At 69.3% G+C, this 55,564-nt stretch carries 57 protein-coding genes (2 of these 57 cut by a window edge); 31 read left to right on the forward strand and 26 right to left on the reverse strand.

All coding sequences use genetic code 11. From position 1 onward, the window contains the following. Positions 1-605: the 5' portion of a ZIP family metal transporter gene (locus DFR69_RS19760; protein WP_110039082.1), read on the reverse strand. It extends 82 nt beyond the left edge of the window; 605 of the gene's 687 nt are visible here — the first part of the coding sequence; its start codon is at positions 603-605; the stop codon falls past the left edge of the window. A 68-nt stretch (positions 606-673) separates the two neighbouring features. Between DFR69_RS19760 and DFR69_RS19765 the strand changes: the two genes are divergently transcribed. Beyond that, the gene (locus tag DFR69_RS19765; protein WP_167456336.1) at positions 674-1,456 is read left to right on the forward strand and encodes an alpha/beta fold hydrolase; all 783 of its coding nucleotides are present in this window, start codon (positions 674-676) and stop codon (positions 1,454-1,456) included. Here DFR69_RS19765 and DFR69_RS19770 read toward each other — a convergent pair. Then, positions 1,436-2,404: an SMP-30/gluconolactonase/LRE family protein gene (locus DFR69_RS19770; RefSeq protein WP_110039084.1), complete on the reverse strand. Its 969-nt coding sequence runs from the start codon at positions 2,402-2,404 to the stop codon at positions 1,436-1,438. The two genes, DFR69_RS19765 and DFR69_RS19770, sit on opposite strands and share 21 nt — an antisense overlap. Positions 2,405-2,517: 113 nt before the next feature. Between DFR69_RS19770 and DFR69_RS19775 the strand changes: the two genes are divergently transcribed. Next, positions 2,518-2,967, forward strand: a complete 450-nt coding sequence (locus DFR69_RS19775) for a MarR family winged helix-turn-helix transcriptional regulator (RefSeq protein WP_233001050.1) — start codon at positions 2,518-2,520, stop codon at positions 2,965-2,967. Positions 2,968-3,019: 52 nt separating this feature from the next. On the opposite strand, the gene DFR69_RS19780 is transcribed toward DFR69_RS19775, so the two are convergent. Next, the gene (locus DFR69_RS19780) at positions 3,020-3,472 is read right to left on the reverse strand and encodes an SRPBCC family protein (RefSeq protein WP_110039085.1); all 453 of its coding nucleotides are present in this window, start codon (positions 3,470-3,472) and stop codon (positions 3,020-3,022) included. Between the two features lie 87 nt (positions 3,473-3,559). Further along, positions 3,560-4,264, reverse strand: coding sequence for an ADP-ribosylglycohydrolase family protein (locus tag DFR69_RS19785; RefSeq protein ID WP_110039086.1), 705 nt, complete (start codon positions 4,262-4,264; stop codon positions 3,560-3,562). 162 nt (positions 4,265-4,426) lie between these two features. Between DFR69_RS19785 and DFR69_RS35580 the strand changes: the two genes are divergently transcribed. From DFR69_RS35580 to DFR69_RS19795, 3 genes are all read left to right on the forward strand, one after another. Beyond that, complete coding sequence (locus DFR69_RS35580; protein WP_261774368.1) at positions 4,427-4,549, forward strand: hypothetical protein; 123 nt, start codon at positions 4,427-4,429, stop codon at positions 4,547-4,549. 104 nt (positions 4,550-4,653) lie between these two features. Next, on the forward strand, positions 4,654-5,286 hold the full coding sequence (locus DFR69_RS19790) for a TetR/AcrR family transcriptional regulator (protein WP_244198361.1): 633 nt from the start codon (positions 4,654-4,656) through the stop codon (positions 5,284-5,286). Further along, the gene (locus tag DFR69_RS19795; protein ID WP_110039088.1) at positions 5,286-6,155 is read left to right on the forward strand and encodes an alpha/beta hydrolase family protein; all 870 of its coding nucleotides are present in this window, start codon (positions 5,286-5,288) and stop codon (positions 6,153-6,155) included. Before DFR69_RS19790 ends, DFR69_RS19795 begins: the two co-directional genes overlap by 1 nt. Before the next feature lie 4 nt (positions 6,156-6,159). Here the strand turns inward: DFR69_RS19795 and DFR69_RS19800 are convergent, their stop codons facing one another. Together DFR69_RS19800 and DFR69_RS19805 are read right to left on the reverse strand one after the other, a co-directional pair. Next, on the reverse strand, positions 6,160-8,220 hold the full coding sequence (locus tag DFR69_RS19800) for a prolyl oligopeptidase family serine peptidase (protein WP_110039089.1): 2,061 nt from the start codon (positions 8,218-8,220) through the stop codon (positions 6,160-6,162). A 33-nt stretch (positions 8,221-8,253) separates the two neighbouring features. Continuing rightward, entirely contained in the window at positions 8,254-8,784 is a 531-nt protein-coding gene (locus tag DFR69_RS19805) for an AMIN-like domain-containing (lipo)protein (protein ID WP_186817327.1), read from the reverse strand. Positions 8,785-8,921: 137 nt separating this feature from the next. Here DFR69_RS19805 and DFR69_RS19810 point away from each other — a divergent pair, with 137 nt between their 5' ends. Further along, positions 8,922-9,926 carry a dipeptidase gene (locus tag DFR69_RS19810; protein ID WP_110039328.1) on the forward strand — a complete coding sequence of 335 codons (1,005 nt, stop codon included), beginning with the start codon at positions 8,922-8,924 and terminating at the stop codon, positions 9,924-9,926. On the opposite strand, the gene DFR69_RS19815 is transcribed toward DFR69_RS19810, so the two are convergent. Continuing rightward, positions 9,896-10,552, reverse strand: a complete 657-nt coding sequence (locus DFR69_RS19815) for a response regulator (protein WP_110039090.1) — start codon at positions 10,550-10,552, stop codon at positions 9,896-9,898. The two genes, DFR69_RS19810 and DFR69_RS19815, sit on opposite strands and share 31 nt — an antisense overlap. Beyond that, entirely contained in the window at positions 10,549-11,643 is a 1,095-nt protein-coding gene (locus DFR69_RS19820) for a sensor histidine kinase (RefSeq protein WP_110039091.1), read from the reverse strand. Before DFR69_RS19820 ends, DFR69_RS19815 begins: the two co-directional genes overlap by 4 nt. 216 nt (positions 11,644-11,859) lie before the next feature. Between DFR69_RS19820 and DFR69_RS19825 the strand changes: the two genes are divergently transcribed. Continuing rightward, entirely contained in the window at positions 11,860-12,264 is a 405-nt protein-coding gene (locus tag DFR69_RS19825; protein WP_208644021.1) for a DUF6223 family protein, read from the forward strand. Positions 12,265-12,411: 147 nt separating this feature from the next. Here DFR69_RS19825 and DFR69_RS19830 read toward each other — a convergent pair whose 3' ends face one another. The 3 genes from DFR69_RS19830 to DFR69_RS19840 all read right to left on the reverse strand — a co-directional run bounded on the left by DFR69_RS19830 (position 12,412) and on the right by DFR69_RS19840 (position 16,060). Then, positions 12,412-13,440 carry an NADP-dependent oxidoreductase gene (locus tag DFR69_RS19830; RefSeq protein WP_110039330.1) on the reverse strand — a complete coding sequence of 343 codons (1,029 nt, stop codon included), beginning with the start codon at positions 13,438-13,440 and terminating at the stop codon, positions 12,412-12,414. Between the two features lie 137 nt (positions 13,441-13,577). Next, entirely contained in the window at positions 13,578-14,276 is a 699-nt protein-coding gene (locus tag DFR69_RS19835; protein WP_110039092.1) for a YczE/YyaS/YitT family protein, read from the reverse strand. 32 nt (positions 14,277-14,308) lie between these two features. Then, positions 14,309-16,060 (reverse strand): adenine deaminase C-terminal domain-containing protein, encoded by a 1,752-nt coding sequence (locus tag DFR69_RS19840; RefSeq protein ID WP_222596512.1) that lies wholly within the window; start codon positions 16,058-16,060, stop codon positions 14,309-14,311. Positions 16,061-16,193: 133 nt separating this feature from the next. Between DFR69_RS19840 and DFR69_RS19845 the strand changes: the two genes are divergently transcribed. Then, on the forward strand, positions 16,194-17,138 hold the full coding sequence (locus tag DFR69_RS19845; RefSeq protein WP_110039094.1) for a LysR family transcriptional regulator: 945 nt from the start codon (positions 16,194-16,196) through the stop codon (positions 17,136-17,138). Between the two features lie 70 nt (positions 17,139-17,208). On the opposite strand, the gene DFR69_RS19850 is transcribed toward DFR69_RS19845, so the two are convergent. Further along, positions 17,209-18,261, reverse strand: a complete 1,053-nt coding sequence (locus tag DFR69_RS19850; protein ID WP_244198362.1) for an AraC family transcriptional regulator — start codon at positions 18,259-18,261, stop codon at positions 17,209-17,211. A gap of 106 nt (positions 18,262-18,367) precedes the next feature. Between DFR69_RS19850 and lpdA the strand changes: the two genes are divergently transcribed. From lpdA to DFR69_RS19870, 4 genes are all read left to right on the forward strand, one after another. Further along, complete coding sequence (gene lpdA, locus DFR69_RS19855; RefSeq protein ID WP_110039096.1) at positions 18,368-19,771, forward strand: dihydrolipoyl dehydrogenase; 1,404 nt, start codon at positions 18,368-18,370, stop codon at positions 19,769-19,771. Between the two features lie 486 nt (positions 19,772-20,257). Next, a complete protein-coding gene (locus DFR69_RS19860) occupies positions 20,258-22,141 on the forward strand; it encodes a DUF6461 domain-containing protein (RefSeq protein ID WP_146229370.1) in 1,884 nt (627 codons plus the stop codon). 216 nt (positions 22,142-22,357) lie between these two features. Then, positions 22,358-22,819, forward strand: coding sequence for a L,D-transpeptidase (locus tag DFR69_RS19865; protein WP_233001034.1), 462 nt, complete (start codon positions 22,358-22,360; stop codon positions 22,817-22,819). A gap of 10 nt (positions 22,820-22,829) precedes the next feature. Further along, entirely contained in the window at positions 22,830-23,531 is a 702-nt protein-coding gene (locus DFR69_RS19870; RefSeq protein WP_110039098.1) for a polysaccharide deacetylase family protein, read from the forward strand. A gap of 8 nt (positions 23,532-23,539) precedes the next feature. Here DFR69_RS19870 and DFR69_RS19875 read toward each other — a convergent pair whose 3' ends face one another. After that, complete coding sequence (locus DFR69_RS19875) at positions 23,540-23,947, reverse strand: winged helix-turn-helix transcriptional regulator (protein ID WP_110039099.1); 408 nt, start codon at positions 23,945-23,947, stop codon at positions 23,540-23,542. A 101-nt stretch (positions 23,948-24,048) separates the two neighbouring features. Here DFR69_RS19875 and DFR69_RS19880 point away from each other — a divergent pair, with 101 nt between their 5' ends. Both DFR69_RS19880 and DFR69_RS19885 read left to right on the forward strand, forming a co-directional pair. Then, a complete protein-coding gene (locus tag DFR69_RS19880) occupies positions 24,049-24,897 on the forward strand; it encodes an SDR family oxidoreductase (RefSeq protein WP_110039100.1) in 849 nt (282 codons plus the stop codon). 103 nt (positions 24,898-25,000) lie between these two features. Then, a complete protein-coding gene (locus tag DFR69_RS19885) occupies positions 25,001-25,324 on the forward strand; it encodes a DoxX family protein (protein ID WP_244198379.1) in 324 nt (107 codons plus the stop codon). Here the strand turns inward: DFR69_RS19885 and DFR69_RS19890 are convergent, their stop codons facing one another. Together DFR69_RS19890 and DFR69_RS19895 are read right to left on the reverse strand one after the other, a co-directional pair. Further along, positions 25,325-25,702, reverse strand: coding sequence for a VOC family protein (locus DFR69_RS19890; protein WP_110039101.1), 378 nt, complete (start codon positions 25,700-25,702; stop codon positions 25,325-25,327). 84 nt (positions 25,703-25,786) lie between these two features. After that, complete coding sequence (locus tag DFR69_RS19895; RefSeq protein WP_110039102.1) at positions 25,787-26,335, reverse strand: carboxymuconolactone decarboxylase family protein; 549 nt, start codon at positions 26,333-26,335, stop codon at positions 25,787-25,789. 166 nt (positions 26,336-26,501) lie between these two features. Between DFR69_RS19895 and DFR69_RS19900 the strand changes: the two genes are divergently transcribed. After that, a complete protein-coding gene (locus DFR69_RS19900; RefSeq protein WP_110039333.1) occupies positions 26,502-27,386 on the forward strand; it encodes an NERD domain-containing protein in 885 nt (294 codons plus the stop codon). On the opposite strand, the gene DFR69_RS19905 is transcribed toward DFR69_RS19900, so the two are convergent. The 6 genes from DFR69_RS19905 to urtA all read right to left on the reverse strand — a co-directional run bounded on the left by DFR69_RS19905 (position 27,387) and on the right by urtA (position 32,931). Further along, entirely contained in the window at positions 27,387-28,091 is a 705-nt protein-coding gene (locus DFR69_RS19905; protein ID WP_110039103.1) for a GntR family transcriptional regulator, read from the reverse strand. A 14-nt stretch (positions 28,092-28,105) separates the two neighbouring features. Further along, positions 28,106-28,798, reverse strand: a complete 693-nt coding sequence (gene urtE / locus DFR69_RS19910) for an urea ABC transporter ATP-binding subunit UrtE (RefSeq protein ID WP_110039104.1) — start codon at positions 28,796-28,798, stop codon at positions 28,106-28,108. Then, positions 28,791-29,600, reverse strand: coding sequence for an urea ABC transporter ATP-binding protein UrtD (urtD, locus tag DFR69_RS19915; protein WP_110039105.1), 810 nt, complete (start codon positions 29,598-29,600; stop codon positions 28,791-28,793). The genes urtE and urtD overlap by 8 nt, the downstream gene beginning before the upstream one ends. Continuing rightward, positions 29,597-30,727, reverse strand: a complete 1,131-nt coding sequence (gene urtC, locus DFR69_RS19920; RefSeq protein ID WP_186817322.1) for an urea ABC transporter permease subunit UrtC — start codon at positions 30,725-30,727, stop codon at positions 29,597-29,599. Before urtC ends, urtD begins: the two co-directional genes overlap by 4 nt. Then, positions 30,724-31,608, reverse strand: coding sequence for an urea ABC transporter permease subunit UrtB (urtB, locus tag DFR69_RS19925; protein ID WP_110039106.1), 885 nt, complete (start codon positions 31,606-31,608; stop codon positions 30,724-30,726). Before urtB ends, urtC begins: the two co-directional genes overlap by 4 nt. Positions 31,609-31,680: 72 nt before the next feature. Next, on the reverse strand, positions 31,681-32,931 hold the full coding sequence (gene urtA / locus DFR69_RS19930; protein ID WP_110039107.1) for an urea ABC transporter substrate-binding protein: 1,251 nt from the start codon (positions 32,929-32,931) through the stop codon (positions 31,681-31,683). Between the two features lie 329 nt (positions 32,932-33,260). Between urtA and DFR69_RS19935 the strand changes: the two genes are divergently transcribed. After that, positions 33,261-35,090, forward strand: coding sequence for an acyl-CoA dehydrogenase (locus DFR69_RS19935; protein WP_110039108.1), 1,830 nt, complete (start codon positions 33,261-33,263; stop codon positions 35,088-35,090). A 4-nt stretch (positions 35,091-35,094) separates the two neighbouring features. Here the strand turns inward: DFR69_RS19935 and ramB are convergent, their stop codons facing one another. After that, entirely contained in the window at positions 35,095-36,501 is a 1,407-nt protein-coding gene (ramB, locus tag DFR69_RS19940) for an acetate metabolism transcriptional regulator RamB (protein ID WP_110039109.1), read from the reverse strand. Between the two features lie 94 nt (positions 36,502-36,595). On the opposite strand from ramB, the gene DFR69_RS19945 reads away from it, so the two are divergent. Genes DFR69_RS19945 through DFR69_RS19965 form a run of 5 tightly spaced genes read left to right on the forward strand, consistent with a single transcriptional unit; the run spans position 36,596 to position 40,676 of the window. Further along, the gene (locus DFR69_RS19945; RefSeq protein WP_110039110.1) at positions 36,596-38,104 is read left to right on the forward strand and encodes an ATP-dependent DNA ligase; all 1,509 of its coding nucleotides are present in this window, start codon (positions 36,596-36,598) and stop codon (positions 38,102-38,104) included. A gap of 30 nt (positions 38,105-38,134) precedes the next feature. Continuing rightward, positions 38,135-39,307: an inorganic phosphate transporter gene (locus tag DFR69_RS19950; protein ID WP_110039111.1), complete on the forward strand. Its 1,173-nt coding sequence runs from the start codon at positions 38,135-38,137 to the stop codon at positions 39,305-39,307. 12 nt (positions 39,308-39,319) lie between these two features. Further along, the gene (locus DFR69_RS19955) at positions 39,320-39,601 is read left to right on the forward strand and encodes a hypothetical protein (protein WP_110039112.1); all 282 of its coding nucleotides are present in this window, start codon (positions 39,320-39,322) and stop codon (positions 39,599-39,601) included. 11 nt (positions 39,602-39,612) lie between these two features. Further along, positions 39,613-39,954: a DUF3349 domain-containing protein gene (locus tag DFR69_RS19960; protein WP_167456337.1), complete on the forward strand. Its 342-nt coding sequence runs from the start codon at positions 39,613-39,615 to the stop codon at positions 39,952-39,954. Positions 39,955-40,004: 50 nt separating this feature from the next. After that, positions 40,005-40,676 carry a TetR/AcrR family transcriptional regulator gene (locus tag DFR69_RS19965; protein WP_233001020.1) on the forward strand — a complete coding sequence of 224 codons (672 nt, stop codon included), beginning with the start codon at positions 40,005-40,007 and terminating at the stop codon, positions 40,674-40,676. A gap of 58 nt (positions 40,677-40,734) precedes the next feature. Here DFR69_RS19965 and DFR69_RS19970 read toward each other — a convergent pair whose 3' ends face one another. The 3 genes from DFR69_RS19970 to DFR69_RS19980 form a co-directional block, all read right to left on the reverse strand. Further along, positions 40,735-41,754: an alpha/beta hydrolase gene (locus DFR69_RS19970; RefSeq protein ID WP_110039114.1), complete on the reverse strand. Its 1,020-nt coding sequence runs from the start codon at positions 41,752-41,754 to the stop codon at positions 40,735-40,737. A 171-nt stretch (positions 41,755-41,925) separates the two neighbouring features. After that, entirely contained in the window at positions 41,926-42,942 is a 1,017-nt protein-coding gene (locus DFR69_RS19975) for an XdhC family protein (RefSeq protein WP_167456338.1), read from the reverse strand. 14 nt (positions 42,943-42,956) lie between these two features. Continuing rightward, on the reverse strand, positions 42,957-43,556 hold the full coding sequence (locus tag DFR69_RS19980; RefSeq protein WP_110039115.1) for a nucleotidyltransferase family protein: 600 nt from the start codon (positions 43,554-43,556) through the stop codon (positions 42,957-42,959). 125 nt (positions 43,557-43,681) lie between these two features. On the opposite strand from DFR69_RS19980, the gene uraD reads away from it, so the two are divergent. The 5 genes from uraD to DFR69_RS20005 all read left to right on the forward strand — a co-directional run bounded on the left by uraD (position 43,682) and on the right by DFR69_RS20005 (position 48,117). Next, positions 43,682-44,173 (forward strand): 2-oxo-4-hydroxy-4-carboxy-5-ureidoimidazoline decarboxylase, encoded by a 492-nt coding sequence (gene uraD / locus DFR69_RS19985; RefSeq protein WP_110039116.1) that lies wholly within the window; start codon positions 43,682-43,684, stop codon positions 44,171-44,173. Continuing rightward, complete coding sequence (gene uraH, locus DFR69_RS19990; protein WP_110039117.1) at positions 44,170-44,487, forward strand: hydroxyisourate hydrolase; 318 nt, start codon at positions 44,170-44,172, stop codon at positions 44,485-44,487. Before uraD ends, uraH begins: the two co-directional genes overlap by 4 nt. A gap of 8 nt (positions 44,488-44,495) precedes the next feature. After that, a complete protein-coding gene (gene pucL, locus DFR69_RS19995) occupies positions 44,496-45,401 on the forward strand; it encodes a factor-independent urate hydroxylase (protein WP_110039118.1) in 906 nt (301 codons plus the stop codon). Beyond that, positions 45,398-46,759, forward strand: coding sequence for an 8-oxoguanine deaminase (locus tag DFR69_RS20000; protein WP_167456348.1), 1,362 nt, complete (start codon positions 45,398-45,400; stop codon positions 46,757-46,759). Before pucL ends, DFR69_RS20000 begins: the two co-directional genes overlap by 4 nt. A gap of 512 nt (positions 46,760-47,271) precedes the next feature. Next, positions 47,272-48,117: an FAD binding domain-containing protein gene (locus DFR69_RS20005; RefSeq protein ID WP_110039337.1), complete on the forward strand. Its 846-nt coding sequence runs from the start codon at positions 47,272-47,274 to the stop codon at positions 48,115-48,117. Between the two features lie 2 nt (positions 48,118-48,119). Here the strand turns inward: DFR69_RS20005 and DFR69_RS20010 are convergent, their stop codons facing one another. Then, positions 48,120-48,518 carry a winged helix-turn-helix transcriptional regulator gene (locus tag DFR69_RS20010; protein WP_110039120.1) on the reverse strand — a complete coding sequence of 133 codons (399 nt, stop codon included), beginning with the start codon at positions 48,516-48,518 and terminating at the stop codon, positions 48,120-48,122. A 101-nt stretch (positions 48,519-48,619) separates the two neighbouring features. Between DFR69_RS20010 and DFR69_RS20015 the strand changes: the two genes are divergently transcribed. The 5 genes from DFR69_RS20015 to puuE form a co-directional block, all read left to right on the forward strand. Beyond that, complete coding sequence (locus tag DFR69_RS20015) at positions 48,620-49,567, forward strand: NADP-dependent oxidoreductase (RefSeq protein ID WP_110039121.1); 948 nt, start codon at positions 48,620-48,622, stop codon at positions 49,565-49,567. Beyond that, positions 49,564-52,968: a molybdopterin cofactor-binding domain-containing protein gene (locus tag DFR69_RS20025; RefSeq protein WP_244198363.1), complete on the forward strand. Its 3,405-nt coding sequence runs from the start codon at positions 49,564-49,566 to the stop codon at positions 52,966-52,968. The genes DFR69_RS20015 and DFR69_RS20025 overlap by 4 nt, the downstream gene beginning before the upstream one ends. After that, on the forward strand, positions 52,965-54,179 hold the full coding sequence (locus DFR69_RS20030; protein WP_110039122.1) for a DUF6986 family protein: 1,215 nt from the start codon (positions 52,965-52,967) through the stop codon (positions 54,177-54,179). Before DFR69_RS20025 ends, DFR69_RS20030 begins: the two co-directional genes overlap by 4 nt. A 67-nt stretch (positions 54,180-54,246) precedes the next feature. Next, a complete protein-coding gene (gene alc, locus DFR69_RS20035) occupies positions 54,247-55,221 on the forward strand; it encodes an allantoicase (protein ID WP_110039123.1) in 975 nt (324 codons plus the stop codon). Continuing rightward, on the forward strand, positions 55,218-55,564 hold the 5' end (the start) of the coding sequence (gene puuE, locus DFR69_RS20040; RefSeq protein ID WP_110039124.1) for an allantoinase PuuE. 559 nt of this gene lie beyond the right edge of the window; the window shows 347 of its 906 coding nt (coding positions 1-347); its start codon is at positions 55,218-55,220; the stop codon falls past the right edge of the window. The genes alc and puuE overlap by 4 nt, the downstream gene beginning before the upstream one ends.

Genomic DNA, 55,564 nt, shown 5'->3' on the forward strand with positions numbered 1-55,564 from the left:
ATGAGCGAATCGGCAAGCACGGCGATGGTCGCGCCACCGGCGAAGGCTTGGACGGCGCCGATGGCGGTGGGTGAGATGTCCTCGGCGAGAACATGTCCCAGCACCGTCACCAGCACGAGCACCGCGCCGGTGATCAGCCACAGCGCGAAGATGCGCACGGTGCCGAAGGCGTGCCGGTCGCGCATCAGGGTCGCGCCGCTGAGCGCCTCCGGGACATTGCCCGCCGCGATCGCGACCACCAGCACCACGCCGCCGCCACCGGCGAGCGAGACGCCGAGCGCGGTGTTCTCCGGGATCCCGTCGAGGACCGTGCCCAGCAGCAGCGCCCAGCCGATCGCGGCGGCGCCCAGCTTCTCCTCGATGAAGTAGTTGGCGACGACGTACACCGCGGCGCCGAGGAACAGCGCGCCACCGGCGACGAGCGCGCCCTGCCCACGGAACGCGGGCTCGAACAGTTCCTCCGAGACCGCCGCGATCATGGTGCCGGCGCCGAATGCCATCAGCGCCCCGAGCACGGGTCTCGGCAGCGACCACCGCAGGCCGATCGCGACGCCGATCAGCAGGGGAACCACGGTACCGAGGCCGTACAGCAGGGCGGTGACCATGAGCGACAGCCTAGATCCGGGCCGCGGCGCATGCCCTCGGACGCGCGTTAGGGTGAATCGTGGTGTTTGTGGACGAAGGTGAACGGAGCGCTCCGGCGATCGTGTGCGTCCACGGCATCCCCGGCTCGGTCGACTGGTTCGCCGGCGTCGCCGAACGGCTCGCGCGCTCGTTCCGGGTGATCCGCGTCGACGTGCGCGATCACGGCGCCGAGACGGGCCGGTTCGACGCGGCGTCACGCACGGCCCCGATCGCGGCGCTGCTGGACGAGCTCGAGCTGACGGATGTGACCGTCGTCGGTCATTCCTTCGGCGCCGAGATCGCGCTCGAACTCGCGACCACCACCTCGCGGGTGGGGCGGGTGGTCCTGGTCGGCCAGGCGCCGGACTATCGCGCCGCGAACATCCCCGGCGTCGCCCGCTGGGTGGTCCGCCCGTCGACGGTGCGGTGGGCGCAACGCTTGACCCCCGGCGTGCTGATCCGGCTGGCCAACCGCAGTGTCTTCGCGCCCCGTTTCCGCTACGACTCCGCGCCCGGCCTGGCCGAGGCGGTGGTCCGGGACTTCCGCGGCGCTGTCCCGGCCGCCATGGCCTATGCCGTCAGCGGCCGCGCCGACGACCTCGCCGCGCACCCGCTCGACGAGCGCGTGGCAGCCCTCGACCTGCCCGTGCTGGCGATTCACGGCAGACACGATCACCTCTACGACAGCACCGCCACGCTGGCCCGCTTCGCCGCGGCGGGGGCGCGCACCCATCTGGTCGAGCACGCGGGTCATTCCCCGCAGGTCGAGCAGCCGGACGAATTCGTCACGGTACTGGAGGATTTCGTGCGCTCAGAGTCCGTCGAGCGCTGACACCACGAAGGGCCCCGGCTTCGCGTCCCCACCCATCGGTCCGCCCTTGTCGAACTGCGACGACACGATCAGCGCGCGGTCGCCGCGGTGCGCCATCGTGGTGGGGATGCTCAGCGCGGGATCGTGGAATTCCCGCTCCCGCGTCGCGGCGGCGCCGTTGTCGGTGACGCGCCAGCGGCTGATGGTGTTGTCGGTGTTGTGGACCACCCACAGGGTGTCGCCGCGCAGTTCCATGCCGTCGCCGTGGCGCACGTCGCCGCCGCTCAGCGCCACCTTGCGGATCGGCTCGGCGCCGGACAGGTCGATGCGATACAGCTCGCCCGCCGACATCGCCACGACCAGCAGGTGGGTCCCGGCCTCGTCGGCCACGATTCCGTTGAGCTCGAACGTCTTCGGATCGCGCGGTCCGAGGATCGGCGCGAGATCGAACGCGACGGTCAATTCGCCTCGGCCCGTGGCGATCCCGTCGGCACTCGCGCGGTAGACGACGTTGCGCACGCTGTCGGTGAGGTAGGCGCTGCCGTCGGCGCCGAAGGCGAGATCGTTCACGAAGCGCGGAGCCGTTCCCGGCGCATCGAATCGGGCGAGCAGGGCACGAGAGGTGGTGTCGTACACCGTGACTCCCGCGGTCGAGTCGATCACCCACAGCCTGCCCGCGCGGTCGACGCGCAGTCCGTTGGTGGTCTTGCGGCCGTCGGCGCCCGCGGGCAGGAACACCTCGGCGCGGGTCGCGGCACCGGCGGCCCGGTACACGGTGCCGTCGGCATAGGAGCCGACATAGCTGTCGCCGGTGCGGGCGTCCACCGCGATGCCCTCGGGGTAGACGGCGGCGCCGGGGAGTTCATAGGCGGTGCTCAGGGTGGGTGCGGCGGCCGGGGCATCGGTACCGCAGGCGGTGACGGCCAGGCAAGCGATGGCTACCGCGAGGGTCGTACCGGTCCTGATCATGATGAAGCCTCTCGTTCATGTAATGCCAGACATCATGCAACGAGCAGAAATGTAGATTAGAACTCTAATGATCGTCAAGAGCGTTACCTCGAGTCGACGGATACCATGCCCCCATGACGTCCATGCCCTCGACCGAGAGGCTGGGCACGTTTCTCAAGCGTGCCGAGCAAGCGATGATCGCGGCGAAGACGGCCGCGCTCAAACCGGCCGGGCTGACGGTTCCGCAGTTCAGCGCGTTGATGTACCTCGCGGAGAACCCCGGCATCTCGGCCGCCGCCCTCGCGCGCCTGGCGGGGGTGACGCCGCCGACCATGAACACCGTCCTGACCAACCTGCAGGAGCGCGGCCTGGTCGAACGCTCACCGCACGAATGGCACAAGAACGTGCTCGAGACGCGGCTGACCGAGAGCGGCAAGGAGCTGACCGCCGCGGCCGACGCGCGCGCGATCGCCGTGGAGCGCGCCGTCGGCGACCGCTTCACCGCCGACGAGTTCGCCACCTTGACCGCGCTGCTGGCCCGGACCGCGCAGGCCTTCGAGGAGGTCAGGCAGGACCTGCCCTAGAACGCGGAGAGCCCGCCGGACGGATCCGGCGGGCTCTCGGGATATCGCTGGGTCAGCGCTCCGCGGCGGCCTTGACCTTGCGCAGAGTCTCCTCCATACCGGCGACGAGGTCGGCCTCGAACTTCTCCTCGCCACCCATGGCCACCTTGATGGTCCCGCGCAGCCAGCCGGGCAGGCCCTTGGCGTCGACGGTGCGGGTCTCCACCACGCGGGTGCCGGTGGCGGTCGGCTCGAGGTCGTAGCGCCACACCGTGCGGTTCTCGTTCATCCGGAACGCGAAGGACCGGTTGGGCTCGAAGGCCACGATGCGCGAGGTGGTCGGGTAGACCTTCCAGCCCACCTTGTTGACGTTGACGGTGAACACGCCGTCACGGACGCCGCCGAGCGGGATCATCTTGAGCGTCGTCGGGCTGAGCTCGGAGACCCGACGGAGATCGGCCAGGATCGACCACACCTTCTCCGGCGCGGCGGCGATATCGATGCTGGCTTCGAGATTGTTGGGCAACGGTGCCTCCGGGATGCGTGTGACGGTCGGTCTCAGTAAGCATAGGTAGGGCGGCCCCCGCATTCCTCCCCCCAGGGTCGTATTTCATCACGAGCGGCCCCAGTCCGGCAGCTCCTCCCGTGCCTCGAGCCACCCCGCGGGCACACCGCCCTCGCCGCCGATTCCGGTCCGCGCCGCGACGATCCCGCCGACGATGGCGGCGGTGGTGTCCGCGTCGCCACCGGCCTCGACGCACGCCGTGATCGCCAGTTCCCCTGGCGCACAGTCCCGTCCGCGAGCATTCGCCGCATGACTCGCCGCGACGGCGACCGCCATCGCCCCGACGATCGCCTCCGGGTGCGCGTGCGTCACCTCGGCCGACGACGCCGCCTCGGCCGCGGCGCGGTCGAGATCGCCGGCGAGGAACGCGCCGAGTGGCGCCACGCGCATCGCGGCGCCGTTGCCCCACGAGCCGCGACCGTCGAACAGGGCGGCGGCGGCCTCCGCCCATGGCCTGCCGTCGCGGATCTGGTGCAGCAGAGCGACTGTGCCACCGCTGTAGCCGCGGTAGGGCTCGCACCGGTCGGCGAAGACCGCGGCCAGGGCCGTCGGATCGATCCGGCCACGTGTGCGCAACTCGCTCAGGACCGAGCAGGCCATCTCGGTGTCGTCGGTCCACTCCCACGGCCCCGCGGGTGGGCGGCCCGCCAGAAGTTCCGCCACGGAGCGGCCCGGAACGAAGAACTGTGCCCCCAGTGCGTCTCCCACCGACAGTCCGTCGAGGCTGTCGTTCGCGATATCGATCGTCGTCATGTGGTCGCCATCCTGCCAACTCCTGTCGGACGCGCACAAGCGGCAAGAAAGTTCTAGGGAATTCCTTTAAAACGGCCTCACTTCACTTTAGGGCTGAGTATCGTCCGAGATGGCAAATGGCCAGTGACGGCGACGTCACAAAGCATCAACTGGAGTTGCACCATGCTTTACTACATCACCGAAAACAACAGTGGCAGCAGTGGCGACGGCGGCATCCTGAGCCTGCTGCTCGGCCTGCTCAGCAGCTCGATGAGCACCGGCTCGGCCCAGACCTCCGGCAACTGAGCAGACACCAGCCAACTTTCGGCTAACGCGCGGTAAGCCGGGAGGGCAGCCGAAGGGCCCGATCCATGACGAGGGGATCGGGCCCTTCGGTATTGTCAGCGACAATGTCACAGGATGCGAATACGGGACGAATGTATGCCGGGCAGCCCGTAGAGGACCGGCAACGCCAGCGGCGTGCGCGTTTTCTGGAGTCAGGCCTGACGGTCTTCGCGCGCGACGGGTACGCCAACAGTTCGGTCGGTGCCATCTGCAAGGACGCCGGGCTCTCGTCTCGGCAGTTCTACGAGGAGTTCACCGGCCGCGAATCGCTGCTGTTGGAACTGTACGAGCAGATCGATCGGCAATCGCGCGAAGCGGTCGCCACTGCTCTCGAAGCGAAATCCGACGCCACCGTGCTCGAGTCGATCGACGCGGCGGTGCGCGCCTACGTCGAGACCATCGGCACCGATCCGCGCAAGGCGCGGGTGGCCCTGGTCGAGGTGGTCGGCGCGGGACCCAAGGTGGAGAAGTACCGGCTCGAACTGCGCCGGGTGTGGGGCTCGCTACTTGCCAGCGCCGCCGAGGACGCGGCCATGCACGGCGAGATTCCCGCGGGCGACTACGAATTGCGGGTGCTGGCGATCATCGGCGCGGTGAACTACGTGGTCGACGGCTGGAGCGGTTCGGACCCGCGGCCGCCGCTCGACGATGTGATCCAGGTGCTGAGCCGGGTGATCCTCGGTGCGGTAGGGGCCTGATGCCCCGGGTCGAGCTCGTCCCGATCCAGGTTCCCGACGGCACGACCCTGCCGGTGCGGCTGATTCCGGCCCGCGGCCCGCATCGCCATACCGTCACCCCCGACGCGCCACGGCCGGTGGTCGTGATCGTGCCGGGCCTCGCCGTGCCCGGTGAGTTCTACGAGTACTTCGGCGACCGCCTGGCCCAGCGCGGCTTCGACGTGGCCATCGGCGAACTGCGCGGCAACGGCGACAGTACCCATCGCCCCGACGCCGAGAGCGCCTACGGCTACCACGAATTGGCCTCGGTCGACCTTCCCTCCATGCTCCAGGCGGTGCGCGCCCGGTTCCCCGGCAGCACGCCCTACCTGCTCGGGCACAGCATGGGCGGCCAGCTCGCGGTCATGTACGCGGCCAGGGCGCGCGGCCGGATCGCCGGGCTGATCCTGATCGCCTCGGGCACACCGTATTTTCGTGGCTATCGGGGTGTGCTCGCGCCGGGCATGCTGGTCGGCACGGCGGCGGTGGCGGTCGCCTCCAACCTGGCCGGGTTCTGGCCGGGCGACATGCTCGGCCGCCGCGCGTTCGGCAGGCAGTCCAAGGTGCTCATGTCGGACTGGGCGCGCCTGGCCAGGACCGGGCGGTTCGTGCCCGTCGGCGCGGACATCGACTACGAGGAACGGATCTCGCGACTGAAGTTCCCCGTCCTGTCGATCACCATCGCGGGTGACGAACTCGCGCCGCAGTCCTCGGCCGATCACCTGCTCGGCAAACTGCCCGCCGCGCAGGTGACCAGATGGTTCCAGCCGGAGGCCCTCGGGCACAACGGCTGGATCACCAACCCCGACACCACCGTCGACGCGGTCGAGAAGTGGCTGCGCGACCGCTGAGGGCCTACGCCGAGCGGCGGCCCTCCATCAGCATCTGCGTGAAGAACTCGTAGACCAGTGCCGACAGGTGCGCGGCCTGCTTGTTGTCGGCCGCGCCGCCGTGCCCGCCCTCGATGTTCTCGTAGTACCAGACGGTGCGGTTCTCCGATTCCAGCAGCGCCGCCATCTTCCGCGCGTGCCCGGGATGCACCCGGTCGTCGCGGGTGGAGGTGGCGAGCAGGATCGGCGGGTACTGCCGCGCGGGATCGGTGTTCTGGTACGGCGAGTACTCGCTGATGTAGGCCCACTCCTCCGGCTTGTCCGGATCGCCGTACTCGGCGACCCAGGACGCGCCCGCGAGCAGCAGGTGGTAGCGCCGCATGTCCAGCAGCGGCACCTGGCAGACGATCGCGCCGAACAGTTCCGGGTAGCGGGTGAGCATCACGCCCATCAGCAGCCCGCCGTTGCTGCCGCCCTTGGCGCCGAGCCGGTCCGGGGTGGTGATCCCGCGGTCGACCAGGTCCCGCGCGACCGCCGCGAAATCCTCGAACGCCCGGTGCCGGTGCTCTTTGAGTGCGGCCGTGTGCCATTCGGGCCCGTATTCGCCGCCGCCGCGGATGTTGGCCATCACGAAGGTGCCGCCCTTCTCCAGCCACGCCATACCCGCCGCGCCCAGATACGCCGGGGTCCGGGAGATCTCGAACCCGCCGTAGCCGTCGACGATCGTCGGACCCGGCGTGCCGCGCCGGTCGCGATGCCGGATCACGAAGTAGGGCACGGCTGTTCCGTCGTCGGAGGTGGCGAAGTACTGCTCGGCCTCGATGCCCTCGGCGTCGAAATAGCCGGGCGCCTGCTTGAGGATCGTGGCCTGCTCACCGATGGCACTGCTGAGCAGGGTCGTCGGGGTGGTGAAACCGGTGGTGGTGAGCATGAATTCGTCACCACCCTCGAGCGGGTCGAGGTTGTTCACCGAGGTGCTCGACATGGCCGGGGAGTCGGCGAGCTCGCTGCTGGTCCAGCCGTCCGGGCCGGGCGTGAGCACGCGCAGCCCGGTCTGGACATCGCGCAGGGTGGTGAGGATCAGGTGGTTCTCGGTCCAGCCCCACGACTCGAGTGAGGTGTGCGGGTCGGGCGCGAACAGCACCTCGAATTCCCGCCCGCCGGCGAGGAAGTCGTTGATGTCGGTGACGAGCAGGCTGCCGGGCGCGAAGGTGGTCTCGCCGGGTGTCCACTCGGTCTTGAGCCGCACCAGCAGCCAGTCGCGGTACCAGTCGACATCAGCGTCGGTCGGGGTCTCGATCAGGCGCCACTCGCCGTTGTCGAGCAGGGAGACCTCGGAGTTGAAGAAGTCGGTCGACCGATGCAGGTAGTGCCGCTCGAAACCGGGATGGCGGTCGTACCCGGCGCTGATCGAGACATCGCTCGGCTTGCCCTCGAACACCGTTTCGGCGGCAGCGAGTTCGGTGCCGCGCCGCCACCGCTTGGCGATGCGCGGATAGCCGGAGTCGGTGAGCGAGCCCGGCCCGAAATCGGTGCCGACGTAGACGGTGTCGGCGTCGATCCACCCGATGCGCGACTTCGCCTCCGGCAGGAAGAATCCGCCGTCCTCGGGCGCGATGAATCGCCGTGTGGTCATGTCGAATTCGCGCTCGACGGTGGCGTCGGCGCCGCCGCGCGAGAGATGGATGATCGCGCGCTCCTGCGAGGGCCGCAGCACGGCCGCCCCCGCCCACACCCAGTTCTCACCATCGGCCTCGGCGAGCGCGTCGACATCGATCAGCACATCCCACTCGGGATCGTCGGTGGCGTAGGACTCGAACGTGGTCCGCCGCCACAGCCCGCGCGGATGATCGGCGTCGCGCCAGAAGTTGTAGAGCCACTGTCCGCGCCGCCCGGGGAAGGCGATCTTGGTGTCGTCGTCGAGCATCGCGAGGATGCGCCGCTCCAGGTCGGTGAACCGGTCGGTCGCCGTGAACCGGCGCCGCACCACGTCGTTGCGGGCGCGCGCCCAGTCCAGCGCCGCCTCGGCGGTCACGTCCTCGAGCCAGAGATAGGGATCGGTCACGTTCTGCTCAACGCCGCTCATCCCCACATTGTTGCCGATGCGGGAAAACAGCGGTCACCAGTGGTGCGCGACGTCTATCACCACGCGGGACGGGTCGTCGAGGGTGAGCACCCGGAAGGGGAGGCGGGCGCGGACGCCGAGCCCGAGGGAGGACTGGCCCTCGAACGAGACGGCCCAGGCGACCTGGCGGAAGGTCCGGTAGCCGGTGACGTCGACGAGTTCGGTGCGGTCGGCGGGCCGGTAGGTCGCGCCGCCCGCGTCGTCGTAGGCGGGGGCGTTCACGGTGACCTGCAGGAAGGCGCCGCCGCGCAGCGGGACGGGGTGGCCGGAGCCGTCCTCGGTGACGGTGTCGACGTAGCGGACGAGGTAGCCCGCCGTCGGGCCGGCGAGGTCGACGACGAGCCGGTCGAAGCAGTCGTGGCGGCCCGCCCGCACGTCGGTGACGGTGGCCCTCGAGTAGGCCGGGTTCTTCTCGTCGAGCGAACCCCAGGTGAGGTCGCAGGAGGCCGGGGCGGCCGCGGCGGGGACCGTCCACAGGCCCGCGCAGGCCACGATCGTGGTGAGGAGGATGAGGAAGCGACGCATGTCGCACCGCCTTACGTGGCAGTGGGAGGAAGGTACTCATTGATCGGAGGCCGCTGGTGGCGCGTTAGCGTCGCTGCGGTTCCGGTTGGGCCGCGAAACGTAGGATCGCAGGTCACGGACTATGACCGGAGGTGACCATGGCGCCGTTCCTGTGGGAGCAGCACTGCTGCCTGCCGTTGCACCACACCGCGCGGATCGACGAGCTCGCCCGGTATCCGCTCGGCTCGTACCTGTCGGTCAATGTCGGGTATTCGGCGCAGACCAAGGCGGATTCACTCGCTCTGCTGCATCGCTTCCGCGCCGACGCGGCGGCGGATCCGCGCTTCCGACTCGTCGCCTCGACGGCGGATATCGGTGCGCCGGAGGTGATCTCGCTGGCCTTCGATCTGGAGGACTCGGCCCCGCTCGACGGCGACCTCGACAATGTCGAACTGTTCTACGACCTCGGCGTGCGCTCGCTGCTGCCCACCTACAACCACGCCAACCCGGCGGGCTGCGGCTGCCTCGACACCGACGACACCGGACTCACCGGCTACGGAAAAGACCTGGTGCGCAAGCTGAACGAGGTCGGCATGTTCGCCGACGGCTCGCATTGCTCCCGCCGCACCGGTCTCGACATCGCCACCCACACCGGCGCCCCGATGATCTACAGCCACTCCAATTTCGCCGCGCTGTGGGAACATCCGCGCAACATCACCGACGAGCAGGCCCGCGCCTGCGCCGCGACCGGCGGGGTGATCGGCGTCAACGGCGTGGGAATCTTCTTGGGGCACAACGAGCCAGGAGCGCGGGCCGAACGCGTCGCGGCCATGGCCGATCACATCCGCTACGGCGTCGACCTGGTCGGCATCGAGCACATCGGCGTCAGCTCGGACTACTCCTTCGATGGCGACGAGTTCAACGAGGAGATCCGTGCGAACCCCGGTGCGTTCTCGGAGTCCTACACCCGGTGGGGCCCGCTGCACTGGACGCCGCCCGAGGACTTCCTCGGCGAATCCGATGTGCCCGGTCTGGACGAGCTGCTCGCCGATCGCGGCTTCGCCCCCGACGAGCGGGCCGCGATCTTCGGCGGCAACTTCGCCAGGGTGGCGGGCCAGGTCTGGCGCGGTGGTCAGCCGGGTGTGACCAGGCCCGATTCGTAGGCGAAGACCACCAGCTGGGCCCGGTCGCGGGCATGCAGCTTGGTCATGGACCGGTTGATGTGGGTCTTGGCCGTGTGCGGGCTGATCACCATCCGCGCGGCGATCTCGTCGTTGGACAGGCCCTGCGCGGCGAGCGCGACGGCCTCGCGTTCGCGCGCGGTCAACTCGTCGAGTCCGGGGCCGGGAGCCCGCACGCGCGGCTGGGTGACGAAGCGGGTGATCAGGCGGCGGGTGATCGACGGCGCGAGCAGGGCGTCACCGCGCGCGGCGACGTGGATCGCGTGCAGGAAGTCCTCGGCCTCGATGTCCTTGACGAGGAACCCCGCCGCACCGGCGCGCAGCGCGTCGAAGACGTATTCGTCCAGGCCGTAGTTGGTCAAGATGACGACGTGCACGTCGGCGAGTTCGGGGTCGGCGGCGATGCGCCGGGTGGCCTCGATGCCGTCGAGGACGGGCATCTGGATGTCGATGAGCGCGATATCGGGCTTGTGCCGCCGGGCCAGTTCCACCCCGGCGTGGCCGTCGGCGGCCTCGGCGACCACCTCGATGTCGTCCTCGATGTCGAGCAGCGCGCGGAACCCACTGCGGATCAGAGGTTGATCGTCGACGAGGAGAACGCGAATCATGGCCGCTCCAAAGGTAATTCGGCGTGCACGGCGAATCCGCCGGTGGGGCGCGGTGCGGCGCGCAGGTGTCCCCCGAGCGCGGTGACCCGTTCGCGCATGCCGAGCAGCCCCACGCCGGGGGCCGGCGCCACGGCGGTGGTGGCCGTGCCGTCGTCCTCGACGTCGACGACGAGGGCGTCGGGGCGGCGGTCGATGCGCACCGTCGCGGTCGCGGCGCCCGCGTGCCTGGCGATGTTGGTGAGCGATTCCTGCACGATGCGGTAGACGGTCCGGCTGACCGCGGCGGGCACGTCGGCGTGGTCGCCCTCGATGGTCAGCGTGGTGGTGATGCCCGCGGCGGCGGCCTTGTCCACCAGGTCGGTGACGTGCGCGAGGCCGGGGCGTGGCGCTTCGTCGTCCCGGAGGGCCGCCAGTGTCGCCCGCAGGTCGCGGGCCGCCTCGCGCCCGGCCTCCCGGATCGCCAGCAGCGCGGGCGGCACGTCCTCGCCGCGCCTGCGCGCCACATGGACGGCGGCCTCGGACTGCACCTTGATCACCGAGATCTGGTGGGTGAGCGAATCGTGCAGTTCCCTGGCGATGTGCAGGCGTTCCTCGTCGGCGCGCCGACGCGCGACCTCCTCCCTGGTGCGCTCGGCCTCGTCGGCGCGCCGCTCGGCCTGCCGTAGCGCCTCCCCGGCCGCGCCCGCCGCGATGAGCCAGGCGAGTTCGAGCGCATCGCGGCCGCGAGCCAGCGCCGCTCCGGTGTCGTCCAGGGTGACCAGCGCGGCCAGCGGCAGCGCGACGATCAGCGTCACCGCCGCCAGGACGACGGCCAGACGGTGTCCGGCCCGGACCGCGAAATACACCGCGAACAGGAACGCGATGACGGGCACGTCGAAGCCGAGCGCCTGATAACCCACCGCGCACAGCCCGGTGACCGCCAGCACCGCGACCGGCGCCCGCCGCTGCTCCGCCAAGGCCAGACCTCCGGCGACGAGCAGTGCGTAGCCGAGCCAGCCGGGCCCGATGTGCGCCCGGCCGAGCCCGGTGACCAGCAGGACCGCCGCCACGCCGACGGCGACCACCCAGTCGGTGATCCGTGCCCTGCTCATCTGTGCACAGTAACCCGCCGCGCGCGCGGCCGAATCCCGCACGGTGATGAATCCGCGACTACCACGAGCGCGGTATCCGGCCGCGTCCCACCACGCTCGGAGTAGCCCGTACCGCGGCGGTACCAGCGTGAATTGTCCACGGGCGCGCGATGTCCCATGACGGGTACGGCGCCGATCATCGAGACACACCCCGTCCTTCGACCAAGGAGCACCCTCATGTTCGTCCGCCCCCTCGCCATCGTCGCCATGGCAGGTCTCGCCACCACGGCCTCGACGTCGACCGCCCTCTCGCGACCGACGACAGCCACGACCTCCTTCGCCGCCGACGTCTATGACCTGAGCGTGGGTCGGCTCGGCTCGTCCTCGGCAGCTCTCGTCGGCATCGCCGGCGTGATTCTCGGCGGGCTCGCCCTCGCCCGCTCCGGCAGCGCGACCCGTTCCACCATCGCCCTGTTCGCCGGTCTGCTCGCCCTCGCGGTCGGCACCGTCGTCGCGGTCACCGCAGACGGCGGCCTCGGCACCGGCAACGGCCTCGGTGGCGCGTTCGTCGCCATCCTGGTCGGCGCGATCGCCACCGTCCTGGGTGCCCTGGCCCTGCGGCGAGCCCGCCGGGCCGGTTAGGCGCCAGGACCCGCACGGAGTGGCTCGCCGGGTCGTTGCCGGTGTGTGGAGCGGTCCGGTCCGGGGCCACCCGCAGGCCGCTACTCCCGAGACGTGGCGGGCGCTCGCGCCACACCTCGTCCGCCAGGCCGCGGTGGTTCGGCCGGATCACGCCAGGCGGACGAGCATCTTTCCGGTGTTGGCGCCGGTGAGGACGCCGAGGAAGGCCGCGGGGGCCTGGTCGAGGCCCTCGTAGACCGTTTCGGTGGTGCGCAGGGTGCCGTCGGCGAGCCAGGCGGCGGCCTTGGGGATGTATTCGCCGAAGAGCGGGAGGTAGCTCGTCACCAGCATGCCGCGCAGCGAGATCTCCTTCGTCGCCGCGAGGTAGAGGTCGGGGGTCTGCTGGGCGGTCGCGCCGTTGTAGCCGCTGATCGCGCCGACGAGGGCGATCCGGCCTCGCGGTTTCATCGCCTCGATCGCCACCTTCAGGTGCTCGCCGCCCACACTGTCGAGGTAGACGTCGATGCCCTCTGGCGCCGCTGCCGCGAGCTGTCCGCCGAGATCGCCCGCTCGATAGTCGATGGCCGCGTCGAAACCGAACTCGTCGAGCAGCTTTCGCGCCTTCACCGGCCCGCCCGCCGAGCCGATCACCCGCTTCGCCCCGAGCGCCTCGGCCAGCTGACCCGCCACGCTGCCGACCGCGCCCGCGGCAGCGGAGACGAACACGGTGTCGCCCGGCCGGACCGGCGCGATCTCGGTCAGCGCCGCATAGGCGGTCAGGCCGGTCGTGCCCAGCGCGCCCAGGAAGTGGTGTGGCGCGGCCAGTTCCGGGTCGATTGCAGTGGCGGTGGCGGCCTCGACGACAGCGTGCTCGCGCCAGCCCGCGAAGTGCGAGACCGTGCTGCCGACGGGGATCTCGGCGGCGCGCGAGGCGATCACCTCGCCGATCGCCGAACCATCCAGTGCCGCACCGAGTTCGAACGGCGGAATGTAGGACTCCTTGTCGTCCATCCGGCCGCGCATGTACGGATCGACCGACATCCAGGTGTTGCGCACCAGGATCTGCCCCTCGGCGAGCTCGGGCAGGTCGCGCTCGACCAGGGCGAAATCGGTGGGAACGGGCGCGCCGTCCGGGCGCGCGGCCAGATGGATCTCGCGGGTACGGGTGGGCAGTGTGGTGGTGGCCGTGTTCGACATGATCGCGCCTTCTTTCGAGGTCAACCGGTGTTTCTCGCCGGTGCTGACCACGCTATGGCGGCCGGGAGCGTCAACCCAGGTCCGCGCACGTCACCGCCCGGTCCGTTCACGACAGGACCGGGCGGCGACGCGGCGAACTAGTCGGCGACGGGCACCAGCGGTGCCGAGCGCTTGCGCGCCACGAACTTCTCGTACAGGAAGAAGTACCCCTTCACGTACTGCCCGACGAGGATCGCGTTGATGATCGTGCCCTCGCGGATGAAATGCGGTGCGCCGAGGAAGAACAGCCCGATGCAGGCCGACAACGCGAGCAGCGTGCAGTCGAACACCGTCTTGATGTTCCCCCACTTGCGCCCGGTCTTCTGCTGGATCGTGTTCACGAACAGGTCGATCGGCATCAGGATCAGGTTCGCGCGGATCATCAGGAACAATCCGAGCGCCAGCATCGCGTCGGCGAAGACCAGCAACACCACGTTGGCCGCGTACGGTTCCAGATGGATCCCCTTGGTGACCCACAGGTTGAAGTCCAGCAGCAGGGCCAGCACCAGCGCCGGGATCATCGAGAGGAAATAGCTGGCCTTGAAAGCCTTGGGCCGGACCAGGAAGGTCAGCCCGAGCATGATGACCTCGAGGATGAGGTTGTAATTGCCCTGACTGAGCGGGGTGAACACCAGCGTCATCGTGCGGGTGAGGCTGCTCTGCGGAGAGATCCCGATGCCCGCCCTGATGGCCAGGCTCAGGCCGAGGGTGAGGATGTAGATCCCCGCGACGTAGGTGATCCAGCGGCGCACCTTGTTTCCGTTGTCGATGACTGCCGCGTTCTTGTCGTGCTGCATAACGGTGGATCCCTTGTTCTGGGTGGCCGAGGCTATTTCATGAAGCCGAAGCGGTCGAGGGAGATGAACAGCGTCAGCAGCTTGTTGACGACCGGTTCCCCCTCGTTGTGATGGCCCAGCTTCGCCAGGGCGTCGTCGATCGAGCGCGTCGCCTCGACGAGTTCGGCGAGGCCCATGTCGGCCATCACGCCGTAGAAGTCCAGCGGCAGAGCCGCTTTCACTGCACCGTCCTCGGTGACCACACAGCCGCCGACGAGGCGGTCGAGTTCGCGCAGGTTGGCGCGCATCTCGGCACTGTCGGAGCCGACGACCACGAAGTAGGCCGAGGGGGCAGGCCAGAAGGTGGAGACCGCGCCGCGATCGATCGAGACGCCCTTGAACAGCCCGTTCACCGTGTGCCGCGCGCCGTCGGCGTAGCGCTGCACGACCGAGATCCGGTTGAGCCGCGCGCCGTCGAGCTCGGGGACCACCGCGCCGTCGCGCCAGGGCACCCACACCTCCTGCGCGAACTTCAGATGCCCGCGCCCGTACACGTCGAAGAGCAGTACCTTGGCCTGGGTGCCGTCGGAAGAGATCTCGAGCGGGGTGAGGTCGAGCTGCTCGGGCCGCAGGTCACCGAGGCCGGGACGAGGCCGCTTGGCCAGCACCGAATAGTCGATGCCGACCGGCTCGAGCAGCCGCCGATCCTTGGCCACCAGCTTGCCGCCCTTGAAGACATAGCGCGGGTTGATCTTCGAGAGGCTGTCGGTGAGCACGATGTCGGCGAAGCGGCCGGGGCTCAGCGAGCCGAGGTCGCGGTCCTTGTGGAACGAGCGCGCGGCGTACAGCGTGCCCATCTTGATCGCCTGGATCGGCGGCATACCCATCTCCACGGCCAGCGAGATCACCCAGTCGATATGGCCCTGCCGCAACACCCGGTCGACGGAGATGTTGTCGGCGCAGAGCTGGAAGTTCTCGGCAGGCCAGCGCCGTTTCACGATGGCGCGCAACATCGTTCGGATCACTTCCGGACTGCCGACACCGAACTTGATCTGGGTGTTCAGGCCGTAGCGGATGCTCTTCTCGATATCGGCTTCGTTCCAGACGTCGTGATTGTTGTCGACGCCGATCGCCGGCATGTAATTGAGCAGCATGTCCGACAATGAGGTGACGCCCCAGTGGCAGTTCACGAATCCCGCGTTCGCCCGGCCGAGTGCGGATTTGCGGAAATCGTCGGCGTTGCCGGTCATGTACGACAGGTGCGCCAGTTCGCCGAGGCCGATCACGGGATCCATGGCGAGCATCGCCTCGGTGATCTCGGGTGCGGACTTCTTACCGGGGGCGAAGGCGTAGAGCCGGTACGGCAGCTTGTCGTGCTCGGCGAACAGGGCCCGCGCGGCGTCGACCGCCTCCGCGCCTGCCGCACTGGCGAAATCGAGGGTTTCACCGAAGACGGTCGTCGTTCCGCTCGGCACGATCGCCTCGCCGAAGGCCGCCGGGTGCGCGAGCTGGGATTCGAAGTGCAGATGCGCGTCGATGAGACCCGGAATCGCGTAGAGGCCGCCGCCGTCGAAGGATTCGCGGTAACGCACGATGGATTCGTCCGGGCTGAGCGCGATGATGCGCTCGTTGTGCACCAGAAGGGTTCCTGGATAAACGGTTTCGCTGTGCACGTCGAGAATGTGCAGATTGCGCAGCAGCAGGTCGGCTTCCTGCTCGCCCTCCAGGATGGCGAAGATCGTGCGGACGTGCGCGTCCTGGGCGGAAACCTCGGTGGTGCCGGTCGTCGAATTCTGTGCGGGCATTGCGGTCCTCATCTCGATATGCGCTGTCGCTGAGCGTGTATCGATTGGACGCGATCGGGACTGTTGCCCACAAGCATTCGTTTTCGTACGAGGTGTGCGCAATTTTCGTACACTCTGGCCAGGAGGTGGCGCGGTGCTCCATTCGCGTTTGTTGCAGTACATCGACGAGGTGGCGCGGCTCGGTTCGATCCGCGCCGCGGGCGCCCGGCTGCATGTCGCGCCGTCGGCGATCAACCGGCAGATCCTGCTGCTCGAGGCCGAGCTCGACCAGCCGCTGTTCGAACGGCTGCCGCGCGGCATGCGCCTGACCCCGGCCGGTGAGGCGCTGGTCGCGCACATCCGCCAGACGCTGCGGCAGTACCGGGAGACGGTCGCCGACATCCGCGATCTGCGCGCGCTCGGCAGCGGCGAGGTCGTCATCGCCACCATGACCGGCCTGGCGAGCAGTGTCGTCGCCACCGCGGCGTCGACGTTCCGGGCTCGGCATCCGCAGGTCCGCATTTCGATTCGCACCATGTCGACGCTCGATATCGTCGCGGCGATCGAGAACAGCGAGGCCGATCTGGGGCTCGGCTTCAATATCCCGTCCTCGACGCAACTCGAGGTGTGCTGGCAGATGAACACCCGGCTCGGAGTCGTTGTCTCCCCGCATCATCCGCTGGCGCAGAGCGATACCGTTCCGCTCGCGCGGTGCACGCCGTTTCCGCTGATCCTCGCCGACCGTTCCATGGTGATCCACGGAATCGTCGCCGAGGCCTTCGCCAACGCCGACCTCGATATCCAGCCCGCGTTCCACACGAATTCGATCGAGACGATGAAACGCCTCGCGATGTCCGGCGAGGCCATCGCCTTCCTCAGCGAATTCGACATCGCCGAGGAACTGCGCGACGGGCGCCTGGTCTTCCGTCCGGTGCGGGACGCGTTCAGCGTCAACATCATCTCGCTCGTGCGCCGCGAGAAGCATGCCCACGGCTTGGCCGGCCTGCTCCTCGCCGACGAGATCGGTACGACTCTGCGCCCCGCCGAACCGCGCCCCGCGACCAGAGTTGAGGACCACGACGGCCGCGCGCACCGATGAGATCCGCCGTCGCGGGCACACCCGTCGCCGGTCCGGCAGCGCCGACACCAGACGATCGCCGTTCCCTGAGCTAGCCGCGAGTGGCGGTGGGTGGGCTGCCGGTCCAGCGGTGAAAGGCCTTACGGAGCGCGCGGTCGTCGGTGAAGGCGAGGCGGTGGGCGATGGTGGCCGTGCTGTGTCCCTGGGCCAGTAAGTCTTTCGCGCGTTCGTAGCGGATCGCGTCGAGCTCGGCTCGCCAGGACGTGCCGTGTTCGGCGAGGTGACGCTGCAGAGTGCGCTGACTCATGGCGAGGGCCTGCGCGACGCGGGCCAGGGCCGGGTCGCCCGCGTCGACGGCGGCGGCCAGGGCGATGCGGAACCGGTCGAGCGGGTCGGCGACCGGGCGCGCGGAGGCGAGCACCAGCTCGGCGTGGCTGCGCATCAGCTTGGCCAGCATGGGGTCGGCGCGGGGGAGCGGGGCGCGGGCGTCGTCGGCGTGGAAGGTGATGGCGTCGGCCTCGGCGTCGAATTCGATGGCGTCGGTGCCGAATACGGCAATCAGGCCGCCGCGGTCGACGGGTGCGGGGTGACCGAAGGTCACTCGCGTCGGCACCAGCGGGCGTCCGGTGGCCTCCCTGGCGCGGCGCAGGTAGTAGGCGAGCACGTATTCGTTGACCACCGAGGCGACGGCGGGATCGTCGGCCGTGGTCCGGTAGCCGATGGTGAGATCGCTGTCGCCGGACAGGTCGAAGCCCTCGGCGGCCGCGGTGACCAGCCGATGGTACGGCTGGGCCGCGCGCAGCGAATCCGCGAGCGAGGCGCCGGTGGTGACGAGATAGTCCCAGGTGTCGAGCGTCCCCAGGGGCGCGGCCGCCGCGATCGCGGCACCGGAACCCGCTCCCGGCCGCGCCTGGGCGATCAGCTCCCACAGAGTCAGCAGCGAGCGCATCGGCAGCCGGTTCAACTCGCCACCCAACGCCACCGAGTCGGTACCGGGCACGCGGGCGAGCTGCGCCGCGTCCACCCCGGCGTCCTCGGCGGCCCGAACCAGCATCCGCATCAGCTGGACCGAGACGGTGCCGTCGAGCCGACTGCCGGGACTCGGTTCCGGTCCCGCATGCGGTCGGTCTCGGCGAGCGCTCACCGTCCCGACACTACCGATCGGTCACTTCGGTGGTACCCGTCGCGCGGCCTCACCTATGTGGGGGACGGGTGGGTGAACTCCCCGAAACAGAGTTAGGCTCGGGGTCGTGACTTCCCACTACGATGTCGTCGTTCTCGGCGCTGGTCCCGGCGGATACGTCGCCGCGATCCGTGCCGCTCAACTCGGCCTGCGAACAGCGATTGTCGAGCAGAAATACTGGGGTGGCGTGTGCCTGAACGTGGGCTGCATCCCGTCCAAGGCACTGCTGCGCAACGCCGAGCTGGCCCATATCTTCCACAAGGAGGCCAAGACCTTCGGCATCTCCGGTGAGGTCAGCTTCGACTTCGGCGCCGCCTTCGATCGCAGCCGCAAGGTGGCCGACGGGCGCGTCAAGGGCGTGCACTTCCTGATGAAGAAGAACAAGATCGACGAGTTCGACGGTCTCGGCACCTTCACCGGCCCGAACGCTCTCGATGTGGCCCTCACCAAGGGCGGCACCGAGTCGATCACGTTCGACAACGTCATCATCGCCACGGGCACCACCACCAAGCTGCTGCCGGGCACCCAGCTCTCGGCCAACGTGGTGACCTACGAGGAGCAGATCCTCACCCGCGACCTGCCCGGCTCGATCCTGATCGTCGGCGCGGGCGCCATCGGCATGGAGTTCGCCTACGTCCTGAAGAACTACGGCGTGGACGTGCGGATCGTGGAGTTCCTCGACCGCGCGCTGCCGAACGAGGACGTCGACGTCTCCAAGGAGATCACCAAGCAGTACAAGAAGCTCGGCATCACCATCACCACCGGTGCCGCCGTGCAGACGATCGACGACGACGGCTCCAAGGTCACCGTCCAGATCAAGGACAACAAGTCCGGTTCGGTCGAGACCGTCACCGTCGACAAGGTGCTGCAGGCCGTCGGCTTCGCGCCCCGCGTCGAGGGCTACGGCCTGGAGAACACCGGTGTCGCGCTCACCGACCGCGGCGCCATCGCGATCGACGACTACATGCGCACCAACGTGCCGCACATCTACGCGATCGGTGACGTCACCGCCAAGCTGCAGCTGGCGCACGTGGCCGAGGCGCAGGGCGTGGTCGCCGCCGAGACGATCGGCGGCGCCGAGACCATGCCGCTGGGCGACTACCGGATGATGCCGCGCGCCACCTTCTGTCAGCCGCAGGTCGCCAGCTTCGGTCTCACCGAGCAGCAGGCGCGCGACGAGGGCTACGACGTGAAGGTCGCGACCTTCCCGTTCACCGCCAACGGCAAGGCGCACGGCCTGGCCGACCCCACCGGCTTCGTGAAGCTCATCGCCGACAACACCCACGGCGAACTGCTCGGCGGCCACCTCATCGGCCCCGACGTCTCCGAGCTGCTCCCGGAGCTGACCCTGGCCCAGAAGTGGGACCTCACGGTCAACGAGCTGGCCCGCAACGTGCACACCCACCCGACCCTGTCGGAGGCACTCCAGGAAGCGATCCACGGCCTCGCCGGCCACATGATCAACTTCTGATTCGCGGGGCGCTCGAGGTAGTGCCCTTGGGGCAGGTCGATCAGGCACCGTTTCGTCGTTTGCGAGACGGTGCCTGATCAGCGGACAGGCTGTGACGACCGGTGCTCGGTGCCTTTCTTCGAGGACACGCGGCTGGTACGCGCAGGTGTGCAGCGTCGGTGTCGGCGCGTATCTTCCGGCGCGTAACAGGTCGCCGCGATGGAGGAGGGGCACGTGTCGGTACTGCCAGAGCCGGTAGTCGATGAGCTGGAACCAATCGTGCTGGAGTTGGCACGCGGGCTACGGTCGCGGATACCCGACCGCCCGGCAGCAGCGCTCGGCCGACTGGGTCTACCGGGAGATGGTTCGCACGGCGATTTCCGGCCCGGCTTTTCCGCGACGATTGCCGAGCGACCTGATGCTGAGCTGTCCGCACTCGGTCCATTGCTGCCGGAGCGAATTCTCGGCGCGCTGGAAATGGCCGTCGCCGATCTCGACACTCCGCCGATGCCGGCGGTCGCCGCGCTGGTGCCGCCACCTCCCGACGGCATGTACGGCTTCGCGACGATGGGCGGTGGTGGAGAAACGCAGGCGGCCGTCGCCAAGCTGGCGGCGATGCGCCCGGGCGCGCTCGATCTCGTCGTCTCTGCCACCGCACGTTTGGCTGAGCGCGCCGGCGCTGTCGGTCACCCGAGCCCGCCGTCACCGAGTGGGCTGAGCGAGGAGGCTGTCGCCGCCGCGCACGGCCGGTCCCAGCTGGCAGCCGGTGTTGCCGTTGCGGCGCTGGTGCTGCGGGCCCTCGGTCTCGGTGACGATCCGGCCACGGTGATCGGTGCCGGTGTGATCGCCGCGACCAAGGTGCTCCGCGTCGCACCGATGCCCGCCGAGTACGAGGCCGCGCGGATCGAGAAGATCCGGCAGCAGTATCTGTATCCGCGTCAGAATGCGTGCCAGGTCCGAGTACACGAGCACCGATTCGCCCTGACCGAGTCCGAGTTCCCCGCTGAATCCGATTTCGCTGAGAACGGTCTTGTCGCTGTAGTGCCCGGCGGCATCGTTGTCAGGACGGGCACATCCGACGGGCGGGTCTACATCGTGGTCGAAGTGCTGGACAGCGAACCCGCCTATGACGATTTCTCGGTGTGGGACGAGGTCGTCGAGGTGACATGGCGAGCCGAGCGAGGTTTGGCATCGATCCTCGGTGGGCCACCCGCCCCGGGTGACTACGACGCCGGATCCGGTGCCGAGCTGACCCCGCCATGGCCGGGAACCTATCGAGTACGTGTGCGCGCGACCAACCGCGACGAGGACGACGACCAGGAAACGTACCGGCTGACAGTGTGGCAGGCCCCTGCGGCCGAGCCGGTTGTGCACAAACGACAGGATCGGCTCGGCCACCGATTGCGTGGCGAACCAGAGCCACGGCGCGAGACCGGACCGGCGGACGCCTACACCTGGGTGGAGAAGTCGGCGATCGCGGAGGCGGGAACAATAACCGTTGTCGCGCAAGGTGATCCGGAGTCGGTGATCCGTTCCTTCGGTGGGGACCCAGCCGCCGCCGAGCCGATCCAGCAGCTCGTCGACACGGCCATGACGCACGGCGATCCATGGATCGCGGTCGGGCCGGTCGCCGGCGGCGTGATGGCGGTCGAGGACAACGGCTACCAGCGCAGTCACGCGGCGGAGCTGCGCGCGTTGTCCGCAGGCACCCGCGCCGCCTCGCTCTACTGGAACGTCAACGGCGTCACCCGGCTCTCGTTCGCCGCTGACGGCCGACTGCTCGCGGCGTTCGAGCTGGGCGAGCAGTGCGACGAAACCTCCATCGAACCGCTTTTGCGCGATCTGGATTTCCGCGAGTTCCGTCACCGGCTGGCCAAGGGGCTGCTCGCGGTCGCCCGTTTCACCGATACCGAATTCACCGCCGACCACCTTGCCCGAATAGAAGCCGAGGGGGTCGGCTTCGCGGTTGTCCCGCTGCTCGACGATCTCCACCCGGCGGCACTGCGCCCGGACGGCACGCGCCTCGCGTTCGGGAGCGGCCCCCTCGGGGCCGACACCGATCGGCTGACCGAACTTCCCCGTGATCGCCAGCGTGACCTCGCCTGGTGGGTAGTCCAGCGAACCGCTGAACACGTCGGGCTGGCCGGCGACCACGATGTCGTCGACAGCATCGCGACCCGTGCTCTCACTCCCGAAGCCGAACTGAGGGCGCGCAAGTCCCGGCTCGGAGATCGGGTGAACTATTGGTTCTGGCTGTGCCTGCACCAGGCGACCAACGCGGATCCGCTGGCCGCCGCGGTCAGCACCCTGGAGTCAGCTCAGTATGCGCACTCTCCGTCGCCGGGTGACTTCACCGATGAGGTTCGCCGGATGATCAGTCGCTGGGGGTGACCCGAACCTTATTTCTTTTCGGCAAAATTCCGGGCGGTGATTTGGTGAATTGCGTTTGTGTGACAGATGATGCGTTGGCACCTCTGGTGACAGTTCTGGCTCGTGTTCGACATGTTTGTGTTCCATGAGATGGTCCCCTCGCCCGAATGCTCGCGGCGGCGGGCACGGTTGAGAGGCAGCGAACCTGTGAAGCGGATTCTCGGTTGGGCAGCACGTGTGACGGCGCTGGTGGCGGTGGCCGGATTCGGCACCATGGCCCCGGCGATGGCCGAACCCCTTTTCCCCGGTGGCCCCGATGTTCCCGGCGTCGGTTCGATCGTGCCGACGGCTTCGCCGTGCCCCGTGGTCGAGGCCAGGGCGTGCATGCGGCTGTCGACGAACGAGGCGTGGCTGGTCGACAACGGGCGCGTGGTGTTCGGCCCGACCCCGATCTCGCACGGCATGCCGGGATACGAGACCCCGCCCGCGGTGACCCGGATTTCCTTCAAGCGGGAATTCCACTGGAGCACGATGCACGACGCGCCGATGCGCTGGGCCACCTTCTTCAACGGTGACATGGCATTCCACGTGGGCCCGGTGAACTCGCAGTCGCACGGTTGTGTGCGGATGACCGAGGACGGCGCGCACCGATTCTTCGATTACCTGAACCCGGGCGACATCACCCAGGTGATCGTGTAGGAATCACCATGTGCGTAAGTGGTTGATCGGCGGGGCCGCTGCCCTCGTGACGGTGCTGGCAGTGGCCGCCGGGCTGTATGTCCTGATGAATTCGCGGACTTATCAGCTGGCGGGCAGGCTGGTCGACCGGGTCGCGACCGAGGAGAAACTCGTCGCGCTCACCTTCGACGACGGCCCCACCGATCGCACCCCCGAGATTCTGCGCACGCTGGCCGAATTGCGGGTCACCGGCACGTTCTATCTGATCGGTGACAACCTGGCCGCCCACCCCGACTACGGTGCGGCCATCGCGGCCGCCGGGCACGAGATCGGCAACCACAGCTACACCCACCGCCGCATGGTGCTGATCTCGGGTGACACCGCGCGCGACGAGGTGGAACGCACCGACGCCGAGATCCGCCGCACCGGTTACCAGGGCGAGATCACCTTCCGTCCGCCCTACGGCAAGAAGCTGTGGTCGCTGCCGCGCTACCTCTCCGAGCACGACCGCACCACCGTCACCTGGGACGTCGAGCCGGATTCGGCGGGCGGCGCCTCCCGCGACGCGATCGTCGCCGACACCCTCGCCCAGACCAGGCCAGGCTCCATCGTGCTGCTGCACGTGATGCACGGCAGCGAATCCCTCGCCGCCCTTCCTGCCGTCGTCGCCGGCCTGCGCGCCCAGGGCTACCAGTTCACCACTGTCTCCGACCTGCTGAAACGCGCGAACTGACAGACGGGTCAGCTGGTGGGTGTGGCCGCCCGGTGGTAATTCGCCTGTGCTTCGCGGACGGTGTCCATGTTGGCCTCCAAGACCACGATCAGCGATTCCAGGCGCTCGGCCACCTGGGCGCCGAGTTCGGTGAGCGTGTACTCCACGCGCGGCGGGATCGCTTCGAGGACCTCGCGATGGACCATGCCGTCCCGTTCGAGGGTCTGCAGGGTCTGCGAGAGCATGCGTTCGCTCACGCCGTCGACGCGCCTGCGTAGCGCGCTGAACCGGTACGGCCCCTCGCGGAGTGCCACCAGCGCGAGCACGCCCCATCGGCTGGCGACGTTCTGCAGGACCGGCCGCGAGGTGCAGTTCCGCGCGAAGACGTCGGCTTCCAGCGCCTGATCGTCGTCGGTCGACGGTGGCCGCGTGTTCATGCTGCTGATCGTACCCCCCTTGACCAGAGTGCCTGCGGAATGCGTAGTGCTTACGAATAGTTAGTGCTAGAGAATCTGTACGGACCCCTGGAGGAAGAATCATGACCGTCGCGGTGACCGGAGCGAGTGGACAACTGGGCAGGCTCGTCGTCGAGAATCTGCTGGAAGCGGGTGAGCGGCCGGTGGCGATCGTGCGCGATCCCGCCAAGGTGGCCGACCTGGCCGAACGGGGTGCGCTGGTACGCCAGGCCACCTACGACGACCCGGCCGCGCTCGATGCCGCGCTCGCGGGCGTCGACCGGGTGCTGCTGATCTCGGGCAACGAGTTCGGCACCCGGGTCGCCCAGCACACCAATGTCCTCCGGGCCGCCGAGCGTGCGGGCGTCGAGCTGCTCGCCTACACCAGTATCCCGGCGGCGCAGGACAACCGGATGATCCTCGCTGGCGAGCACCGCGGCACCGAAGAGGTGCTCGCCACCGCCACGGTCCCGACGGTCCTGCTGCGCAACAGCTGGTACTGGGAGAACTACGCGGCCGGCGCGGCGCACGCCGCCGAGACCGGCGTGCTGGCAGGCGCCTCGGCCGACGGCAAGGTCTCCGGCGCCCCGCGCGCCGACTACGCCGCCGCCGCGGCCGCCGTGCTCACCACCGACGGTCACGCGGGCCGGGTCTACGAGCTCGGCGGCGACGAGGCGCTCACCGGCGCGGACATCGCCGCCGTGCTCACCGAGGTCACCGGCAAGCCGGTGCGCTACGAGAACCTGACCGAAGCCGACTACGCCGCCGTCCTCGGTCAGGCGGGCCTGCCGGAGCCGGTCGCGGTCGCACTGGCCGACGCCGATTCGGGCATCGCCGAGGGCCTGCTCGAGGTGCGCACCGGCGACCTGGCCAAGCTCATCGGCCGCCCGGTGACTCCGCCCGCCGAGGCCTTCCGCGCGATCCTGGGCTGAGTTCGGGGTGGGCCGACGGGGAGCGGTGTGGCAGAGTTCGGGTGTGGCTTCCGAAACTCCCCGTCGACGCGCGCACTCCTACCTGAGTGGGCTGCTGTTCGTGATGGGCGCCCTGCACTTCGTCGCGCCCAAGCCGTTCGACGGCATCGTGCCGCCGCAGCTGCCCGGCGACCCGCGGGCCTACACCTACGGGTCCGGGGTCGCCGAGCTCGGCGTGGCGACGGCGCTGGCCGTGCCGCGCACCCGCCGCCTGGGCGGGTGGCTGGCGGCGGCGCTGTTCGTCGGGGTGTTCCCGGCGAACATCCAGATGGCGGTCGACGTCGTCAAGAACCCGAAGTCGCCCGGCCTGTTCAAGGCCGGTGTGCTGGCGCGGCTGCCGTTGCAGATCCCGCTGATCGTCGCCGCGCTGCGGATCGCGCGCCGCTGATCACACCCACTGGACGAGCTGGATGACGATCCCGTTCGGGTCGGTCATCTGGAAGTAGCGCTCGCCCCATTCCTCGGTCTCGATCTCGGTCTCGATCGGCACGCCCGCGCCGCGCAGGCGTTCGTACTCGGCGTCGATGTCGTCGACGGTGAACACCACGAGCGTGCCGTCACCGGCGCTGCCCGCGATGCGCGCCGGTTTGAACGTGCCGAGGCCGGTGCGCAGGAAGATGACGTTCATCCCGGCGTCCGGCCTGGCCAGGGAGACGAATCCGTCGGCGGCCATCTGCTCGGTGAATCCGAGATGGTCGATGAGGAATCGCGCCGAGGCCGTCGGGTCGGCGACGTTGAGCGAAATGGCTGAGCCGGTGATCTGCATGCGGTCTCCTCGCTGGCGTTAACTCCGTACTTTGTACGCTTTAAACGATGGCGCGAGGACGCCGGTTCCGCTCTATGACCTACGTCACTGGAAGGTGTCGCGGTCCACGCGCAGAGTGGTGATGGTGGCGGCCAGGCCCTCGTACTGGTTGATCAGCAGCACGATCTCGATCAGCAGCCGCTCGTCGAAGTGCGCGGCGAGTTCGGCCCAGGCCACGTCGTCGACGTCTCTCGTCCGCACCAGCTGGTCGGTGACGGTGAGCAGGGCGCGCTGGCGCGGCGTCCACCCCTCGGCCTCCGGCCCGGCGCCGACCCGATCGATCTCCACGCCGGTGAGCCCGGCCTTGCGGCCGAGACGGCGATGATGGTCGGTCTCGTAGGCGCAGTCGCGCAGGTGCGCGACGCGCAGGATCACCAGCTCGGCCTCGGCGCGGGGCAGCCGTCCACCGGGCATGAGCTTGCCGGAGAAATGCAGCCAGCCGCGGAACAGGCCGCCGGTGCGGCCGAGTGTGCTGAACAGATGCGCGTCGTCGGTGCCGGACGCGCGGGAGAGCACCTGCCAGACAACCCAGTTGATCGGCCCGAGCTCGCCGAAGCGTCCCGGTGAAATACGTGGTCGGCCCGCGGACTCCATGCGTCGGAGCGTACTCGCCGGTATCGAATTTCGGAGCGGACTCCCGCAGTCGCGCCGGTTTTCTTGGTTTCCAGTGGTTTTCGCACCGCTGGCGCGTCATGATCGGGGGGTACCGCAGCGCGCAGCGGCGGTGGAGGACGCAGCACTGGTAGGGGAACACAAGCACATGCTGGTTCGGATCAGGCCGGGGCCGGAGCTCGCCGGTGCCGAGCGCGAGTTCGTCGATTGCCTGCGCGCGTATCCGAGCACAGGGCTCGCGCTGGTCGATTGCCGAGTGGGGGATCGACGGCTCGGGGCGGTGGTGGTGACACCGCGGGGGATCACGGTCATCGAGGTGAAGGGGTTCCGGCGACGGCAGAGCGGACTGCTCTCGCTGGCCGCGGGAACGTGGACGATCAGCGACAACCCGCTGGAACTGGCCGGTGATCCGGCCGCCGGGCTCACCGACCAGGTCGAACACGGCGTGCACGCGGTGCGGGTGGCGCTGGAGCAGGCACTGCAGGACAGCAGGCATGTCAGCGGCGCGGTGGTGCTGGTGCCGTATCGCGGCGTGGTGGTGCGTCCCGCGCGCACGGCGCTGCGGCCCGGGCTCGACGTGCTGGTCGCCAACACCGTCGACGCGCACGAACTGCGGGTCTACCTGGAGGGATTCTCCGCGGGCCCGCGCGCATGGACCATCGACCGGGTGCTCAACACCTGCACCGCGCTGGGGGTGGCCGACCTGGCGCCGTCCAAGGCCGAACTCGCCGAGGACGGCTTCGACGGCAACCGTCCCGCCCCGGCGCCGATCCCGGCCCAGCCGCGCAGATTCGCCGAACCCGTCGCGCCGCCGCCACCGGCCGAGCCGTCCCGGCGCGGAAAGCTGGTCGGCCCGATCGTGTTCGCCGCCGCCCTGCTCGGCGTGTTCGTGGTGTTCCTCGTGGTCGGCCAGGCCCTGCTGCGCGACGCGCCGACCCCACGCTCCACCACCGAGACCACCACAACCACCCGCGTCATAGTGCCGACGACCCAGCGCCAGGTCGAGTGCTTCCCGTTCCAGACCGAGTGTTGATCAATCCCGCACGGCGCGACCGAGTTTGGTGAAGGCGATGGCCCGCTCCGCGCGGACGCGGACGTGCGCGCGGGAGGAGTCGAGGTGCGCGGTGAGGGTGCGCAGCGCCCGCTCGCGTTCCCCGGCGAGCAGTTGCTCGGCGATGGCGATGTGGTCGGCGGTCATGGTGGCGATTCGTTCGGCGTTCGCGACGTCCATGGTGCGCACGGGGCGCACCCGCAGGTGGACCGTCGTCAACGCTTCGGCGAGCGCCGAATTACCCGCGGCCAGCAGCAGTTCGGTGTGGAAGCGCTCGTCCGCGGCCACCAGTTCGGGGCCGGGTTCCGGTGGTGCGTCCCGGAATCCGCGCCAGCGCTCCAGTTCGACGCGCACGGCGGACAGATCATGCGCTGCGGTCCGGTGAAAACCCCTCGCCTCCAGCACTGTTCGCAACTCGAACAGCTCGTCGAGTTCCGCGAGACGCAGCCGGTAGGGGTAGAGGCCGTCGGTGTGGCGCTGGACCAGCCCGTCGGCCTGGAGCCGGGCCAGCGCCTCGCGCACCGGAGTGCGCGAGACGCCGTACCGCTGGGCCAGCCGTTCGGCGCGCAGCCGTTCGGTGGGCTGGAGCGCGCCGATCGCGAGGTCGTCCCGCAGCGCCAGATACACGCGCTCGGCCAGTGGCACCCGCCCGGACCGCTTCCGCCCGCCGGCACCTTCGCCCGCCATGCGCCGGCCTGCGTTCAGATCGCCATCGCCGCGCGGACCGCGGATTCCGCGCCGGCCCCGCCCGCACCCGACGAGCCGAGATGACCCGAATGCAGCACGTAGTAGTGCTGGGCGGCCTGCAACGCGAAGCCGATGTGCTGTTCGACCAGCAGCACGCTGAGCCCACCGCGTTTGGTCAGGTCGATGATCGCGCGCTCGATCTCGGCCACCACCGAGGGCTGGATGCCCTCGGTGGGCTCGTCCAGGATCAGCAGTTTCGGCTCGGTGATCAGGGCGCGCGCGATGGCGAGCTGCTGGCGCTGGCCGCCGGAGAGCAGCCCCGCCTTGCGGGTGAGCAGCTCACGCAGCGCGGGGAAGAGCGTGAGCGATTCCTCGATCAGCGCCTTACCGCGCTTGCGTCCGTCGGCGACCACCTGCAGATTCTCGGCCGTGGTCAGCTGCGGGAAGCTCTGCTGGCCCTGCGGCACATAGGCGATGCCGCGCTTGACCCGTTGTGACGGAGCGAGTTTGGTGATGTCGTCCCCGTCGAAGGTGATCCTGCCCGACTTGGTCGGCAGCAGGCCGACCGCGGTGCGCAGCAGGGTGGTCTTGCCCGCGCCGTTGTGGCCCATGATCGCGACCACGCTGTCGTCGGGCACGGTCATGCTCAGCCCGTGGATCACCTCGGTGCGCCCGTAACCGGACCGGACCTCGTGTAGTTCAAGCATCGGCCGACTCCCTGTCTGTCGTGTCCTCGGCGAGCGCCGCGGTGCCGAGGTACACCTCCTGCACCTTCGGATCGGCCTGCACCTGTTCGACACTGCCCTCGCTGAGCACCTTGCCGCCCGCGAGGACGGTGACCGAGGTGGCGAACGCGCGCATGAAGTCCATGTCGTGTTCCACCACGACCACCACGCGGTCACCGCCGATGCGGCGCAACAGGTTTCCGGTCTCCTCGCGCTCTTCCGCGCTCATGCCCGCGACCGGCTCGTCGAGCAGCAGCACCGAGGCGTTCTGTACCAGCAGCATGCCGATCTCGAGCCACTGCTTCTGCCCGTGCGCGAGCACGCCCGCGGGCTTGTCGCGCAAGGCCGTGAGACCCGTTGTCTCCAAGGCTTCTTCGATGGCGGGCAGCACCGACTTGCGCTTGCGCAGCAGGGTCAGCGCCGACCGTCCGGCGCCCGCGGCGATGTCGAGGTTCTGCAGCACGGTGAGCTGCTCGAACACGCTCGCGGTCTGGAAGGTGCGGCCCACGCCGAGGCGGGCGATCTGGTGCACCTTCTTGCCGATCAGCTCGGTGCCCGACTTCTGCGCCGAGCCGGTGGCCGGGACCAGGCCGGTGATGGCGTCGATGAGCGTGGTCTTGCCCGCGCCATTGGGCCCGATGAGGAACCGCAGGTCACCCTGCAGCACGGTCAGATCGACGTCGGTGACCGCCTTGAATCCGTCGAAACTGACCGAGAGGCCACGGATTTCGAGGTAGTCGCTGTCCATGCCGGCGTTGCCGCCCGCTTTGGGTTCGTGTGTCATCGCGCTTCCACCTTCTCCTCGATGACGGCCGGCTCCACCGGCGGCGCCGGGGCCGCGGGCTTACGCCGGTCGTCGATCCAGCCCTTCAGCAGCGGCCACAGTCCGGCCAGGCCGGCGGGGATGAAGCCGACGACCACGATGAACAGCACGCCCTGCAGATACGTCCAGCCCGAGGGGAACGACTCCGACAGCGATGTCTGCGCCCACGCGACCCCGATCGCGCCGAGGACAGGGCCGAGCAGCGTGGTGCGGCCACCGATCGCGACACCGATCAGGAACGCGATGGACGGGACGACGCCGATGTCGGCGGGCGAGATGATCCCGACGATCGGCGTGAACAACGCCCCCGCGACGCCGGCCAGGAACGCCGCCACCACGTACGCGACGATCTTGATGTTGGCGGGGTCGTACCCGAGGAAGCGCACTCGCTCCTCCGCGTCACGCACCGCGACCAGCAGTTCGCCGTAGCGGCTGTTGTTGAGCTGACGGATCAGCGCCACCACCACGAGCAGCGTGCCCGCCGCGATGAAGAACAGCATCTGCCGGTTGGCCGGGTCCGACAACTTGAAGCCGAAGAACGACCGGAAGTCCGAGAGTCCGGTGAAACCACCGATCGCCTGCTGACCGGTCAGCAGGATCGCCAGCGCGGCGGCCAGCGCCTGGCTGAGGATCGCGAAGTACGCGCCGCGCACCCGGCGCTTGAACACGCCGTACCCGAGCACGGCCGCGATCAGGCCGGGCAGCACCAGGATGCCGAGAATCGCCACCGGCGCCGAGCTGAACGGCTGCCAGAAACCCGGCAGCTCGCTGATGCCCGAGATCTCCATGAACTCGGGCACGTCGTTGCCGAGGCGGGCGGCATCGGCCAGCTGCATGTGCATGGCCATGATGTAGGCGCCGATGCCGAAGAACACGCCCTGGCCGAGGGTGAGCATTCCGCCACGGCCCCACGCCAATCCGATGCCCGCCGCCACGATGGCGAAGCACAGGAACTTGGCGAGCAGGTTGAGCCGGAAGTCGCTGAGCACGGCGGGCGCCACGGCGAACAACAGGATCGCGGCCACGGCGAAGCCGGCCAGCGGGGTGGCCCGTGGATGGGCGCGCAGACGTTCCATGAGTGCGGTCATGCCAAACTCCTCGTCCGCACGGTGAACAGGCCCTGCGGGCGGACCTGCAGGAAGATGACGATCAGCACGAACACGATCACCTTCGCGATGGAGGCGGTGGTGGAGTATTCGATGAACGAGTTGAGCAGGCCGAGCGCGAACGCCGCGATCACCGTGCCCTTGATCTGGCCGAGCCCGCCGATCACGACCACCAGGAAGGCGTCGATCAGGTAGCTCTGGCCGATGGTCGGGCTGGTCGAGCCGATCAGCGTCAGCGCCACACCGGCGACACCGGCCAGGCCAGAGCCGATGAAGAACGTGCTGATGTCGGTGAATCGCGATGAGATACCGGAGGTTTCGGCGAGGCCGCGGTTCTGCACGACGGCCCTGATGCGCCGACCCATCGGGGTCGCCTTGAGCACGGCGGCCAGCGCGGTCACCGCGACGACGGCCAGCACCAGGATGAAGATCCGGGTCTTGGGCACCACCGCGCCCGCGATGGTGATTCCGCCGCTGAGCCATTCGGGCACCAGCACGTTCTTGGCCGGCGCGCCGAAGATGTCACGCGCGGCCTGTTGCAGCACCAGCCCGACGCCGAAGGTGACCAGCAGCGTGTCCAGCGGCCGGTCGTACATGTACCGGATCAGCCCCATCTCCAGGGCCGCGCCGAGCAGGCCGCCGATCAGGAAGCCGAGCAGCAGCGAGACGACCAGCGAGACGCCTGCCGACGAGAAGACCTGTTGCACAACGTAGGTGGTGTAGCAACCGGCCATGATGAACTCGCCGTGCGCCATGTTGATGACGCCCATCTGACCGAAGGTCAGCGCCAGGCCGAGCGCGGCGAGCAAGAGAATTGATCCAAGGCTCAACCCGGTGAAGAGCTGGCCGATCAGCACGTCCATTGCAGCGGACTCCTTGCGAACTGGGGGCGGTGCGGGGCGCGCAGAACGCGGCCCCACACCGTCTCGGGCGACTTACTTGAGGCCCTTGGCCCAGTCGTAGGACTTCAGGTACGGGTCGGGGGTGATGGCCTTGCCGGAATCCCAGACCGTGTAGATCAGGCCGTCCGGGCGGATCTCGCCGATGCGGGCGGTCTTGGTGATGTGGTGGTTGGAACCGTCGATGGTGACGGTGCCCTCCGGCGCGTCGAAGCTGACGCCGTCGGCCGCAGCCTGCACGTCGGCCACCGCGAACGACTTGGCCTTCTCTACGGTGTTCTTCCACAGGTAGACCGAGGCGTAAGCGGCCTCCATCGGGTCGGAGGTCGGCTTGTCGGCGCCGAAGGCGGCCTTGTAGTCGGCCACGAACTTCTTGTTCGCCGGGGAATCGACGGTCTGGTAGTAGTTCCAGGCGGTCAGCTGGCCCGCGATGTTCTGCGCGCCGATGCCGGCGACCTCCTCCTCGGCGATCGACACCGAGACCACCGGCATCTCGGCGGCTTTCAGGCCCGCGTTGGTGTACTCGCGGAAGAAGGCCACGTTCGAGTCGCCGTTGAGGGTGTTGAACACCGCGCCCGCCTTGGCGTTACGGACCTTGTTGATGATGGTGGAGAAGTCGGTGGAGCCGAGCGGGGTGTAGTCCTCGCCCTTGATCTCGATGCCGTTGGCGGCGGCGTAGGCCTTGATCTCGCGGTTGGCGGTCTGCGGGAAGACGTAGTCGGAGCCCACCAGGTAGAGGGAGGTGATCCCCTTCTGCTTCAGGTAGTCCAGCGCGGGCACGATCTGCTGGTTGGTGGTGGCGCCGGTGTAGAAGATGTTCTTCGAGTCCTCGAGACCCTCGTACTGCACCGGGTAGTAGAGCAGCGAGTTCAGGCTCTCGAACTTGGGCTTCATCGCCTTGCGGCTCGACGAGGTCCAGCCGCCGAACACCGCGGCCACGCAGTCGGAGCTGATCAGCTTCTCCGCCTTCTCGGCGAAGGTCTTCGGGTCGGAAGCGCCGTCCTCCTTGATGATCTCGATCTTCTTGCCGAGCACCCCGCCCGCGGCGTTGATCTGGTCGATCGCCAGCTTGGTCGAATTGGCCACGGTCACTTCGGAAATGGCCATGGTGCCGGAGAACGAGTGCAGCGAACCGACCTTGATCGTGTCCTTGGAGGTGTCGAGGCAGGACGCGGCGGTCGAGCCGGACGACGCGTCGTCACGGGCACCGCAACCGGTGAGCAACAGGCCGGCGAGGGCCACCGCGGCGGGCGCGACGAGCGCCTTGACCACACGGGAATCAGACATGGGACGGTTCTCCTCATCAGGTGTTACGGCGGCGCCATGCGCGCCACAACGAACACCACCGCTGCGCCCGTGTACACCGGGTTGTATACAGCGGCTGTATTCGTGAGCGGAACAGTAGAGGGAACATGTTGCACCGGAATATCTCTCGGTCACGTGCCCGTTTCGTCTGTTTCGTCCGCGTGAACAATTGCTCAGCGCCGGGACGGCGGGCCCGCGCGCCTACGCTTGCGTAGGGAGACCGCGGTGCGGCACGCTTCGATTTCGTACGACGTCGAACAGCCGAATCTCGCGGCGCTCGGGCCGCGGATGGTCAGTCGAGGAGGAGCCCAGTGGGGCACTACAAGGCGAACGTGCGTGACATCGAGTTCAATCTCTTCGAGGTGCTGAGCCTGGACAAGCTCCTCGACACCGGCGCCTACGGCGATCTCGATTCCGACACCGTGCGGCAGATCCTCGACGAGGTGAAGCGGCTGGCCGAGGGGCCCATCGCGGAGTCCTTCGCCGCCGCCGATCGCGATCCGGTGGTCTATCGCCCCGACACCTTCGACATCTCCGTGCCGGAGCCGCTGCGCAAGACGGTGGCCGCGGTGCACGAGGCGGGCTGGTACCGGCTCGGCATGCCCGAGGGCATGGACGGCACCCCCGCGCCGAACGTGCTGATGTGGGCGCTCAACGAGCTGGTCATCTGCGCCAACCCCTCGGCCAGCTTCTTCAACATGGGACCGCTGATGGGGTCGGTGCTCTTCGAGGTCGGCACCGAGGAGCAGAAGCGCTGGGCGCGCGGCGGTTTCGAGCGCGGCTGGCAGGGCACCATGGTGCTCACCGAGCCCGACGCGGGCTCCGACGTCGGCGCGGGCCGCACCAAGGCCGTGCCGCAGCCGGACGGGTCGTGGCACATCGAGGGCGTGAAGCGGTTCATCTCCGGTGGTGACGTGGGCGAGGTGGCCGAGAACGTCTTCCACCTGGTGCTGGCCAGGCCGGAAGGGGCCGGTCCCGGCACCAAGGGGCTGTCGCTGTTCTATGTGCCCAAGTTCCTCTTCGATCCCGAGACGATGGAGCTGGGCGACCGCAACGGCGTGTACGTCACCGGGGTCGAGCACAAGATGGGCATCAAGTCGTCGCCGACCTGCGAACTGACCTTCGGTGGGACCTCGGTGCCCGCCAAGGGCTGGCTGGTCGGCGACGTGCACAACGGCATCGCGCAGATGTTCAAGGTGATCGAGAACGCGCGCATGACCGTGGGCGTGAAGTCGTCGGGAACGCTGTCCACCGGGTACCTGAACGCGCTCGAATACGCCAAGACCCGGGTGCAGGGCGCGGATCTGACCCAGATGGCCGACAAGGCCGCGCCGCGGGTGACCATCACCCACCACCCCGATGTGCGTCGCTCGCTGGCCATGCAGAAGGCCTACGCGGAGGGGCTGCGCGCGGTGTATCTGTATACCGCGGCGCACCAGAACGCCGACGTGGCCCAGCTCGTGTCCGGTGCCGATCCGGAGCTGGCGCACCGCGTCGACGATCTGCTGCTGCCGATCGTCAAGGGTGTCGGCTCCGAGCGGGCCTACCAGCTGCTCACCGAATCGCTGCAAACTTTCGGCGGCTCCGGGTATCTGCAGGACTATCCGATCGAGCAGTACATCCGCGACGCCAAGATCGACTCCCTCTACGAGGGCACCACCGCGATCCAGGCTCAGGACTTCTTCTTCCGCAAGATCATTCGTGATCGCGGGACGGCGCTGGCGCACGTCAACGCGCAGATCACCGCGTACCTGGACAACGACTCGGGCCGCTTCGCCACCGAGCGCGCCCTGCTGCGCACCGCCCAGTCCGACGTCCAGGCGATGGCCGCCACCCTCACCGGCTACGCCATGGCGGGCCAGACCGACCCCACCGAGCTCTACAAGGTGGGCCTCGGCTCCGTGCGCTTCCTCATGTCGATGGGCGACCTGCTCATCGCCTGGCGCCTGCTCGTCCAGGCCGACGTCGCCGCCGCGGCCCTCACCGCCGACGCCTCCCCGAAGGACCGCCCCTTCTACCAGGGCAAAGTAGCCGCGGCCACCTTCTTCGCCAAGAACGTCCTCCCCGAACTCACCGCCACCAGAACCATCCTCGCCACCCTCGACAACGACATCATGTCCATCCCGGAGGAAGCCTTCTGACGCGCTACTTGATCAGGTAGGGGGAGACGGAGCTGCGGTGTTCGCTGATGTCGAGGGCCTTGCCGAGTGGGGGGAAGGCGCGCTGGGGGCAGTTGGAGCGGACGCAGACGCGGCAGCCGGCGCCGATGGGGGTGGCTGAGGCCTCGCCGAGGTCGATGCCGTCGGCGTAGACGACGCGGCCCGCGTGGCGCAGTTCGCAGCCGAGGCCGATGGCGAAGGTCTTGCTGGGCTGGCCGTAGCGGGTGGCGCGGCGTTCGACGGTGCGCGCCACCCAGAGGTATTTGCGGCCGTCGGGCATCTGGGCGATCTGGGTCATGATCTTGCCGGGGTAGGCGAAGGTCTCGTAGACGTTCCACAGCGGGCAGGTGCCGCCGCTGGCGGAGAAGTGGAAACCGGTGGCGGACTGGCGTTTCGACATGTTGCCCGCGCGGTCGACGCGCACGAACGAGAACGGCACCCCGCGCAGGCTGGGCCGCTGCAGGGTCGACAGGCGATGGCAGATCGTCTCGTAGCTCTGCGAGAAGAACGCGGACAGCCGCTCGATGTCGTAGCGGAAGTCCTCGGCCACCTCGTGGAAGTGGTTGTAGGGCAACACCGTCGCCGCCGCGAAGTAGTTGGCCAGGCCGAGCATGGCGAGCTTGCGCGCGGCCTCGGAGGCGAAATTGCCCTCCTCGACCAGCTTTTCGAGCAGCGGCCCGCATTCCAGGTAGGCCAGCTCGGCCGCCAGCTTGAAGGTGCGCTGTCCGCCGGACAGGTGGGGCGAGATCTCGAGCTGCTTGGATTCGGGGTCGTAATGGTGCAGCACGCCCTCGCCGAGATCGATCCGCTCCACGATCCGCACGTCGTGCGAGCGCAGCAGCCGCACGATCTCGGTGCTCACCTCACCGCCGTGGAAACGGATGCGCGCGGTGAGTTCCTCGGCCGCGGTGTCGAGTTCGTGGATGTAGTTCTGGCGCTGATAGAAGTAGTCGCGCACCTCCTCGTGCGGCTTGGAGATCGCGGCGCTGCCGGAACCGTCGGAGAAGCGGTCCTCGGTGGCGGCGGCCAGCTGGGCGCTGGTGTTGCGGTACCGGTTGTGCATGGCGACCAGTGCGCGCGCCATGCTCGGATGCGCCGAGACCATGTCGGCGATCTCCTGGGTGTCGGCCTCGATACCGAGCTCCGCGTCCATGACGACTTCCTGGAGTTCGGCGATGAGCCGGGTGTCGTCCTGGGCGGAGAAGAAGGCGGGATCGACGCCGAAGACCTCGTTGATCCGCTTGAGCACGGGCACCGTCAGCGGGCGCACGTCGTGCTCGATCTGGTTGAGATAGCTGGCCGAGATCTCCAGTTTCTGGGCCAGAGCGACCTGGCTCAGACCGCGCTCGGTCCGCAGCTGGCGCAGCCGCGCACCGACATAGGTCTTGGCCATGTGTCCAGCTTATGGCCGCTTTCGCAGACTTGCCAACGGAACCTTAACAGCGTGGGGTGAGCGATGTGTCACACCCGCGCGCTACCGTCAGCGGGTGCTGTTCAGCGAAGTGGTCGCGGCCTCGGCGGCCGTGCGCGCGACCAGGTCACGCAAGGCGAAGATCGCCGCGCTGGCCGAGTTGTTCGCGTCCGCCGGGCCAACGGAGATCGCGACGGTGGTGGCCTGGCTCTCCGGCGAGCTGACGCAGGGCCGGATCGGGGCCGGGTGGCGCACCGTCACCGGCTTGGACACCCCGCCCAGCGCGGAGGCGAGTCTCACCGTCGAGGCGGTCGACGCCGTCTTCACCCAGCTCACGGGGCTCAGCGGCACCGGCTCCGCCCTGCGCCGACGGGAACTGCTGACCGAACTGTTCACCGCCGCCACCGCCGACGAGCAGTCCTTCCTGCTGCGCCTGCTCACCGGCGAACTGCGCCAGGGCGCGCTCACCGCGATCGTCGTCGAGGCGCTGGCGCAGGCCACCGGCATCCCGATCGAGGTGGTGCGCCGCGCGCACATGCTGTCGGGGCAGCTGCCCGCGACCGCTGTCGTCGCGATCACCGGCGGCGAGGCGGCGCTGCGCGCGTTCCGGCTCGAGGTGGGCAGGCCCGTCGCGCCGATGCTGGCCTCGCCGGGCGGCTCGCTGGACGAGGCACTGGCCGAACTCGGGCCACGGGTGAGCGTGGAGCACAAACTCGACGGCGCCCGCATCCAGGTGCATCGCCAGGGCGAGCAGGTGTGGATCTTCACCAGGACCCTGCGCGACATCACCGCCGGCGTGCCCGAGCTGGTGGAACTCGTGCGCGGGCTCGCCTGCACCAGCGTGGTGCTCGACGGCGAGACCCTCGCCCTCACCGACGCCGGCAGGCCGCGCCCGTTCCAGGAGACGATGAGCCGCTTCGCCACCGTGGCCGACACCACCGAGCTGCTGCTGCATCCGTACTTCTTCGACTGCCTGCACCTGGACGGCCGCGACCTGCTCGACGAACCACTGCAGGCGCGGCGCACCGCGCTGGAGCTGGTGGCGGGTGAGCACGCCATTCCCGCCCTCGTGGCCCCCGACGCGGAGGCCGCCGCCGACTACTACGACGACGCGCTCGCCGTCGGCAACGAGGGCGTGATGATCAAATCGCTCGACGCGCCGTACGCCGCGGGCAGGCGCGGCAAATCCTGGCAGAAGATCAAACCCGCGCACACCCTCGATCTGCTCGTGATCGGCGCCGAATGGGGATACGGCCGCCGCACCGGCTTCCTGTCGAATCTGCACCTGGCCGCGCGCGACGAGGAGACCGGCGAACCGGTGATGGTCGGCAAGACGTTCAAGGGCCTCACCGACGAATTGCTGCGCTGGCAGACCGCGGAATTCCCGCGCTATCAATCCGGCACCGACGGGCACGCGGTCTTCCTGCGCCCGGAACTCGTCGTCGAGATCGCGCTCGACGGTGTGCAGACGAGCACGCGCTATCCCGGCGGTGTCGCCCTGCGTTTCGCGCGGGTCGTGCGATATCGCCCGGACAAGGAGCCACAGCAGGCCGACACCATCGCCACGGTGCGGGCTCTCGGCTGAACCCGGACCGGCATACGACACACTGTTCGGGTGAGCGCCGAACTAATGGTCCTGTTGATCGTCATCATCACAGCTCTCGTCTTCGACTTCACCAACGGCTTCCACGACGCGGCCAACGCCATGGCGACCTCCATCGCCACCGGTGCGCTGCGGCCGCGGGTGGCGGTGGCGCTGTCGGGCGTGCTGAACCTGATCGGCGCGTTCCTGTCGGTGGCGGTGGCGGCGACGGTCGCCAAGGGCATCGTGAAATTGGACGAAGTGACCGGCCACGACCTGCTGGTGATCGTGTTCGCCGGTTTGGTCGGCGGCATTCTGTGGAATCTGCTCACCTGGCTGCTCGGGCTACCGTCGAGCTCGTCACACGCCCTGTTCGGCGGCATCATCGGCTCGACGATCGCGGCGCTCGGCTGGAGCGGGGTGATCTGGTCCTCGGATTCGGGTGGCGTGCTGGTCAAGATCGTGCTGCCCGCGCTGCTGGCGCCGGTCATCGCGGCGGGCGTCGCCGCCGTGGCCACCTTTCTCGTCTACCGCATCACCCGCGGCGTCGACGCGGACAAGTCGACCCAGGGCTTCCGCTGGGGACAGATCGGCTCGGCCTCGCTGGTCTCGCTCGCGCACGGCACCAACGACGCGCAGAAGACGATGGGCGTCATCTTCCTCGCGCTGGTCGCCCACGGCACGCTCGACAAGGACGATCACATGCCGCTGTGGGTGATGGCGGTCTGCGCGGTCGCGATCGCGCTCGGCACCTACCTCGGCGGCTGGCGCATCATCCGCACGATGGGCAAGGGCCTGGTCGAGATCGAGTCGCCGCAGGGCATGGCCGCCGAGTCGACCTCGGCCGCGATCATCCTCACCTCGGCGCATTTCGGACTGCCGCTGTCGACCACGCAGACCGCCACCGGCTCGATCCTTGGCACCGGCCTCGGCAAGGGCGCCGAGGTGCGCTGGGGTGTGATGGGCCGGATGGCCGTCGCCTGGCTGCTGACCCTGCCGATGGCGGGTATCGTCGGCGCGATCTGCTGGGCCATCGCCCACTTCATCGGCGGCCTGCCCGGCGTGCTGGTGGTGTTCGCGATCCTGATCAGCGGTTCGCTCGGCATCTACCTGTGGTCCCGGCGCGATCCGGTCGGGACCCACAATGTGAACGAGTGGCCCGGCGACGCGCCGCGGTCCGCGTCCGAACAGAACCACGCCGGCTAGAAGGGAGCGATCGTGCAATCCGTGATCACGAATCTGAGTTCACTGTGGGAAGTGGTGCTGGCCGCCCTCGTCTTCGGCGCCGGGGTGCCCGCCGTGTTCGCCCTCGCGGTGCGCTGGTGGGCCAAGGCCGAGACGGTCGACGCCGAGGGCCGGGTGCACCGGAATTACCCGGCGCTCACCGGGGCGTTGCTGTGCCTGATTCTCATCGTCGTGGTGGTGATCACCGGAATCCTGTTCACCGCCAAGGCATTCATCGCCCACCAGTTCGGTATCCAGCTGTTCGGCCAATCATGAGCGAGGAACCGATGACCGATCCGTCACCCACGCCGGCCGTTCGCCGCAATCTGCTCGCGCGCGTGCTCGGCTGGCTGCGCGCGGGATATCCGCAGGGCATTCCGCAGTCCGACTATGTCGCGTTGTACGCGGTGCTGCACCGTCATCTCACCGAGTACGAGGTGCGCGCGATCGGTGCGAAGCTGATCGAGGCCAATCCGGAACGCGAGGCGATCAGCGAGGCCGAGATCGAAGCGGCCATCGCGGATTTCGCGAAGGAGCAGCCGGCGCCCGCCGATGTCGCGCGGGTGGCCTCGCATCTGGCCGCGGGCGGCTGGCCATTGGCCGAGCCACTCGATGACGGTGAGCTTTAACAGTTTTCGATTCCCCGGGCTGTGCCGCGTTCGCGCGCTAGCATGCACGGGTGGTTCGGCGTGCGCAACAAACCGATAGTGGTCGTAATTATGGTGGATTATCGCGGCAGCAGCGAGTGGCGCTGCGGCGTAATCGATTGACCGACGCCGCGCTGGAACTATTCGGTACCCAGGGTTATTCCTCGACGTCGATCGAGCGCCTGTGCGCGACGGCGAATGTCTCCACGCGCAGTTTCTACGAGGACGTCGGCAGCCGCGAGGCGCTGTTGATCGCCCTGGTCGACCGGCTGAACACGGCCGCGCTGCGCCGCGTCGACGAGGCGCTGGCCCGCACCAGCGAGGAGCCGCTGGTGGTGCGCGTGGTGGAGAGCTTCCGCGCGTTTCTTGCCGTGACCTGCCGCGATCGCCGCGCCGCTCGCGTGTTCTATGTCGAGGTGGTCGGGGTGAGCCCGGCGGTCGAGGAGTGGCGCCGCGCGCAACGGCGCTCGGTGTCCGGGCTGCTCACCAGGGAGGCGCAGCGCGCCGCCGCCCGCGGGGAAGCCGAATCGCGCAGCGTGCACCTGTTCACGCTCGCGTTGATCGGGGCGGTGAATTCGCTGGCACAGGAGATGGTGCACGCCACCGTGCCCGGCGACGCGATTTCGGTCGACGAGATCTGTGACGAGATCGCCTATTTCATCCGGTCGGGACTCTCGGTCCGGCCGACCGCATTGCCCACCTGAGCCGACGAAAAACGGGAGGCATCCGATGGATGCCTCCCGTTTTCGGTTCAGGGGGAAATCAGATTCCCATGCCCTGGGCCAGCAGCGGCCAGGACTCGTGCAGGGCCTGCTCCCAGTACGGCCAGTAGTGGGTGCCCATCGGGGTGAACTGGTAGGTCGCGGGGATGCCCAGCGAGTCCAGCTTGGCCTTCAGGTTCTGGCTGCACGCGTTGGTCGCGGCCTCGATGCCGACGCCGAGACCGAGGTTGATCACGCCCATCGGGCCGGGCGAGCCGTTGAGGTAGTAGGCCACGTCGGCGTTGGTGGGCATACCGCTACCGCTGGAGATGTAGAGGTTGGTGCCGCGCAGCTTCTCCGCGTTGATGACCGGGTCGTTCTCGACCCAGGCCGGGTCGTTGTCGGCGCCGTACATGTTGGCGGTCTTGCCGCCTGCCCAGGTCTCGACCGAGAACTTCACGGCCTGCTTGCCCATCGGGTCCGCGATCTGCGCGCACCCGGAGTAGGCGGCGACGGACTTGAACAGGCCCGGCTTGGCTTCGGCCAGCTGCAGCACCGAGGTGCCGGAGGTGGACAGGCCGGCCAGCGAGTTCAGGCCGGTCGAGCCGAGGGTGGCGTCGAGCAGCGGCGGCAGCTCCTGGGTGAAGAAGGTGGTCCACTTGTTCAGGCCGAGGCGCGGGTCCTCCTGCTTCCAGTCGGTGTAGTAGCTACCGCGACCACCGATCGGCTGGATGACATTGACCTGCTTGTCGGCCAGGAAGCCGAGCGCGTTGGTCTGCGCGGCCCAGCTGGCGGAGCCTTCGCCCGCGTCCAGACCGTTGAGCATGTAGAAGTTCGGTGCCGGCTTGGACTCGTCGACCGGACGCTGCACGTCGATCGTGATGTCCTTCTTCATCGCCGCCGAGTACACCTTCAGATGCCAGGTGCGTCCGTCCTTGACGACCGATGTCACCGACGAGGACTTCTCGGGTTCGGCCGAGGCGGCGCCGCCACCGGCGATCACCGCCACGGACATCGCGGCGGTCAGAGCCACGGCGGTGGTTCGCAGGGCGGCCACGGTACGTAGTGCAGAGAGCTTCATCGAACAGTCGGTTCCAGTCCACGGGCCCATCGCGGACCCGTCATCGCATGCTTCCCCCCGAGGGCCGAGCACGGCTCGGCGCCGACGGGGCTGTCAGATACCTGTCGACACTCTATGTCCTCCCGCGCGACCGAATCGTTACCGGCTCGCGAATCGCGGGGGTGAGTGTGACTAAATGGCCATGCCCACCGTGGCCGACCCGAAGTCGCGGCGCGCGGACAGGCGCAGGCCGGCCCGCGAGGCCAGGAAGTCGGCGGTGACGAAGACCGCGGTCTCGGCCGGGGTACGCGGGCCCGACTCGAGCCCGGCGGGCACGTGCAGGCGGGCCAGGGTCGGCTCGTCGAAGCCGCCCGCGCGCAGGTCGTCGAGGCGGCGGGCCTGGTCGGCGGGCGAGCCGAGCGCGGCCAGGTAGCCCAGTTCCGGCAACCGCAGGGCGACGGTGAGCAGCGGGATCTCGAAGCGCGGCTCGTTGGCCAGCACCACGATGCCGGTGCTGCTGTCGATCTCCCCGGCGGCCGAGAGGGTATTGAGGTAGCGGTGCGGCCAGTCGACGACGACCTCGGCACCGGGGAACGAGCCCGGGTCGGCGAACTCGGGCCGCGAATCGCAGATGCTGACGCGATAGCCGATCATCCTGGCCTGCGCGGCCAGCGTCGCGGCGTAGGCGTTGGCGCCGAAAATGATCAGCCGCGGCGGCGGGCAGTAGGACGCGACGAACAGATCGGATTCGGGCAGGGCGACGAGTTCGGTGGCGTGCTTGCGATCGGTGACCAGATGCTGACCGATCACATCCGGATCCTGATTCCACACGACCGTGAATACGGTGACCCGGCGATGGGCCTGGATATCGGCGGCGATGGCCGGGAATTCGGGGAAATCGCGGCAGGAGAACGGCTCGACGAAGATATCGACGAGTTCGCCTTCGTCGGATCCGGATTCCATTCCGGTGATCAGGCTGTAGCGACGTAGTTGCCGGATCCCGGTTTGCGCGGCTTCCATGGCGGCCGCGTACACGGTCTCCTCGAGACGCCCCGACGCGATCGATCCGAAGACTCCGCCGTTGGGGGTGACCAGCATCCCCGACCCGATCGGCAGCGCGTTCGTGCCGATGGTACGGACCACGGTGGCGAGGCCGCCGGTACGGCCCGAATGCCACACTCGCAGAAGGTCATCGACGATATCGCGCATATCTCAAACTCCGATCACCGTGCGTCGTCTTCCGGGAAATCGCGATCGGTCCCTGTCGCCAAGTCGCCGCACGTGACGCACACCATATCCTGTCTGCCGCCCAAATAGGAACCGGCACCGGCATCCCCGCCGACAACAGCGGAAACCGCTTTCCAGTGCTTGTTCTCGATCACAACGGGATGGCCTGGTGTGTCGAGAAACACAGCACGCGCCAGTCCGCTCTCGCTCGCGGCCGCCGCGCCGAGTACCCGGGCGACGACCTCGGCGCCGATATCGGGAACGTCGACGGGCAGGAACGCCACATAGCGGGTGTCCGCCTCGGCGGCCGCGCGCAGCCCTTCGCGCACCGTCGCCGACAATCCCGTCGCCCAGTCGGCGACCCAGCGCCACTCGGTGCCGGGCGGCAGCGCCACCGTCGCCGGATCGGGACCCGTCGCGCCGAGCAGCACGATCACCGGTGCGCATCCGCCGTCGCGCAGTGCGGTGACCGCGCCCCGCAGCCAGGCGCCGCCTGCGGCGAGTGCCTTGGGTTTGCCGAACCGTGTCCCTGCGCCCGCCGCGAGCACGATGCCCGTGCACGAGGCGTGCGCGGGCGGCGGTTCCAGTGGGGGCATGGGCGCGACGCTAATCAGCGCATGTTGCCGCTCGATTACAGCAGGGGAGCGCGAGGGCGACGACACGCCGACGTGACCGACCACACACGCTGGCGGGGCCCCGGAGATGGGGAGATGCTGGATCGATGACGAGCGAAGCGACCGGCCTCGCGGGTTTCAACGAGTTGCCCGCCGAGGCCGCCGAGGCGGTATTGCTTTCCTGTTGCTCGGCGCCACGCTGGGCGCGGGCCGTCGCCGCCGCGCGGCCGTACGACAGCGTGGACGACCTGCTGGCCGCCGCCGACGCGGCGCTGGCCGCGCTCGACGAGGCCGAGATCGACGAGGCGCTGGCCGGGCACCCCCGGATCGGGGACCGGCCGACCTCGGCGGCCTCGGCGCGCGAGCAGTCCGGGGTTTCCGGCGCGGCGGTGTTTGCCGCGCTGAGCGAGGGCAATCGCGCCTACGAAGAGAAGTTCGGCCATCTCTACCTGGTCTGCGCGGCGGGGCGAAGCGGCGAGGAGCTGCTCGCCGTCCTGCGCGCGCGGCTGGACAACGATCCGACGACCGAGAGGCAGGTCATGCGCACCGAACTGGCGAAGATCAACCGTCTGCGGCTCACCCGGCTGGTGGCATCGTGACCAGCCTGAGCACGCACGTCCTCGACGCGGTGCGCGGCGTGCCCGCCGCCGGCGTCGCCGTCTGGCTGGTCCGCGGCGAACAGCGGCTCACCGAGGCGCTCACCGATGCCGACGGCCGGGTGAAAGAGCTCGCCGCCGGCCTGAATCCCGGCGACTATCACCTGTTCTTCGACACCGGCGGCTATTTCGCGGCGCAGGGTGTGGAGACCTTCTATCCCGAAGTCCGCGTCACGTTCACGGTGGGTGAGCAGCCGCATCTGCATGTGCCGCTGCTGTTGTCGCCGTTCGCCTATTCCACCTACCGAGGAAGTTGAGGACCCCGATGGCATTGAGTGGCCCGATCGTGTTGACCGACAATCGCTATGGCAAGGCCGAGAACCGGGTGGTGCGCTTCTACAAGGAGAACGCGCGCCACGAGATCCGGGATGTGAATGTCTCCACCACGCTGCGTGGGGATTTCGCGGCGGCCTATACCGAGGGTGATCAGCGTCACGTCCTGCCTACGGATACTCAGAAGAACACGGCGTTCGTCTTCGCGAAGCGGCCGGGGCTCGACACGATCGAGGAATACGCGATCGCGCTGGCCACGCATTTCGTCGACACCGTCGAGCCGGTGTCGAGCGCGCGAATCGACGTGGAATCGTTCGGCTGGCAGCGGGTCTCGATCAATGGCTCCGAGCACGACCACACCTGGAAAAGGCAGGGCCCCGACGTGCGCACCGCGGCGGTGACGGTGGCGGGCAGCGGGGCGGATCGGCAGACCTGGGTGCTCGGCGGGATCAAGGACCTGGTGGTGCTCAAGTCCACCGGTTCGGAATTCGCCGACTTCCTCACCGACGAATACACCACCCTCGCCCCGACCCACGATCGCGTGCTGGCGACCTCGCTGGATGTGGGATGGCGCTTCGCCGAGACCGCCGGCTTCGACTGGGACGAGGTGTACGCGGGCATCGAGGCCACGCTGCTCGAACTGTTTGCGACCACCTACTCCAAGGCCTTGCAGCAGACCCTGCACGCCATGGGAACCGCTGTGCTGGAACGCTTCCCGATGCTCGCCGAGATCCGGCTCGCGGCGCCGAACAAACACCATTTCGACTACGACCTGGCCAGATTCGGGGTCGAGAACGCCGGCGAGGTGTTCTGGGCGGCCGACCGCCCCTACGGCTCCATCCATGCGACGTTGCAGCGCGCGGACGCGCCGGAAGCGGGGCTCGCGTGGCTGCCGTGAGCGCGCCGGATCTGGTGATCGACGGGTGCGCGGTCGTGACCGTCGACGATGCAGGCACCGAGCATCGCACCGGCTGGGTGTCGGTGCGGGGCAACAGGATCGACGCGCTGGGCGCGGGCAGGGCGCCTGACTTCGGGGCGGGCGTGGCACGCATCGACGGTCGCGGCTGCCTGCTCACTCCGGGCCTGGTGAACACCCACCACCATCTCTATCAGTGGATCACCCGGGGCCTCGCCGCAGACAACACGCTGTTCGAGTGGCTGCAGAAGCTGTATCCCGTGTGGGCGCGGATCGACGAGAAGTCGGTGCGGGTGGCGGCGACCGGAGCGCTGGTGTCGCTGGCCCGGACCGGCTGCACGACCTCGTCGGATCACCACTACGTCTTCCCGCGCGGCGGCGGTGACCTGCTGGCGGCCGAGATCGGTGCGGCGGCGACGGTGGGACTGCGGTTCCATCCGACCCGCGGCTCGATGGACCTGGGCGAGAGCCAGGGCGGGTTGCCGCCCGACGAGGTGGTCGAGTCGATCGACGACATCCTCGCCGCCAGCACCGCCGCGATCGAGCAGTGGCACGATCCGTCGTTCGACGCGATGGTGCGAATCGCCCTCGCGCCGTGCTCGCCCTTCTCGGTGACCGGCGATCTGATGCGCGAATCCGCGGCGCTGGCCAGGTCGGCGGGGGTGCGGCTGCACACCCATCTGGCCGAAACCGTCGACGAGGAGCAGTTCTGCCGGGACAAGTTCGGCTGCACCCCCGCGGAGTACATGGAGCGGCTCGGCTGGGTGGGCGATGACGTCTGGTTCGCCCACGCCGTGCACCTCGACGATCCCGCGATCGCCACCATGGCGCGCACCGGCACCGGTGTCGCGCACTGCCCGACCTCCAACGGCAGGCTGGGCGCCGGAATCGCGCGGACCGCGGAGCTGGTGGCGGCCGGGGTACCGGTCGGCCTCGGTGTCGACGGCGCCGCGAGCAACGAGTCCAGTTCGATGCTCGAGGAGCCGCGCAATGCGTTGCTCTACGCCAGGGCGGTCGGCGGGCCGCGCGCGATGACGGTGCGGACCGCACTGGAACTGGCCACCATGGGCGGCGCGCGCGTCCTCGGCCGGGAGACCGAGATCGGCTCGATCGAGCCCGGCAAACTGGCTGACCTAGCCCTGTGGCGGCTCGACACCCCCGCCCACGCCGGGATCGACGACCCGGTGGTCGCCCTGGTGCTCGGCTCGGCGCCGCCACTGGCCGCGCTGCTGGTGAACGGGCGCGAGGTGGTGCGCGACGGGGTGGTGACAACCGTCGACGAGGACGCCGTCGGCGCGGATGTCGCTCAGGCGCAGGCCGTGCTGGTTGCGGGTGGGTGATGTGCGGCGTGGTGGCGACGGTCGGCGGGGCGCCGTGGGTGCCGAGGCTGCCCAGGGTGCAGGCAGTGCCGGCGACGGTTGGTGAGAGGGCCGTGGGTGCTGGTGTCGCCCCCGCGGGCCGCGTCGGTCGCGGGACGCTGAGTGCGCGGCTGGGTGGTGAGGACCGCCGACGGGGCAGCGATGCTGACCGGTGGGTGCGCGCTCGCGCGTTCGGTGGCGGGTGGCGCGCGACGTGTCGCCCGCTGGTGGCTGGTGGACAGGGGAGCCGATGCTGCTCAGCCATTGGTCGGCCGGGTGAGCGCCCGGGCCGTGGGTGGCGGGTGGGGTGGAGCGTTGCTGCCCGAAGTGGTCGGTGGGCGGTGAGCTCGCCCGCTGAGCTGCGGCGATGGCGTGATCGGCGCACACTGGATGGCGTACACCGGGTTAACCGCCCCGCAATCCACGGCGGGTGTCGCGCAACATCGTGGCAACTCACGGCCCCTACTGTGGCTGGTGAGGTAAGCGAGGTGAACATGGATCTGGAAACAGTCCGGGAGGTGGTTCTCGCCCGCGACCGCGCCGATCTGGCACAGCTCGACGCGGGCAGCGCCGTCCTGGCGGGCGGGACGTTCCTGTTCTCCGAACCGCACGATCACCTCGACCGCCTGATCGACATCACGGCGCTCGGCTGGGCGCCACTGCGCGCACACGCCGACGGCCTGGAGATCGCCGCGACCTGCACCCTCGCCGAACTCGCCGGTGCCGCGCCAGGCCGGGAACTCGGCTCGGCGCTGCTGCGTCCGGATTGGCCGGGCACCGCGCTGTTCGCGCAGGCCTGCCGGGCGTTGCTGGCCTCGCACAAGATCTGGCGTACCGCGACCGTCGGCGGAAACGTGTGCCTGTCGCTGCCCGCCGGCGCGGTACTCGGCGCGCTCGTCGCTCTGGACGCCACGGCGGTGATCTGGCCGCGCGGCGGCGGCGAGCGACGGATCCCCCTGCGCGACTTCGTCACCGGTCCGGGCGAGAACATCCTCGCCACCGGCGCGGTGGTCCGCTCTTTCCTGGTTCCCACGGCGAGCCTGCTGGCGCGCACCAGCTTCCGCAAGATCGCCCTGGCTCCCCTCGGGCGTTCCGGCGCGGTGGTGATGGGCCGCCGCACCGCCGACGGCCGCTGCGCCATCACCGTTACGGCCGCGACCACCCGCCCCGTCGTCCTCGAATTCGCCGCCGTGCCAGCGGACTTCGAGGTCGCTGCCGCGTTGGCCGAGCTCGAGCCGGACGTGTGGTTCGACGACCCGCACGGCGCACCCGACTGGCGCGCCCACGTGACCGCGCTGCTGGCCGCCGAGGTGGCCGCCGAACTCGGGGAGGCGGCGTGAACTCAGGTCCGTGCGTCGTAGGCGGCGCGAGCGCTCAGCACCTGGCCCATGTGCTGTTCGGCCCAGCTCTTGATGGTGCGCATCACCGGCAGCAGTTCCTCGCCGAGCGGGGTCAGCCGGTACTCGACGCGGACCGGGACCTCTGGCAGCACGGTGCGGGTGACCAGTCCGTCGCGCTCGAGATTGCGCAGGGTCTGGGTGAGCATCTTCTGGCTCACGCCGGCCAGCAGCTGGTTGACCTCGCTGTAGCGCAGTGGGCCGTCGGCGAGCGCGTTGATCGCCAGGCTCACCCACTTGTCACCGATCCGGTCCAGCAGTTGTCGCGCCGGGCATTCGGCCAGATACGCGTTGTAGGCCGCGCCCGCCTCGGCGCGGCGCTCGGCGGCGGTGCGCGTGCTCATCGCTCTCCCTCGCGTGCGGTACGCACTTCGCAGTGCGTACTTCCTGATAGAGAGTAGCTCTCCCTAGGTTCGGAGATACCTACGGAAGAGGAGAAAGCATCATGCGCGCAGTGGTCGTCCACACCTTCGGCGGACCGGAAGCACTCGAGCTCGTCGACGTCGCCGTGCCGACGCCGGGACCTGGGCAGGTCAGGATCCGGGTGTCGGCGGCGGCGGTGAATCCGGTCGACGCGGTGACCAGGGCGGGCGCGCTGGTCGAGGCCGGGCTGATGGCGCCGCGCGCGGTGACCGGAATCGGCTGGGACGTAGCCGGCGAGATCGACGAGCTCGGTGCCGGCGTCGACCGATTCACGCTGGGACAGCGGGTGATCGGGCTGCGCGACCTGCTGGATCGCTCGCTCGGCAGCTATGCCGACTACCTGGTGCTCGACGCGTCGGCGGTGGCGCCCGCGCCCGCCGGGCGGTCCGCGGTGGAAGCCGCGACGCTGCCGTTGAACGGGCTCACCGCGCTGCAGGCGCTGGACCAGCTCGCACTCACCGAGGGTGACACCCTGCTGGTGACAGGCGCGGCGGGCGCGGTGGGCGGTTTCGCGGTCGAGATCGCCGCGCGGTGGCGCGGGCTGCGGGTGATCGCGCAGGCGGGCGACGCCGATGCCGAACTCGTGCGGCGGCTCGGCGCCGAATGGGTGGTGCCGCGCGAGGCCGTCGACCTGGCCGACGCGGTGCGCGCCCTCGTGCCGGGTGGCGTCGACGCCGTGCTCGACACCGCCGGGCTCGGCGCCGGGGCGCTGGCGGCGGTGCGCAATCGGGGATCTTTCGTCACCGTCGTCGGCGGCGCCGACCCGATCCCGTTGCGCGGCATCCGTGTTCACCACACCTGGATCAGCGCCGACGGCGCCGCCCTCGCCACCCTCGCCGGCTACGACCTGACCCTGCGCGTGGCCGACACCCTGCCCATCGAACAGGCCGTCCGCGCCCACACCCGGCTCGCCGAAGGTGGCCTGCGCGGGCGGATCGTCCTCACCACGGCGCCGGGAGGTGGTTCATGAGGCTCGTCGTCGACGGCCGCGCGGTCGAGGTGACCGCCCGGCCCGGACAGTGCCTGCGCACGCTGCTGCGGGAAGCGGGCGAGCTCGCGGTCAAGAAGGGCTGTGATTCCGGCGATTGCGGCGCCTGCTCGGTGTTGCTCGACGGTGAGCCGGTCCACTCCTGCCTGATCCCCGCCCACCGCGCCGACGGGCACGACGTGACGACCGCGGCGGGGCTGGGCGACGCGGACGGCCCGAACTCGGTGCAGCGCGGCTTCCTCGAACACGCCGGCTTCCAATGTGGTTTCTGCACAGCGGGAATGGTCGTCACAGCGACCGGGCTGGTGTCGGCGCGCGCTGCCGGTAACCGGCCCACCGACGCACCGGACCTGGCCATCGAGGTAGGGCCTGCTTCGCCCGACAAGGCGGCCATCGGCGCCGAAAGTGCGGGTTCGACCGCCGCTGCCGAGGGTGCAGACGACCCCGCGGTCCCAGGCCGCAGCGCCGAGAGGCGCAGCTCGCAGGTGCCGGCATCCGCTGTCGCCGACGGCGAACTCGCCGAGCTGCTGAAGGGAAACCTGTGCCGCTGCACCGGCTACCGGGCGATCGCCGATTCCTGTGCATCCCTGTGGACAACTCCCGCAGCCGCGAACCCGGCCGCCTGGTCTACGGGGACCCCCGACCCCACCGACCTCGCGGCAGGAGTCCCGGGCGATGCCCACCCGCCTCAGCCGGGTTCCGGCGCGGGCCATCCTGGTCGCGGGTCAGCGTCGGCCGACGACGCCGGCTCGCTGACGGGGACCAGCGGCCCCGCGGCAGAAGGGTCCGGCGAGACACGCTCACCTGGACGGAGGTTGGGCTCGGGGGGCCCGACATGCGGTTCGGCAGCGGACGGAGACACCGGCCTGAGAGATGAGGCTGGATCGGTTCACGCCAGCGGGGCCCCCGCGGGAACCCCGCCGCGCTCCGTGCGCACAGCCGATGCCGGCGGGTCCGTCGAACAACCCGCGATCGTGGCAGGTCCAGGGGCCGACTCGTACTCCGAGGGCGAGCCCGAGCGGACGACCGTCTCGGTGGGCGACGGTCCCGAGGTGGGTGAGACCGCGCTGGCGGCCGTCGAGGCGCGGGTCGAGGCGGGGCACGGCTCCGGGCGAATCGGCGACGGAGTGCGTGCCCCTGCGGGCCCTCGGATCGTGCGGGGAGCCGAACCGTTCACCCTCGATGTGGTCCCCGGCGCGGGGGAGAGGCAGCCGCCCGTGGCGCCGTGGCACCTGGCAGTGCTGACCAGCCCGCATCCGCACGCACACATCGTGTCGATCGATACCGCTGCGGCACAGGATATTCCGGGCGTCAGGGCGGTCTTCACCCACGCCGACGCACCCACCACCGCCTTCTCGACCGCGCGCCACGAGCTGCGGGAAGACGATCCGGACGACACCTTCGTCCTCGATCGAACCGTCCGCTTCGCCGGGCAGCGCGTGGCCGCCGTCGTGGGCGACTCGATCGCCGCCGCCCGCGCCGGGGTGCGCGCGCTGCGGATCGAATACCAGGTACTCCCCGCTGTTTTCGACCCGGCGGAGGCTCTCGCCGACTCGGCACCCAAGCTGCACGCCGACAAGAGATCAGCCCGGATCGCCGATCCGGACCGCAACCTCGTTGCCGAGATCCACGGCGGGGTGGGCGAGTTCGACGTGGCGATCGCGCGGTCGTCCGAAGTCGTTCGCGGCGTGTGGCATTCGCCGCGCGTCCAGCACGTCCACCTGGAGACCCATGGCGGCGTCGGCTGGCTCGACGACGCGGGCAGGCTGGTCATCCGGTCGAGCACGCAGGTGCCGTTCCTCGTCCGCGACGAACTGTGTCACGTCTTCGGGCTGGAGCGCGACCGGGTGCGCGTGTTCGCGACCAGGGTCGGCGGCGGCTTCGGCGCCAAGCAGGAGATGCTCGCCGAGGACCTGATCGCACTGGCCGTGCTGCGCACCGGGCATCCGGTGCAGTACGAGTACACCCGCACCGACGAGTTCACTTCGGCGACCTGCCGTCACCCGATGCGGGTCGAGGTCACCGCGGCCGCCGACGCGTCCGGCGTGCTGACCGCGCTCGGTGTCGACGTGCTCGCCGACGCGGGCGCCTACGGCAACCACAGTGCCGGCGTGATGTTCCACGCCGTCGGCGAATCGGTGGCCGTCTACCGCTGCGCGAACAAGCGCGTCGACGCGAAAGCGGTGTACACCAACAATGTTCCCTCCGGCGCCTTCCGTGGCTACGGGCTCGGCCAGGTGATCTTCGGCGTCGAATCCGCCATCGACGAACTGGCCCGCAAGCTCGGCATCGATCCGTTCGAGTTCCGCCGCCGCAATGTCGTGGTGCCCGGCGACCGGTTCACCGGCGCCGAGGTCGACGAGAGCGACCTGACCTTCGGCAGCTACGGCCTGGACCAGTGCCTCGATACCGCGCAGCGGGCACTACGCCGCGGCAACGGCGTCACCGCGCCGGGCCCGGACTGGCGGACCGGCGAGGGCATGGCGGTCGCGATGATCGCCACCGTCCCGCCGCGCGGGCACCACGCCGACGCCACGGCCGCCCTTTGTGCCGACGGGGCCTACGAGATCGGTGTTGGCACAGCGGAATTCGGCAACGGCACCACGACGGTCCACGCGCAGCTGGCGGCGACGGCGCTCGCCACGACCGCCGACCGCATCCGGATCCGGCATTCCGACACCGACGTCGTCGGCCACGACACCGGCGCCTTCGGCTCCACCGGCACCATGGTCGCGGGCAAGGCCACCTACGCGGCCGCGCTGGAACTGCACGCCATGCTGCTGGCCAGGGCGGCCAAGGTCTCCGGCCACCCCGAACGCGACTGCGTGCTCGAGGCCGAGGGGGTGCGCTGCGGCGCCGACCTGATCACCCCGGAGCTGCTCCTCGCCGACGGTGAACTCCGCGCGCACGGCACCCACGCGGGCACCCCGAGGTCGGTGAGCTTCAATGTGCACGCCTTCCGGGTCGCGGTGCGGCCGAGCACCGGCGAGGTGCGCGTGCTGCAGTCGATCCAGGTGGCCGACGCGGGCACCGTCGTGAACCCGGTGCAGCTGCGCGGCCAGGTGGAGGGCGGGGTGGCCCAGGCGATCGGGACCGCGCTCTACGAGGACATGCGCACCGACCACGGCGTCGTGACCACCAGGACCCTGCGTCACTACCACATCCCGCAGGTCGCGGATCTGCCCCGCACCGAGGTCTATTTCGCCGAAACCACTGACGAGTTGGGCCCGCTGGGTGCCAAATCGATGAGTGAGTCCCCGTACAACCCGGTGGCACCGGCACTGGCGAACGCGATTCGCGACGCCGTCGGCGCCCGACCGGACCGATTGCCGATGACCGCCGATCGCGTGTGGCGGCTCATCCAGGAAGGAGCCGCCGGGTGAACGCCCATCTTCCCGCGCACATCCACGCCCGCATCGATGCGGTGCTCGACGCTGTCGACGCCGAACTGCGGACGCGCTATCCGGGCGCGGGCGAGCGGGTTCAGCCCGTGCACACCGCCTACGTGGCCGCCGACCGCGTCACCGCCGCCACCCCCGCCGACTGGGGCGCCACCGCCCTCGACCTGCTCGACCGCCACGCCGAGTTCCTCGCCGGCCTCGACGCGACCGGCAGCACGCCCGCGGTCCGGCGCAGGCTCACCGAGCAGCCGATCCAGGATCTGCGCATCGACTTCGAGGACGGCTACGGCTTCCGCGCCGACGACGAGGAGGACGCGGCGGCGATCGCGGCGGGCAAGGTGCTGGCGGGCTGGGCGGGTCAGCCAGGGGCGCCGTCCTCGTTCGGCATCCGTACCAAGGGGCTCGCGGCGAACGAACGCCGCCGCGCCCTGCGCACCCTCGATCTCGTGCTCGACGCGGCGGGCGGCGTCCCGGACGGGTTCGTGTTCACGATCCCGAAGATCCGTGCGGCGCAACAGGTCGCGGCGATCGTCGACCTGTGCTCCGGGCTGGAGAGCGGCTACGGCCTGCCGGACCGGACCCTACGCTTCGAACTGCAGATCGAGAGCCCGCAGGCGATCATCGCCCCCGACGGCACCGCGCCGATCGCCCGCATGATCCAGCTCGCCGACGGTCGTTGCAGCGCATTGCATTTCGGCACCTACGATTACACGGCGGCCTGCGGTATCGCCGCCACCGATCAGGCGCTGGACCACCCGGCCGCCGACCACGCCAAGGCGGTCATGCAGGTCGCAGCCGCGCAGACCGGCGTGTGGATCTGCGACGGCTCCACCCAGATCGTCCCCGACGCCGACCCCGAGGCCGCGATCGCCAATCATCACCGCCTGGTGGCGCGGGCCCTGCGCCGCGGCTACTACCAGGGCTGGGACATGCATCCCGGACACCTGATCACCCGCTGGCTGGCGACCTACGACTTCTTCCGCACCGCCACCGAGGTCGCCGTGCCGAGGCTCCAGGCGTATCTGGAGCGGCGTTCGGGCGGGGTCGTCGACGAGCCGGCCACGGCGGAAGCGCTCGCCACCACGGTGCTGCACGGGCTGCGGTGCGGTGCGACCGAACTGGATACGAGCGCACCGGAACTCACGGTCGAGGTGCTCGAGGCCCTGGCCGCGCGGCGCACGCCGCCGTCCTGACGCGGCCGGGCGCGGAAGTGGACAACGGGTGCGCGGTGATCGCCGCGCACGGAGAAGAGGAGGCACGGTGAGCGAACAGCACGGCGAGGACTTCACGCTGCTGCCCGACCTGGCGGTCCGCACGCTGGGTGGTTCGGTGATCTGGGCGAACGACGAGTTCTTCGCCGAGAAGGAGAACCTGATCAAGCCGGGGCCGTCGGAGTATCAGCCGTCGACCTTCGGGCACAAGGGCCAGGTCTACGACGGATGGGAGACGCGCAGGCATCGCGGCAGGCCCGGCGACGACAGCGCCGTCGTGCGACTGGGCGTGCCCGGCGTGATCAGGGGCGTCGTCGTGGACACCGCCTGGTTCAAGGGCAACTATCCGCCCGAGGTGTCGGTGGCGGCGCTGGCGATCGAGGGCTACCCGCCCGCGGAGGAGATCGCCGCGCGCACCGACTGGGTCACGCTGCTCGACCGGGTGAAGGTCGGCGGCGACAGCCGCAACCCCTTCGCCGTGGACGACGAGAACCGTTGGACCCACGTGAAACTCACCATGCATCCCGACGGTGGCGTGGCCCGGTTGCGGGTGCACGGCGAGGGGCGGCCCGACCCGGCGCTGCTCGGCCTCGGCCCGCTCGACCTGGCCGCGCTGGAGAACGGCGCCCTCGTGCTCGACTGCTCCAACCGCTTCTACAGCTCACCCAATCAGATGCTCTACCCCGGCCTGGCCAGGGTGATGGGCGACGGCTGGGAGACAGCGCGCCGCCGCGACGACGGAAACGACTGGGTGCGTATCAAATTGGCGGGCCCCGGCGCGATCCGGCTGGCCGAGATCGACACGTCCTGCTTCCTCGGCAACAGCCCCGGCGCCGCTTCGCTCACCGGGTTCACCAGCGACGGAACCGAAGTCGAACTCCTACCGCGCACCGATCTGCTGCCCGACACCAGGCACCGGTTCGCGCTGGACGCGGTGGCGGCCTCGGTCGAGGAGGTCCGGCTCGACATCTACCCCGATGGTGGCCTGGCCCGGCTGCGCCTCTACGGGGAGTTGAGCGCATGAACGAGGTCCGCGATTTCGTCGGGTACGGGCCGAATCCCCCGGATCCGCAGTGGCCGGGCGGTGCGCGCATCGCCGTGCAGTTCGTGCTGAATTACGAAGAGGGCGGCGAGAACAACGTCCTGGACGGGTCACCCCATTCGGAGACGTTCCTGTCCGAGATGACCCCCGCCGAGGCGTTCCCGAACCGGCACATGAGCATGGAATCGCTCTACGAGTACGGTTCCCGCGCCGGGCTGTGGCGGGTGCTGCGCGCCTTCGAACGCCGCGACCTGCCGCTCACCATCTTCGCGGTCGCCAGGGCGATGCAGCGCAATCCCGAAGCGGTGGCGGCCTTTTCCGAACT

The organism is Nocardia neocaledoniensis, assembly GCF_003182135.1.
Lineage (GTDB): Bacteria > Actinomycetota > Actinomycetes > Mycobacteriales > Mycobacteriaceae > Nocardia > Nocardia neocaledoniensis.

Excerpts from the sequence above, each read along its gene's own strand:
- DFR69_RS19770 (WP_110039084.1), bottom strand. The coding sequence starts at position 2,404 with ATGATCAGGACCGGTACGACCCTCGCGGTAGCCATCGCTTGCCTGGCC.
- DFR69_RS19775 (WP_233001050.1), top strand. The coding sequence starts at position 2,518 with ATGACGTCCATGCCCTCGACCGAGAGGCTGGGCACGTTTCTCAAGCGT.
- DFR69_RS19785 (WP_110039086.1), bottom strand. The coding sequence starts at position 4,264 with ATGACGACGATCGATATCGCGAACGACAGCCTCGACGGACTGTCGGTG.
- DFR69_RS35580 (WP_261774368.1), top strand. The coding sequence starts at position 4,427 with ATGCTTTACTACATCACCGAAAACAACAGTGGCAGCAGTGGCGACGGC.
- DFR69_RS19790 (WP_244198361.1), top strand. The coding sequence starts at position 4,654 with ATGTCACAGGATGCGAATACGGGACGAATGTATGCCGGGCAGCCCGTA.
- DFR69_RS19795 (WP_110039088.1), top strand. The coding sequence starts at position 5,286 with ATGCCCCGGGTCGAGCTCGTCCCGATCCAGGTTCCCGACGGCACGACC.
- DFR69_RS19800 (WP_110039089.1), bottom strand. The coding sequence starts at position 8,220 with ATGAGCGGCGTTGAGCAGAACGTGACCGATCCCTATCTCTGGCTCGAG.
- DFR69_RS19805 (WP_186817327.1), bottom strand. The coding sequence starts at position 8,784 with ATGCGTCGCTTCCTCATCCTCCTCACCACGATCGTGGCCTGCGCGGGC.
- DFR69_RS19810 (WP_110039328.1), top strand. The coding sequence starts at position 8,922 with ATGGCGCCGTTCCTGTGGGAGCAGCACTGCTGCCTGCCGTTGCACCAC.
- DFR69_RS19815 (WP_110039090.1), bottom strand. The coding sequence starts at position 10,552 with ATGATTCGCGTTCTCCTCGTCGACGATCAACCTCTGATCCGCAGTGGG.
- DFR69_RS19820 (WP_110039091.1), bottom strand. The coding sequence starts at position 11,643 with ATGAGCAGGGCACGGATCACCGACTGGGTGGTCGCCGTCGGCGTGGCG.
- DFR69_RS19825 (WP_208644021.1), top strand. The coding sequence starts at position 11,860 with ATGTTCGTCCGCCCCCTCGCCATCGTCGCCATGGCAGGTCTCGCCACC.
- DFR69_RS19830 (WP_110039330.1), bottom strand. The coding sequence starts at position 13,440 with ATGTCGAACACGGCCACCACCACACTGCCCACCCGTACCCGCGAGATC.
- DFR69_RS19835 (WP_110039092.1), bottom strand. The coding sequence starts at position 14,276 with ATGCAGCACGACAAGAACGCGGCAGTCATCGACAACGGAAACAAGGTG.
- DFR69_RS19840 (WP_222596512.1), bottom strand. The coding sequence starts at position 16,060 with ATGCCCGCACAGAATTCGACGACCGGCACCACCGAGGTTTCCGCCCAG.
- DFR69_RS19860 (WP_146229370.1), top strand. The coding sequence starts at position 20,258 with ATGCCGGCGGTCGCCGCGCTGGTGCCGCCACCTCCCGACGGCATGTAC.
- DFR69_RS19875 (WP_110039099.1), bottom strand. The coding sequence starts at position 23,947 with ATGAACACGCGGCCACCGTCGACCGACGACGATCAGGCGCTGGAAGCC.
- DFR69_RS19880 (WP_110039100.1), top strand. The coding sequence starts at position 24,049 with ATGACCGTCGCGGTGACCGGAGCGAGTGGACAACTGGGCAGGCTCGTC.
- DFR69_RS19885 (WP_244198379.1), top strand. The coding sequence starts at position 25,001 with ATGGGCGCCCTGCACTTCGTCGCGCCCAAGCCGTTCGACGGCATCGTG.
- DFR69_RS19890 (WP_110039101.1), bottom strand. The coding sequence starts at position 25,702 with ATGCAGATCACCGGCTCAGCCATTTCGCTCAACGTCGCCGACCCGACG.
- DFR69_RS19895 (WP_110039102.1), bottom strand. The coding sequence starts at position 26,335 with ATGGAGTCCGCGGGCCGACCACGTATTTCACCGGGACGCTTCGGCGAG.
- DFR69_RS19900 (WP_110039333.1), top strand. The coding sequence starts at position 26,502 with ATGCTGGTTCGGATCAGGCCGGGGCCGGAGCTCGCCGGTGCCGAGCGC.
- DFR69_RS19905 (WP_110039103.1), bottom strand. The coding sequence starts at position 28,091 with ATGGCGGGCGAAGGTGCCGGCGGGCGGAAGCGGTCCGGGCGGGTGCCA.
- urtE (WP_110039104.1), bottom strand. The coding sequence starts at position 28,798 with ATGCTTGAACTACACGAGGTCCGGTCCGGTTACGGGCGCACCGAGGTG.
- urtD (WP_110039105.1), bottom strand. The coding sequence starts at position 29,600 with ATGACACACGAACCCAAAGCGGGCGGCAACGCCGGCATGGACAGCGAC.
- urtC (WP_186817322.1), bottom strand. The coding sequence starts at position 30,727 with ATGACCGCACTCATGGAACGTCTGCGCGCCCATCCACGGGCCACCCCG.
- urtB (WP_110039106.1), bottom strand. The coding sequence starts at position 31,608 with ATGGACGTGCTGATCGGCCAGCTCTTCACCGGGTTGAGCCTTGGATCA.
- urtA (WP_110039107.1), bottom strand. The coding sequence starts at position 32,931 with ATGTCTGATTCCCGTGTGGTCAAGGCGCTCGTCGCGCCCGCCGCGGTG.
- ramB (WP_110039109.1), bottom strand. The coding sequence starts at position 36,501 with ATGGCCAAGACCTATGTCGGTGCGCGGCTGCGCCAGCTGCGGACCGAG.
- DFR69_RS19960 (WP_167456337.1), top strand. The coding sequence starts at position 39,613 with ATGACCGATCCGTCACCCACGCCGGCCGTTCGCCGCAATCTGCTCGCG.
- DFR69_RS19970 (WP_110039114.1), bottom strand. The coding sequence starts at position 41,754 with ATGAAGCTCTCTGCACTACGTACCGTGGCCGCCCTGCGAACCACCGCC.
- DFR69_RS19975 (WP_167456338.1), bottom strand. The coding sequence starts at position 42,942 with ATGCGCGATATCGTCGATGACCTTCTGCGAGTGTGGCATTCGGGCCGT.
- DFR69_RS19980 (WP_110039115.1), bottom strand. The coding sequence starts at position 43,556 with ATGCCCCCACTGGAACCGCCGCCCGCGCACGCCTCGTGCACGGGCATC.
- uraD (WP_110039116.1), top strand. The coding sequence starts at position 43,682 with ATGACGAGCGAAGCGACCGGCCTCGCGGGTTTCAACGAGTTGCCCGCC.
- pucL (WP_110039118.1), top strand. The coding sequence starts at position 44,496 with ATGGCATTGAGTGGCCCGATCGTGTTGACCGACAATCGCTATGGCAAG.
- DFR69_RS20005 (WP_110039337.1), top strand. The coding sequence starts at position 47,272 with ATGGATCTGGAAACAGTCCGGGAGGTGGTTCTCGCCCGCGACCGCGCC.
- DFR69_RS20010 (WP_110039120.1), bottom strand. The coding sequence starts at position 48,518 with ATGAGCACGCGCACCGCCGCCGAGCGCCGCGCCGAGGCGGGCGCGGCC.
- DFR69_RS20015 (WP_110039121.1), top strand. The coding sequence starts at position 48,620 with ATGCGCGCAGTGGTCGTCCACACCTTCGGCGGACCGGAAGCACTCGAG.
- DFR69_RS20025 (WP_244198363.1), top strand. The coding sequence starts at position 49,564 with ATGAGGCTCGTCGTCGACGGCCGCGCGGTCGAGGTGACCGCCCGGCCC.